Here is a 50,441-nt window from a genome sequence, read left to right on the forward strand (position 1 = left end):
GTCCCACCGCGTCCACCGCTGTCTCGTCGTAGGTGCCGGTGGCCGTCCGGGCACTGATCCGGCCACCCTCGGCGGGGCAGAGCTGCCCGACGATTCCCGCCGGGCTGACCTCGATCTCCAGCAGGACCGGGCCGCCCCGGAAGGACAGGCTCCGCACGGAACCGGCCGATCGGGTGAGCCCGGCCGGTTCCGCCTGGCAGGCCGAGTCGAAGGTCAACTCGGCCAGGGTCAGTTCGGCGTCCACCGTCCGCCAGGCGAACGCCGCCCGCGCGGCGACCAGGTGCTCCTCGGGCACTCCCCTGCTGTCCGACAGCGCCGCACCCAGCTCGGCGGTCAGCCGGTCGTCATCGCCCGGCGGCCACGGCTCCATCGCGCTCCCCTCCCGTCGAGGCGGCGGATCGATGCCCTTCAAGGTACGCGGCCAGCGCCCCGGACTCCCGCAACCGGCGCAGGCAGCGGGCCTGGGTGGGGCCGATGCTGCCGACCGGGGTCCCCAGCCGCTCGGCGATCTGCCGGTAGCTCAGCGGCGGATCGGCGGTCAGCAGGGACAGCAGTACCTGGCAGCGCGGCGGTAGCTCGGCGAAGCCCTCCCGCAGGGCCTGGTGCCGTTCGGCGCGGAGCAGATCCTCGTCCGGGGTGGCCGCCTCCGCCCCGCTCCGGTGGCACCCCTGAAAGGCCCCGTCGGAGGGGTCGAAGGGTTGGGTACGCCGACCCAGCCGCGAGATGCGGTAGCACTCCCGTCGGGTGGTGACCGCCAGCCAACTCGCCAACGCCTCCGGTTCGCGTACCTGGTCCAGGCGCTCCACCAGACGCAGCCACACGGTCTGGTTGACATCGGCGGCGTCGGCGGCGGTCAGGTCGTGGACCCGGATCACCGAGTACACCAGCGGGGTGTAGCGGCGGACCAGTTCCACCCAGCCCGACTCGTCCCCGTTGGCCGCGGCGGCTACCAGATCACTCGTACTGCGGCCGGTCACCACGGCACCGCCGCCGTCGACACTCACCCGACCAGCACCCCGTAGTCGGGGTGCCAGCGCGGCATGGCCAGCAGGGCCAGCCGGGCGGCGTCGGCGCTCAGGCCACCGGCGCTCATCATGGCGGCCAGCCGACCGCTGACCTGGGCGGTGGCGAAGGAGGTACCGGACCAGCGGGCGTAGCGGTGGAAGACCAGGGTGGGTCGTCCGGGCAGCGGCAGGATGCCCGGGACGAAGGTGCTGTCGTGCTGACCCAGGGCGCAGGCGTCCACCCAGGGCCCGAATCCGCTGTAGTCGGCCGGCACCAGGCCGGCGGAACCCATCCGGACCGCCGCCACGGCCACTACCCGGTCCAGCGCGGCCGGCCACAGCGGTCGGTTGGTGCCGGCGTTGCCCGCCGCAGCCACCACCGCGGTCGTCGGTGGCAACGCGGCCACGGCGTTGGCCAGGGGCAACGAGGGCTGGTCGTCCAGGGTGAAGCCGCCCAGGGAGAGGTTGACCACGCTGACCTGGGAGGCCAGTCGGCTCAGGGCGGCCACCACCGTCGACTCGTCGCCGATGCCGGTGGACTCCAGGGCCGTCTCGGGGTCGACACGTACCCCCGGGGCGGCCTGGCGTACCACCCCGGCGACGAAGGTGCCGTGGCCGCCCTGCGGGGCGAGCACGTCGGTGTGCAGGTAGAGGGGGTCCTCGTCGTCCGGCTCCGGCAGGTAGGCCCCGCCCAGCCAGTCCGGGTGCTGCCCGCCGGCGTACCGCCAGATGCCGGTGTCGCAGATCCCCACGGTCACCCCGGCCCCCTCGGCCGCCCGGGCCGGATCCGGTGGCGCCAGCGCGGCGATCGCCCGGGGTGGTCCGCCCGGGTTGCCCATGATGTTGCCCAGGCCGAGCAGCACATGGTGCGGTTGGACCAGCGGAATCCGCTGACCGGGCCACTGCCGGGGGTCGCGCAGCAGCGTCACGATCGCCGGGATGTCGGCCTCGGCGGAGAACAGCAACCGGGTCACCCCGGCGAAAGCGTCACCGATGAGCACCTGATGTCCGCTTTTACGCAACCAGGCGGCTACTCGCCCGGTGTCCTCGGCGGCGGTGAGCAGTTGCCGGGGGCGGTAGAGAATTTCCCTACCCGCAACTGTATGCCGACGCACATTGCGATCCGCATTCACCAACCGGTCGAAGGCCAGTTGATAGGCCGCGTCGTCGGCGTCCTGGTCGGCCAGGGCCGGACCCGGGCGCCATCCGGCCCCCAGTGGGGTGGCCGCCGCAGCCAGTACGGACGCGACCAGCAGCCGCCGTCGGGGCAACCAGCCGCCTGGTCGGGGGTGGTCAGAATGCACAGGCCCTCCCAGATGGCCCCGGAATCGGCAGGCCACGGGTGGCCGGCGAGGCGAATTCCGCGGGCCTTACCGATTCTTCCAATCAATCGGTGGATGTCAATGGCCCTAACGGGCTGCCCACCCCGATCCGACCGTCAGGCCATTTGCCGACATTGACGCTCCACGACAGTTGGGGAACGCTTGATCCATGCCCGACAGCACCGCTGCCGGTGCCGGCGGCACCGCGCAGTCGGCGCTCGACACCGTCCAGCGCCGTCCCCGTGAGGCGATCATGATCGCCCAGCGGGTCCCAGCCACCGGCGACGGCGACGAACGTTCCACGGCGGAGCGCGCCATCGGCCTGGCACTGCGGGAACTCAACGACCTCCCCGGCGCCCTGCGGCACCTGCGTCGGGCGGTCCGGATCGCCGGGACGGCCCGGACCCGGGCCCTGGCCCGGATGAGTCTGGGGTACGTCCTGGCCAATGTCGGCCGCACCTCGGCGGCCCTGCGGGCGGTGACCGCCGCCCTGCCCGAACTCACCGGGGCCGACGCCGGACGGGCCCGGATGCAACGGGGGGTGGTACTGCACTACCGGGGTCGGTACGACGAGGCGGTCCGGGACTACACCCTCGCCATCGACATCGCCCAACGGGAGGGGGATCTGCTGCTGGAGGCCCGCGCCCGCAACAACCGGGGGCTGCTCAACGCCCACCGGGGCGCCCCGGGCGATGTCGACGACCTGGCCCGGGCGGCGGCGGTCTTCCGCGATCTCGGGCTGGACCTGGCCGCCGCCGACGCCAGTTGGAACAGCGGAATCGCGGCCGGTCGACGCGGGGACATCGCCGGGGCGCTGCGCCGGTTCGCCGCCGTCGGGCAGGAGTACCAACGGCTGGCCGTACCCCGACCGGCGTTGTTGCTGGACCGCTTCGAGTTGCTGCTCTCGGTGCCCCTGGTGGAGGAGGCCACCGAGGTGGCCGCGGCGGCCATCCGGGAACTGCGTCGCCGTGGCATGGCCTCCGACCTGGCCGAGGCGTTGCTGGCTCAGGCGCGGGCCGCCCTGCTCGCCGGTGACCTGGACATCGCCACCGAGGCCGCCGCCGCGGCCGGAAGCCGGTTCCGCCGGCAGGGCCGCCGGACCTGGGCAGCCTTCGCCCGGCATGTCGAGTTGCGGGCCGAGTTCCGCCGGGGGACCCGTACGGCCGCCTTGCTGACCGCGATGGTGCGCACCGCCGACCGGCTGGAGGCCACCGGTTGGGCCGATCCCGCCCTGCTCACCCGCATCGACGCCGGCCAACTGGCGGTGGAGCTGGGCCGCACCGACCGGGCCGCAAAGCTGTTCGCCGTCGCCGCCGGCACCCGGGGTCGGGGCACCGCCCCACGACGGGCCCAGGGGTGGTACGCCCAGGCCCGGTGGCATCGGCTGCGCGGCGAGGAACCTGCCGCCGCCCGGGCCCTGCGCCGAGGACTGGCCGTCCTCGACCGGCACCGCACCTCCCTGGGCGCCACCGAACTGCGGGCCAACAGCGGGGCGTACGGCCAGGAACTGGCCGCCGAAGGGCTGGACATCGCCGTCCGGGCCGGGGCACCGACCCGGGTGCTGGCCTGGGCGGAACGGTGGCGAGCCCATTCGGTACGGACCCGCCCGGCCCTGCCACCGGACGACGCCGACCTGGTCGCGGCCCTGGCCGAACTCCGGCTGGTCAGCGGCCTGCTGGAGGACGCGGTGCTGACCGGTCGGCCGGTACGCGCCCTGCGGGGTCGGCAGGCCCGGTTGGAGCAGCGCATCCGGGACCTGTCCCGGCACGCTGCCGGCGGCCCGGGCACCCTGACCCCGCCCCGGGTGCACAACCTGGCCGCCCGGCTCGGTTCCCGGGTGCTGGTCGAACTGTTCGCGCACGGGGACCGGCTGGGGGCGGTGCTGGTCCGCGACGGTCGGGCCAGCCTGCACGACCTCGGCTCTCTGACCGAGGCGACCCGGTTGACCCGGTGGCACCGGTTCGGGCTGCGCCGTCTGATCGTCACCGGGGACTCCGCCGCCGCCCGGGCCGCCGTCGAGCACGCCGCGACGGCCCTGGACCGGCAACTTTTCGACCCGCTGCGCCGACGCCTGGCCGACCGGCCGCTGGTGATCGTGCCGGTCGGGGCCCTGCACTCGGTCGGCTGGGCCGGGCTGCCCACCGGCACCGGGCGGGCGGTCACGGTGGCCCCCTCGGCCGCCGCCTGGCTGGCCGCCGAGCAGCAGGGCGCGCCCCGGGGCACCCCGGTGCTGGCCGCCGGTCCCCGGCTGCCCGCCGGCGCGGTGGAGGTCCACCGGCTGGCCCAGGTGCTGCCGGCCGCCCGGCTGCTCACCGGCGGGCAGGCCACCGCCACCGCCCTGACGGCCGCCCTGGACGGGGCCGCGATGGTGCACATCGCCGCGCACGGCGCCTTCCGCGCGGACAACCCCCAGTTCTCCACTTTGGAGTTGGCCGACGGGCCGCTGTTCGCCTACGAGTGGGAGGGCATCGCCCGACCGCCCGGCTGTGTGGTGCTCTCCGCCTGCGAATCAGGGCTGACCGGGGTACGCCCCGGGGACGAGATCATGGGTTTCGCGGCCGTGCTGCTGGCCCTGGGCACCCGGTGTCTGATCGCCACCGTGCTGCCGGTACCGGCGGAACCCACCACCGCCCTCATGCTGGATCTGCACCGCCGGATGCACGCCGGGGTCGGCCCGGCGCAGGCCTTGGCCGAGGCCCAGCGGGCCTTCGTCACCGGTGGCGACCCCACCGCCCCGGCCACCGCCGCCGCCTTCGTCTGCCTGGGCGCCGGCTGACTCAGGCCCTCAGGGCGCCCACCCCACGCGCCCTCCAAGCGGTGGCAGCTCAGCTGTCGCCCGCACCCCCGGAGGACCAGCTGGGCTGCCACCGCTGGATCTCCGCGGCAGTTCGGGTGCCGTCGGCGATGACGACCTGGTAGCGGTTGTGGCGGGCCTGGCCGGCCGGGATGGTGGCGGTCTGCGCGAAGGCGAAGGCCACACAGACCCCGGGATACATGCCCGCTCGGACGAACCACCGGTCCCCCGCGCCCAGGCCACTGAAGACCAGGGTGTACTCCCCGCCCTGCGGTGCCCGGCCGGTCATCGCCACCCAGGGCTCGGCGCACCCGTTGACGGCCTCCTCGCCGGTGAGGGAGGCGGTGAACACCTGGGGTGTCTCAGCGGCCACCCCCCGCCAGAAGAATCCCCCGTAGCCGGCACCACCGGGACGACCGTTGGTGGCCGGGCTGCCCAGCACGACCTCCCGGTCGGCGGGGGCGGTGAGGGTGCTGTCGATCTCCAACCGCCACCGGTCGGCCCCGTCGGCTGCGGCGGTCAGGGTACGCCGCTCGGTCAGCAGGACCTCCCCGGCCGGATCGCACCAGTGCAGCCGGTGGCCCAGCCGGTCGGTCGAGCGGTGTTCCCAACCGGTGTGCACGATCCGGCCGTGGTCGGCACGCCAGGTGTAGCCCTGGTCCCGGACATAGGTGCGCCCGCCCCACAGGTTGGTGCCGTTGACGTCCTGCACCGCCAGGGAGGCCCCGAGGTGCCAGACATGGTCGGCGGGCAGGGCGTCCGTGACCGGGGTGCCAGCCAGGGTACGCACCGGATGCAGGTAGGGCCGGGGGCCGTGCTTGGCCGCCAGGTCGGGGGCCAGTACGTACCGGGCCACCGGGATGCCCTCGACCAGCAGTTCCTGATCGGCTACCTCGGCGCTCACGACAGCTCCGTGCGGGTGACCGGTCGACGGCGGGCCACCGCGTGCACCGCGGCCAGCGCGTACCCGGCGAGGATCGGCACCGCCACCGGGGTGACCAGCACCCCCAGCAGCAGGGCTACCAGGCTGGTGCCGGCCAGCCCGGCGCAGGTGGCCGGGTGGTCCAGGCAGCCCCGGGCGGCCCGGGTGACCGCCGGGGCCCACCCGGTGCCCCCGGTGCGGCCCACCTCGACCACGATCGCGGCGGCGTACCCGAGCAGGATCGTCGCCACTGCGGTGGTGAGGACCATCCCCACCGTTCCCCCCGGCACCCGGCCGGTGGCCAGCACCACCAGGTTGGTGACGAGCAGTCCCAGGCTGCCGAGACCCAGCAGGGTGGCCGGCAGGCCGGGCAGCAGTCCCCTACCGAATCGGGACAGGGTCTGCCGGGCGGTCGGCCAACTGCCGGTGGCCAGCCAGTCGTGCACGGCCGCGCTGGCCGTGCCGATCGCGGCCCCGGCGGTCAGCACCGGAGCCGAGGCGAGCACGGTCAGGATGCCCACCAGGGCCAGGTCGGCCCCGTCGCGTACGGTGTCCCGCCAGTCGCGGCCCGGCGGCTGGTCAACCCTTGATTCCACTGGTGTTGATCCCCTCGACGAGCATCCGTTGGAAGGCTACGAAGAACACGAAGACCGGCAGCAGGGAGAGCACCGCCATGGCGAACATCGGGCCGATCGCGCTCTGGCTGGTCGAGTCGATGAACAGGGTCAACGCCACCGGCACGGTGTAGTCGCTCAACTCGGACAGGAAGACCAGTTGCCGGAAGAACTCGTTCCAGGTCCAGATGAACGAGAAGATCGCCGTGGTGACCAGGGCGGGTCGGCTCAGCGGCAGGATGACGTGCCGGAAGATGCCGAACGCGCCCGCACCGTCGATCCGGGCGGCCTCGTCCAACTCGCGCGGGATGCCCCGCATGAACTGCACCATCAGGAAGACGAAGAAGGCCTCCGTGGCCAGGAACTGCGGGATCAGCAGCGGCAGGTACGGCCAGTCCCCGCCGACCAGGCCGAGGGTGCGGAACAGGATGTACTGCGGCACGATCAGCACGTGCGCCGGCAACAGCAGGGTGCCGATCATGACGGCGAACCACAGCCGCCGCAGCCGGAACCTCAACCGGGCGAAGGCGTACGCGGCCAGCAGGCAGCTCACCGCGTTGCCGAGGACGGTCAGCAGGCTGACCATCGCGCTGTTGAGGAAGAACCGGCCGAAGCTGACGTCGAAGTTGCTCCACCCGTCGGTGTAGTTGCCCGGGGTGAAGCGCTCCGGCAGCAGACCGATGTTGCTGACGATCTCCTGCTGCGACTTCACCGAGGTGCCGATCATCCAGATCAGCGGGTAGAGCACGACCGCCACGATGGCCAGCAGGATGATCAGCCGCAGCCAGGACCGGCTGCGTGAGCGCTGCGGGCGGGCCGCCACGGGCGGGGCCACGGTGCTCGCCACCATCAGCGGTCCTCCCCGTCGGAGTAGTGCACCCAGAACCGGCCGGTGCTGAAGAAGACGACCGTGATGAGCGCGATGGCGATCAGGAAGACCCAGGCCATCGCGGAGGCGTAGCCCATCTCCAGATCGGTGAACCCGGCGATGTACAGGTTGAGGGTGTACATCAGGGTCGAGTCGATCGGCCCGCCGGTGCCGTTGCTGAGCACGAAGGCGGCGGTGAAGCCCTGGAAACCGTTGATGGTCTCCAGCACCAGGTTGAAGAAGATCACCGGGGAGAGCATCGGCAGGGTGACGCTGACGAACTGCCGGAACTTGCCGGCCCCGTCCACCGCGGCGGCCTCGTACAGCTCGGTCGGCACCTGCTTGAGCCCGGCCAGGAAGATCACCATCGGGGCGCCGAACTGCCAGATGGCCAGCACCATCAGGGTCTCCAGGGCCCAGTCCGGGTCGTTGACCCAGGGCTTGCCCTCGATGCCGAACAGGGCGAGGAAGGAGTTGAAGGCTCCCTCGCGGTTGAACATGTTCACCCAGACGATGGCCAGTGCCACGCTGCCGCCGAGCAGCGACGGCAGGTAGAACAGACCACGGAACAGCCCGACCCCGCGCCAGGCCCGGTTGAGCAGCAGGGCCACCCCGAGCGCCGCGGCCAGTTTCAGCGGTACGGCGATCAGGGCGAACCGCAGGGTGACCCGGACGGAGTGCCACCACGAGGGGTCGGCGGTGAACATCCGTTCGTAGTTGGCCAGCCCGACCCATTCCACCTCGGACCAGGGGGTGAGGATGTCGTAGTTGGTGAAGCTGAGGTACAGCGACAACAGCATGGGTAGCGCCGTGATGCCCATCAGACCGATGAGCCAGGGCGACAGGAAGATGTAGCCGGCCAGACCTTCCCCGTGCCGGATCCGTCCGGTCCCGCGCCGGGTGGCGGGGGGTCGGACGGATCCGGTGCCGCGGCGGGTCGGGTCGGGCGCCGTGGTCAGGGCCACGAACTGCTCCTCTCCGGGTATCGCGGCGCTCAGGAGGCGATCGCTGCCTTGCCGGCGGCGACGAACTGGGCGGCGGCCTCGGCGGGGGTGGCCCGGCCGTACTGGGCGTTCTCGGCGGCCTTGGTCAGCTCGGCGCGTACCTTGCTGTGGCCCTTGATCGGCACCTGGGGGGCCGCGCCGAAGGTCTCGGCCAGCTTGGTCTCCACCTCGATGGACTGCTTCATCGCCGGGTCGGTGGTGTCGTCGCTGACCACCCGACGCAGGTCCAGGTTGGAGGGCAGACCCCGGTCGGTGCCGAGCAGCTTGACCGCCTCCGGGTCGTTGACCAGGAAATTGATCACGTCGACCGCGATGTCGGCGTTCTTGCTGCCCCGGAAGACCGACCAGTACATCGACGCGCGGGCCCACTGGGCGCTCGGGTCACCGGGGTAGGCGATGACGCCCAACTCGTCGGCGGTGTTCTTCTTCAGCTCCGGCATCTGGTTGACCCAGACCCAGGAGGTGGCCGACTTGCCGGTGACCACGAGCTGCTTGGTGATGTCGGTGGCGTTGCCCTCGTGGATGACGTCCGGGGTCGGGGTGGCGCCGGAGTCCCGGGCCCCCTTCCACAGCTCGAACCACTTGGTCACGTCCTCGGCGGTGAAGCCCAGGTCGCTGCCGGAGTAGAGGTCCTTGCCCTGCTGGCGCAGCCACACCCAGAAGGCCTTGTAGTCGGCGCTGGGGTCCTGGGTGCCGGGCACCCCGGTCTTCTTGCTGACCTGCTCGGCCCAGGCGATGTGCTCCTCCCAGCTCATCCCGGTGGTCGGCTCGGGCAGCCCGTTCTTGGTCAGCAGGGTCTTGTTGTAGACCAGGCCCTGCGTGTTCTCCCCGGCGGCCAGACCGGCGAGCTTGCCGTCGACCACGCCGTACTGGAGCAGGCTGGGCGGGAACTTCGTGGTGTCCAGGTCGCCTGCGTCCTGATACTTCTTCAGGTCCAGGGTGGCGTTACGGGCCGCGTACTCGGTCAGGTAGTTGTCGTCGATCTGGAAGATGTCCGGCGGGTTGCCGCCGGCGGTGAGGGTGGCCAGCTTGTCGAAGTAGCCCTGGTTGGCCTGCCAGGTGGTCTCGAAGACCACGTCCGGGTTCTTCTTGGTGTAGAGGTCGAGCGCCTGCACGGTCAGCGCGTTGCGGGCGTCACCGCCCCACCAGAAGATGGAGATCTTGGTCTTGCCGTCGGCGGCGTCGTCGCCACCGCAGGCCGCCGCGGCCCCGACCAGGGGCAGGGCCACGACCGCGGCGAGCAGGCCGCGCAGCAACCGGCGGCGCAGCAGGGGGGTACGGTAAGTGCGCCCGTCGGGCGCGCTGGTGGGGTGCGTTGCGGGGTGCATGTGCGCTCACTCCTTGGCGTTAGGAGGCGACGACGTCACCGGCGGCCACTTTCGGGCCGCCCGGGTCCGCACGGCGATGCGGGCCCGGGCCTGCGGCAGTGGCACCGGGACGTTCCCGACCGGCGTAGGGGCCCGGTCCGGTGGAGTCGCGGATGACCAACTCGGTCTGGAGCATTACCTGTGCGGTGGTACGACGGACGCCGACTGTGGCTCCGACACCGCCGGCCCGCCCGGTGCGCGGCAGGTCGGTGTCGTGTTGCAGCAACATGTCGACGGCCGTCCGGCCGGCGGCCGCGGTCGGGGTGGCCACCGTCGTCAGTTTGGGGCGGGTCAGCCGGCTCAGTGAGATGTCGTCTACCCCGACGACACTCACCTCCTGCGGCACCGCCACCCCGAGTGCGTCGAGCCCTTCCAGCAGGCCGATCGCCATCAGGTCGTTGTAGGCGAGCACGGCGCTGACCCCGGCCCGGCGGACCTGCTCCGCCTGGGCCAGTCCACCGTGCTCGGTCGGCGGGTTGGGGCCGAGCACGGTCAGTTCCGCGCCGGCCGCCCGGGCCGCCGCACCGGCGGCCCGCCGGATCTCCCGGCTGGTCCAGGAGCCCCGCGGCCCACCGAGCAGGGCGATCTCCCGGTGGCCCAGAGCGGCCAGGTGTTCGATGGCCGACCGGGCCCCCTGGCCGACATCCATCAGCACGCAGGGCAGCCCGGACAGTTGGCGGTTGACCACCACCAGCGGGACCTCCCGGCTGAGCTGCTCGATCAGGCTGTTGCTCATCCGAGGGCTGCACAGCAGCACCCCGTCGACCTGCTTGGCCAGGGCGTGGACCAGCTCCTCCTCGGCGGCGGCGTCCTCATTGGTGTCGGCCACGAAGACGTGGTAGTCGCGGTGCCGGGCCTGGCTCTCCGCCGCCTTGATCAGGGGCGGGAAGAAGGGGTTGGCGATGTCGGCGATGATCAGCCCGATGTTGTGGGTACGGCCGGTGATCAGGGCCCGGGCGGCCCGGTTGGGGCGGTAGCCCAGGTCCTCGGCGCAGGCCAGCACCCGTACCCGGGTCTCCGGGTTGACCAGGTGGGGCGCCGAGAAGGTGCGGGAGACGGTGGAGATGTGCACCCCGGAGGCCCGTGCGACGTCCCGGATCGTGACTGGCACTGCGGCCCCCTTCGTAGCTGTGTCGGCGGTCACGGGTGCCGCCAATTAATGCAAACGGTTGCTCCAGTGTCAACGGCCGATGATTACAGCTAGGTTTCGACACCGGTCGCTAAAGCTGATGAATTGGCGCAAATGCCTTCGGTTGCCGGTGCACCGTTGACGTCGAGGCATCGAGCATGATTACTTCACTGCAAAGGTTTGCAGAGAGATCGAGGAGGATCGGTTCGTGTCTCCGCAATCCGGCAGCCGGGCCCGTTACGCCGTGGTCGGCACCGGCGCCCGCGCCGAGATGTTCGTCCGCGCCCTGGTCCACGACCACGCCGACACCGCCGAACTGGTCGCCTTCGCCGACGTCAACCAGGCCCGGATGGACGCTCACAACCGGTGGCTGGCCGAACTCGGTCACCCCCGGGTGCCCACGTACCACGCCGGGGACTTCACCGCGATGCTGGCCAAGGAGCGGGTCGAGGTCGTCCTGGTCACCTCGGTCGACGTCACCCACGACGAGTACGTGGTGGCCGCCCTGGAGGCCGGCTGCGAGGTGGTCACCGAGAAGCCGATGACCACGGACGCGGCGCGCTGCCAACGCATCCTCGACGCGGTCCGCCGCACCGGCCGCCGGGTCACCGTCGCCTTCAACTACCGCTACAACCCCTTGCACGAGCAGGTACGCCGACTGCTGGCCGAGGGCGCGGTCGGCGAGATCGGCTCGGTGCACTTCGAGTGGCTGCTCGACGTACGCCACGGTGCGGACTACTTCCGCCGCTGGCACCGCGACAAGGCCAGCTCCGGGGGGCTGATGGTGCACAAGGCCAGCCACCACTTCGACCTGGTGAACTGGTGGTTGGACGCCACCCCCGTGCAGGTGTACGCGGCCGGCCGGCTGTTCTTCTACGGGGAGAACGGCCGCCGACACGGCTACGCCCGCGACTACGACCGGGCCCACGCCAGCCCCGCCGCCGAGGACGACCCCTTCGCCCTGCGCCTGGCCGAGCATCCCCGGCTGCGGGAGCTGTACCTGGACGCCGAGGCCTCCGACGGCTACCACCGGGACCGCAACGTCTTCGCCCCCGGGGTCAGCATCGAGGACGACATGGCGGTGCTGGCCACCTACTCCACCGGGGCCACCATGACCTACCACCTCACCGCGTACGCCCCCTGGGAGGGCTACCGGGTGATGGTCAACGGCAGCCGGGGCCGCCTGGAACTGGAGGTCACCGAGAGCGACTACGTCAGCCCGGCCGCAGCCGGGGCCCTCAAGGGGGCCGCCCTGCACGGGGACCAGGCCGCCGCCGAGGGCGGCTCGGCCACCCTGACCCTCCGCCCCTTCTGGTCCCCACCACGACACATCGAGGTCGACGGGTACACCCGCCACGGGCACGGTGGCGCGGACGCCCGGATGACCCAGGTCCTCTTCGGCGGCGCGACCGACCCGCTGCACCGCGCGGCCACCGCCCGCGACGGCGCGCTTGCCCTGCTCACCGGGTTGGCCGCCAACCGGTCCTTCGACACCGGCGCCCCGGTACGCGTCGCCGACCTGCTGTCCCTCGACTGACCTCTACCCCAGGAGTCGCACCCCGTGCCCACCTCGACCCGACCAGACCTGCTCCTCCCCGCCGACCCGGGCCAACGCGCACTGGCCCGGGAGTTGTACGCGCTGGTGGCAAGGTTGCCCATCATCTCCCCGCACGGGCACGTCGACCCGGCCCTGCTGGCCGAGGACCAGCCGTTCGGTGACCCGGCGCAGCTGCTCATCGTGCCCGACCACTACCTGACCCGGATGCTGCTCAGCCAGGGCGTACCCCCGTCCGAGCTGGGGGTTCCCAGCCGCGACGGCACCCCGGTGGAGACCGACGGGCGACGGATCTGGCGTCGCTTCGCCGAGCACTGGTACCTGTTCCGGGGCACCCCGTCGCGGCTGTGGCTGGAACAGACCTTCACCGAGGTCTTCGGTGTCGACACCCGACTGTCCCCGGCCACCGCCGACGAGGTGTACGACGCCCTGGCTGCCAAGCTCGCCGAGCCGGACTTCCGACCCCGGGCCCTGTTCGAACGGTTCAACATCGAGGTGCTGGCCACCACCGAGTCCCCCTTGGACGACCTGGGTCGGCACGCCAAGCTGGCCGCGGACGGCTGGGGTGGGCCGGGTGGACGGGTGGTCACCACCTTCCGCCCGGACAACGTGGTCGACCTGGACTTCGAGGACTGGGCGGCCAACATCGACCGGCTGGGCGAGCTGACCGGGGAGGACACCGGCACGTACCCCGGCTATCTGGCCGCTCTGCGGGCCCGCCGGGCGGCGTTCATCGCCGCCGGCGCCACCTCCTCGGACCACGGTCACCTGACCGCCCGGACCCTGGACCTCGGCGCGGGCGCCGCCAGGGTGTTCGACCGGGCCCGCCGGGGCCGGGCCGAGCCGGGCGACGCCGAGGTCTTCGCCGCGCACATGCTGCTGGAGTTCGCCCGGATGTCCCTGGAGGACGGGCTGGTGATGCAGTTGCATCCCGGTGCGGTGCGCAACCACAACCGGTGGCTGTACGCCCGGCACGGCCGGGACGTCGGCGGCGACATCCCGCAGGCCACCGAGTACGTGCACGCCCTGGCCCCGCTGCTGGAGGCGCACGGCAACGATCCCCGGCTGCGGGTGGTGCTGTACACCCTCGACGAGGACACCTTCACCCGGGAACTGGCTCCCCTGGCGGGCGGGTACGCCGCCCTGCTGCTCGGCGCGCCCTGGTGGTTCCTGGACTCCCCCGAGGTGCTGCGCCGGTTCCGGGAGACCGTCACCGAGACGGCCGGCTTCTACAACACCGCCGGGTTCGTCGACGACACCCGCGCCTTCTGTTCCATCCCGGTACGCCACGACGTGGCCCGGCGCATCGACGCCGGCTACCTGGCCCGGCTGGTGGCCGAGCACCGGCTGCCGATGGACGAGGCCGCCGAGACCATGGTCGACCTGGCGTACCGGCTGCCGAAGCAGGTCTTCAAGTTCGGGGAGAGGCAACAATGACCACCATCACCGAGGTCACCGTGCACGACGTACGGTTTCCGACCGCCGCCAGCGGCGACGGCTCCGACGCCATCAACCGGGGTGACTACTCGGCCACCTATGTCGAGCTGAGCACCGACGACGGGCCGACCGGGGCCGGGTTCACCTTCACCAACGGCCGGGGCAACGAGATCACCTGCGCGGCGGTACGGGCCCTGGCCCACCACGTCACCGGCCGTACGGTCGCCGAGATCACCGCCGAGCCGGTGGCCTTCTGGCGCTCCCTGGTCGCCGATGTACAGCTGCGCTGGCTGGGCCCGGAGAAGGGGGTCATCCACATGGCCACCGGGGCCCTGGTCAACGCGGTGTGGGACCTGCGGGCCAAGCTAGCCGGCAAACCCATGTGGCGCTACCTGGCCGAGCTGCCCACCGAGGAGCTGGTGGCCAATGTGGACTTCGGCCACATCACGGACGCGCTGACCCCGGACGAGGCCACCGCCATCCTGGACAAGGGACGCGACGGGCTCGCCGACCGGCTGGCCGTGCTGGAACGCGACGGCTTCCCCTCGTACACCACCTCGGTGGGCTGGCTGGGTTACCCGGACGACAAGGTGCGGGCCCTGACCCGGGCGGCGTACGCGGCCGGGTGGCGGGCGATGAAGATGAAGGTCGGTGGCCCGCCCGCCGACGACCTGCGGCGGGCCCGGATCATCCGGTCGGAGATCGGCCCGGAGGCGCTGCTGATGATGGACGCCAACCAGGTGTGGGACGTCGACGAGGCGATCACCAACATGACCGCCCTGGCCGAGGTGGATCCCTACTGGATCGAGGAGCCGACCCACGCCGACGACATCCTCGGGCACGCTCGCATCGCCCGGGCGGTGACCGAGCTGACCGGCGGGCGGTGCCGGGTGGCCACCGGCGAGGTGGCCGCCAACAAGGTCATCTTCAAGCAGTTGTTGCAGGCCGAGGCGATCGGGGTGATGCAGATCGACGCCTGCCGGGTGGCCGGGGTCAACGAGGTGCTGGCCGAGATCCTGATGGCCGCCAAGTTCGGGGTGCCGATCTGCCCGCACGCGGGCGGGGTCGGCCTCTGCGAGTACGTCCAGCACCTGGCGATCTTCGACTACCTGCGGGTGGGCACCAGCCTGGAGGGGCGGATGGTGGAGTACGTCGACCACCTGCACGAACACTTCCTGGACCCGGTACGCACCCGCGACGGGCGGTACCTGCTGCCGACCGAGCCGGGCTACAGCGCCACCATGCGCCCGGAGTCGATCGCCACCTTCGGTTTCCCGGACGGCCCGGCATGGCGGTGACCGTGGGGGCCTCCCGGCTCGACCTGGGGGCGCTGCGTCGGCTGCCGGCCGGGTCCCGTCCACTGGTGCGGCCCGGCAGCGTGCCGGCCGGGGTGCTGCACCTGGGGCTCGGCGCCTTCCACCGGGCCCACCAGGCGGTCTACACCGAGCAGGCGATCGCCCTGGCCGGCGGGGACTGGGGCATCCTCGGGGTGGCGCCGCGCAACGCCGACCTGGTGCGGGTGCTGACCGCGCAGGACAACCTGTTCAGTGTCAGCACCCTGTCGGCCGCCGACCAGCACACCCGGGTGGTCGGGGCGCTGACCGGGGTACGGCTGGCCGCCGCCGACCCGCAGGCGGTGGTGGCGCTGCTGGCCGACCCGGCGATCCGGGTGGTCACCCTGACGGTCACCGAGAAGGCGTACCAACTCGATCCGGCCGCAGGAACCCTGCGCCCGGACCCGGCCCTGGTGGCCGACCTGACCACGGACCGGCCCCCGGTGACCGTGCCCGGTCTGCTGGTGCGCGGGCTGCTGGCCCGGGCCGCCGCCGACGCCGGGCCGATCGCCCTGGTCAGCTGCGACAACCTGCCCGCCAACGGCCGCCGGCTCCGTGGCCTGGTCCAGCACGCCCTGACCTACGCGAAGGCACCCCGACCGGCCCTGGACTGGGTCGGGGCCCAGGTAGGGTTCCCGGGCACCATGGTGGACCGGATCGTCCCGGCCAGCACGGCGCAGACCCTGGCGGCGGCCCGGCGGGCCCTGGGGGTGGAGGATCTGGCGGCGGTGGCGGCCGAGCCGTACACCCAGTGGGTCATCGAGGACGACTTCCCCGGCGGACGTCCGGCCTGGGACCGGGCCGGGGCGGTGCTCTGCGCCGACGCCGGGCCCTGGGAGCGGCTCAAGCTGCGCACCCTCAACGGGGTGCACTCGGCGGCGGCCTACCTGGGGGCCCTGGCCGGCTGCGAGACCATCGCGGAGGCCCTGGCGCTGCCGCATCTCGACACCATGCTGCGGCGGCTGATCGCCGAGGAGATCGCGGTCAGCTTCACCCCGCCCGAGGGGGTCGAGGTGGTCGACTACGGCGAGCAGGTGCTGGCCCGGTTCGGCAACCCGGCGATCCGGCACCGCACCCTCCAGGTGGCGATGGACGGTTCGCAGAAGCTGCCCCAGCGGATCCTGCACACCATCGCCGACCTGCGGGCCGCCGGCCGCTCGGCGCGCTGGGCGACCCTGGTGATCGCCGCCTGGATCCGGTTCGCCCAGGGTGCCACCGACGAGGGTTCGCCGCTGCCCCTGGACGACCCGCTGGCAGACCGGATCCGTACCGCCCTGGCCGAGGCGGCGCAGACCCCCGCCGGGGCGGTCGAGGCCGTGCTGGCCCTGGACGAGGTCGTCCCGCCGGAGGTGGCCGCCGACCCCCAGGTACGCGCCGACATCACCGCCTGGCTGACCGACCTCACCCGCCACGGCGTCCGCCCCACCCTCACCGCCGCCGCATGAGTGCAAGGAAGGGCACCTTCTTAACGCCTGCGGTAGAGGAAGGGTCCCCGCTTAACACTCCACGGATCGCGCTGATCGGGGCGAACGGGCACGGTCGCTGGCACCGGCGGGTGATCGGCCCCCTGCACGAGGCCGGGCGGCTGCGGCTGGCCGCCCTGGTCGACCCCAGGCCGATCGAGGAGGAACCGGCCGCACCGGTGCCGGCGGGTACCCGGATCTTCACCGACCATCGGAAGATGCTGGCCGAGGTGGCCCCCCAGGTGGTGGTGATCTGCACCCCGCCGCACACCCACCTGCCGATCGCCCGGGACGCGGTGACCGCCGGTGCCGACCTGCTGCTGGAGAAGCCGCCGGTGCTCTGCAGCACCGAGCATGAGGAGTTGGCGACGCTCCTGGCGGCCACCGGCCGGGTGGCCCAGGTCGGGTTCCAGGCCCTCGGCTCGGCGGCGCTGACCGCACTGACCGAGGCGGTGACGGCCGGCCGACTGGGTACGGTCACCGGCATCGCCACGGTCGCGGCCTGGCAACGGCCGGACGCCTACTACGCCCGGGCCCCCTGGGCCGGACGGCGGCTGCTGGACGGTCGGCCGGTGCTGGACGGGGCCCTGGCCAACCCCCTGGCGCACGCGGTCATGCAGTGCCTGGCGGTCGCCGAGGCGGTCACCGGGCAGCCGGTGCAGCCGGCCACCATCGAGGTGGAGCGGTACCGGGTACGGCCGATCGAGGTCGACGACACCGCCGTGCTGCGCCTGCGGCCGGCGGAGGGGCCACCGATCGTGGCCGCGGTGACCCTCGCCGGGGAGGACTTCGTGGCCGGCGAGGTGATCGTCACCGGCACCGGCGGCCGGGCGATCCTGGAGTACCCGACCGACCGCCTGTGGTTGCCCGGGCAGGCGGGCCCGGACCTGGTGCCCGGCCGGCGGGGTCTGCTGGAGAACCTGCTGGCCCATCGGGCCGACCCCCGGGTTCCGCTGATCGCCCCCCTGGCCCGGACCGCCGCCTTCACCGAGCTGCTGACCGCGCTTCAGGCCGCACCCGAGCCGACCCTGCTGGGCGGGGACCTGGTGGAACCGGTCGGCGAGGGGCCGCAGCGGGTGCTGCGTATCCGCGGGGTCAACGCGGTGCTGCGCCGGGCCGCCGAGGATGGCGAACTACCGTCGGAGTCGGGTGTGGCATGGGCCGTGCCGCCGTGGCAGGCCGTGGCGGCACCGGAAACGACATCCCAGGAATAGGAGGTACGGCAACCGGACTGCAAATCGTCGATCCGGAGTGGATCGACGCAATGCGTTCACCAGCGGCTTCCCGATCAGGATAGGTCGGGTCAATGTCGGCCGATCGCATTTAGTGCAACAAACCTGCATATCCAGCATATTGACCGATATCAAACACAATCCGTAACCTTCGTTACCAGCGAGAAACACGACGAAGGAACGGACAAACAATGCGCAGAGTCGCCGCGTACGCGGCATTGATCACACTCACCCTGACCGCCGCCCCCGCTCCCGCCGCCGCTCACGCCCCGGCCGGGACCGACCTGGCCGCCCGGCCCTCGCCGACCTCCGCTCCCCCGGCCCTGTCCCCCCTGGCCCGCCAGCTCGGCCGACAGACCCTGCCGGCCGGGGACGGCTGGGCCTCCGCCGGGCCGGGCACCACCGGCGGTTCGACCGCGAGCGCGGACCAGGTGCACGTCGTCACCACCCGGGCCGAGCTGATCACCGCGCTCGGCGGCGACAACGCCACCAACGCCGGCAACGCCACCCCCAAGATCGTGTACGTCAAGGGCACCATCGACGGATTCGAGGGCCCCGACGGCACCCTGCTGAACTGCACGGACCTGGCCGACCCCGGCTACTCGCTGGAGGCGTACCTGGCCGCGTACGATCCGGGGGTCTGGGGTCGGGTGGCGCCGAGCGGGCCGATCGAGTCCGCCCGGGTGCGGTCGGTGACCAACCAGACCCGGCACACCCAGATCAACGTCGGCGCCAACACCACCATCATCGGGCTGCGCGGGGCGCGGCTGACCGGCCTCACCCTGATGATCGACCGGGTCTCCAACGTCATCGTCCGCAACATCACCTTCGACGACGCCCGGGACTGCTTCCCCGCCTGGTCCCCCACCGACGGGGAGACCGGCAACTGGAACTCCCAGTACGACCTGGTCTCGGTGCGCCGCAGCGAGAACGTCTGGATCGAGCACAACACCTTCACCGACGGCGACAACCCGGACAGTGCCCAACCGGTCCACTTCGGCCGCCCCTACCAGGTGCACGACGGCGCGCTGGACATCACCCACACCGCCAGCCTGGTCACGGTCGCCTGGAACCGGTTCGACGGGCGGGACAAGGTGATGTTGATCGGCTCCTCCAACACGGTCGGCCCGGACCTCGGTCGGCTCAACGTCACCCTGCACCACAACCTGTTCGACGGGTCCCTGCAACGGCTGCCCCGGGTGCGTTTCGGCCAGGTCGACATCTACAACAACGCCTACCGGATCGCCGGTGCCGGCTTCGAGTACGCCATCGGTGTCGGGGTGCAGTCCGCGGTGTTCGCGCAGAACAACCACTTCACCCTCGGTGCCGGTATCGCCGCCGCCGACCTGCTCTACGACTGGAGCGGCACCGCCATCACCACCCGGGGCAACTGGGTCACCCCGGCGGGTGGGCTGCCGCGTCCGGTCGACCTGGTGGCCGCGTACAACGCCGTACACGACCCCGACCTGTCCCCGGACGCCGGTTGGACCCCGACCCTGCGGCACGGTCCGGTGCTGCCGGCCGCCCTGGTGCCGCTGGTCGTCGGTCCGCTCGCCGGCGCCGACCGGCTGCCGCTGTAGCGGCACCCCGCTGTTAAAAGGGGGCCCCGCCTATGCCGGAGGCGTTAACAAGGGGCCCTTCCTTTCACCACCACCAACAACAGCAAGGAAGGTGAGACGAGGATGAGACGCACCCTCGCGCCACGAGTCCTGGCGGCCCTTGCCGCCACAGCCACCGGAGCAGTCGTCTGCGTGGCATTGACGACGCCGCAGGCCTCGGCGGCCGTCGGCAGCGCCACCGGCTTCGCCAGCAGCAACGGCGGCACCACCGGTGGGGCCGGCGGGCAGACCGTCCGCGCCACCACCGGCACCCAGATCCACGCGGCCCTGTGCAACCGGGCCAGCAGCAGCACCCCGATCATCATCCAGGTCGAGGGGACCATCAACCACGGGAACACCACGAAGGTCTCCGGGTCGAGCTGCAGCACCGCCGCCGACGTGATCGAACTCAAGCAGATCAGCAACGTCACCATCCTGGGGGTCGGCAACGGCGCCACCTTCGACCAGATCGGCATCCACATCCGCGAGGCCCGCAACATCATCATCCAGAACGTGACCGTCCGGAACGTCAAGAAGTCCGGCTCGCCGACCTCCAACGGCGGTGACGCCATCGGCATGGAGGCCGACGTCCGCAACGTCTGGGTCGACCACGTCACCCTGGAGGCCTCGGGCGGTGAGTCGCAGGGCTTCGACGGGCTGTTCGACATGAAGAACAACACCCAGTACGTGACCCTGTCCTACAGCATCCTGCGCAACTCCGGCCGGGGTGGTCTGATCGGGTCCAGCGAGAGCGACCTGTCGAACGGGTACGTCACCTTCCACCACAACCTGTACGAGAACATCGACTCCCGCACTCCCCTGCTGCGCGGCGGCGTCGCGCACATCTTCAACAGCCACTTCTCCCGGATCAACGAGTCCGGCATCAACTCCCGGGCCGGGGCCCGGGCCAAGGTGGAGAACAACTACTTCCAGAACGCCAAGGACGTGCTGGGCACCTTCTACACCGACCAGGCCGGCTACTGGCAGGTCAGCGGCAACATCTTCGACAACGTGACCTGGTCTTCCCGCGGCGGGGACACCAACCCGGCCGGCCCCAACCCGACCTCCAACACCAGCGTCAGCGTCCCGTACTCGTACCGCCTGGACCCGGCCAACTGCGTGCCGGACATCGTCCGGCAGACCGCCGGCGCCAACAAGGGCATCCGTACCTCGAACGGCAGTTGCACCCCGACCAACCCGACGAGCGGCCCGACCACCCCCGCTCCGGGCCCGACCACCCCGACCCCCGGGCCGACCACCCCGACCCCGGGCCCGAGCCAGCCCAGCGGCACCAACCTGAGCATCGGGGCCGGCTCCGACGGGTCCAGCAAGGCCAGCGGCACCAGCTACGGCGACGTACGCGACGGCAACATGAGCACCGCCTGGTCGCCGTCCGGGTCCACCGGTCAGATCTCCATCAAGTGGGACACCGCCACCCGGGTCTCCCGGGTCAACATCCGGGAGGCCTCCGGGGCGGTCGGCAACGTCCGGTCGTGGCGGCTGCTCAACCATGACACCGGCGCGGTCCTGGCCACCGGCAGCACCGCCGGGGTGATCTCCTTCCCGGCCACCTCGCTGCGGAAGATCACCTTCGACATCACCAGTTCCTCCGGCACCCCCCGAATCGCCGAGTTCGAGACGTACGCCGGATAGTCACCTGATCTGCCGGCCCGGCCGGCACCCGAGCACCAGCCCGGTGGGGGCCGTCGACGCCGACGGCCCCCACCCTCATACCCCCAGGGAGTCCACGCCGACGGGCTTGTTGCGGCGTGTCGGCGGCGTCCGGGCGTACGGCAGAATGTGCGGGCGATGGACGCCGGTGTCATCCTCACCGCGCTCGCCGACCTGGCTCCGGCCGGGGCCGAGCGGGTCCTCGACGTGGCCGCGGGCAACCGGCCGCTGGTCTGGTTGCCGGAGCCGCACCGCGGCCCCCACAGCGGCCACCTGGACCGCCTGGCGGCGCAGGACGCCCTGCACCGCGACGAACGCATCCTGCGCCGTGGCCTGGCCTTCCTGGTCGGCGGGGCGGACATCGAGGGGGTACGGCGGCGGATCCGGCTGCCGCTGCTGGCCCAACCGGTACGGCTGGAGCGGGGCCGAGGCGGCTACCGGGTGGTCCCCGCCGGTGACCTGGAGATGACCTCGCTGATCGAGGATCGGGATCTCGCCGCCCGGTTGGAGGCCGCACCCGGGCTGGCCGGGCCGGGTTGGCTGACCGCCCCCGGCACGGCGGCCTGGATCACCGCAGCGGCCGAGGCGGCCGGTCTGAAGGTGGAGAAGGTCGTACCCCGGCCGCCGCGCCGCTTCGACGACACCCACCTCACCGGGGTCGCCGCGGCGGCGATCTTCGTTACCCGGGACGTGTTCGCCGGCCGGCTTCGCGACACCCTGCTGAACTGGGCGGGCCGTCCCGGGTTGGCGGACACCGCCCTGAGCCGGCTCTACCTCGGCCCCTCCGACGAGCACGACGACAAGACCGGCCACGACGACGAGGAGGTGCTGTCCCCGCTGCCGCTGAACGGCACCCAGTCGGAGGTGGTCCGACGCACCCGTACCGAAGCGGTCGTGGTGGTCTCCGGCGCCCCCGGCAACGGCAAGAGTCACGCCCTGGTCGCCGCCGCCCTGGACGCGGTCGACCGGGGTAAGTCCGTGCTGGTGGCCACCCAGTCCGTGGCGGCTGCGCAGGCCCTGGGCACCCTGCTGCGCCGGCATCCCGGCCCACCCCCGGTGCTCTTCGGAGACGCGGAGCGACGCGAGGCGGTCGCCGCCGACCTGGCCGACGGCGCCGCCGGTGGGGTGCGCGACGACCAACTGCGCACCGACGCCGCCGCAGTGGCGGCGGCCCGGCACCGGGTCGCCACCGTCCAGGCCGGGATCACCGCCGCCCTGGAGCAGGAGCGCCGCGCCGCCACCCTCCCGGGCTGGCAGCCCCTGCTGCCCGCGCTGACCCAGGACGCGCCACCGGTCTTCGACCCGGACGCCGACCTCACCGCCATCCGGCAGGCCCTGCGGGCCACCGGCCGCCAGGACGCGGGCTGGTGGCCACGACTGCGACGGTCGTACGCCGAACGACGGCTGCGACGGCTGACCGGGGCCGGTCCCGACCTGCCCCGGGATCGGCTGGAGGCGGCGGTGGAGGCCGCCGAGGCCCTCCAGGCGGCGGCCCGACTCCCCGCCCAGGGCGGCACCGAACTCTCCGCCGCCTGGCAGTCCCTGGCGGAGGCGGACACCGTACTGGCCGAGGCGGTCGGCACCGCCCTGCGGCACCACACCACCAGCGCCCAGCGGTGGACCCCGCAGGCCCGGCGGGCCGCCAACGGTCTGGGTACCGCCCTGCGGGCCGGACGCAACCGGCGCCGGGAACTGCTCGCCGGGCTGGACGCCGAGGCGCTGGTGCGGGCCCTGCCCCTGTGGGTGGGCACGGTGACCGACGTCGAGGATCTGCTGCCACCGGTGGCCGGCATGTTCGACCTGGTGGTGCTGGACGAGGCCGCCCACATCGACCAGGTACGGGCCGCCCCGGTGCTGGCCCGCGCCCGCAACGCCCTGGTCGCCGGTGACCCCCGGCAACTGCGGTTCGTCTCCTTCGTCGCCGATGTCGAGGTGACCGCCACCCTGCACCGGCACGGACTGGACCGGCTGGCCGACCGGCTCGACGTGCGACGGTCCAGCGTCTACGACCTGGCGGCCGGTGCCGCCCGGGTCACCTGGCTGGCCGAGCACTACCGGTCCGCGCCGCACCTGATCGGGTTCTCCGGGGAACGGTTCTACGACGGCAGACTGGAACTGGTCACCCGGCACCCGCGCAACGAACAGGCCGACGCCATCGACGTGCTGACGGTCGACGCCGCGACCGTGGTCGACGGCGTCAACCAGGCCGAGGTGCAGGCCGTACTCGACCTGGTCCGGGCCCTGGCCACCGATCCCCCGGCTGGCGGGATCGCGGTGATCAGCCCGTTCCGGGCCCAGGCCGACGCGGTGGAGGCGGCCCTGCTGTCGGCGTACGACCTCGACGAGATCCAACGGCTCGGTCTGCGTACCGGGACGGTGCACGCCTTCCAGGGCAGCGAGGCGGACGTGGTGATCGCCTCACTCGGGCTGGTCGACGAGGATCCCCCGGCCCGGCACCGCTTCCTGGCCGACCCCAGCCTGTTCAACGTCCTGATCACCCGGGCCAGAAAGCATCTGACCGTGGTCACCTCGCTGCGCTCCCCCGAGGGCATCATCGGCGAGTACCTGCGCTACGCCGAACAACCCCCGACACCCCCGACCGGCCCGGCCACCTCCGCCTCCGACCTATGGCCCCGAGCCCTGGCCCTCGAACTCGAAAAGCTGGGACTGCCGGTACGGGTCGACTACCCCGTCGGCCGCTGGCAGATCGACCTGTGTGTCGGGGCGGACACCGAGGCGGTCGGGGTGATCTGCGGGGTCCATCCGGATTCCGTGGCCGCACACGTCGAGCGGCAACGGACCCTGGCCCGGGCCGGATGGCGCCTGTACGACGCCTTCGCCAGCCACTGGAACGCCGACCCGATCCGAGCCGCCCTCGACCTGGCCGCCCACATCCGCGACCCTCACAGATAGCGAACCTGACCGGCCCCCGCAGCACCGCCGCCGCGGACTCGCCAGCGGTCAGTCACCCGGCTCCCGCATCCAGGTATTCGGATCGGTCACGAAGACGCCCTTGCCCTGCTGCCGCCGGATGACCCGGAGCGCTTCGAGACGGACATAGGCCAGCTGTACCGTGCCGTAGCTGACGTTGTAGTCGGAGCGGGTCTGCGCGATCGACGGCAGTCGGTCGCCGGGCTTGAGCCGCCCCGACCTGACGTCGGCGATCACGTCATCCGCGATGCGGAGATACTCGGCTGATTCGGGCATGTCACTCCTCGCGTGGCAACCCGAATTCGATCACAACTCAAATGGCTACACAATGCGCTTTGACTTCCCTGTGTTCCCTAGTTATGTTGGTTTCGAGCCGCTCCTCGCGTGGCAACGAGTACGGCTCATCCCCCTGGTCGGGGCGGGTGCGCGTGCCCGTCCCGACCCATACAGGCTGCTCTGTCGTCGTACCGCCGAACTGGGCTGCGGCGGCCGAGCGGGCGGGCCGTGCGGACGCCGGCCACGCACGGCCCGCCCTTCCAGACCCACCTTGCTCGCCGCAGGAGAGGACCGACGTGGCCCAGGTGTATCGATCCGGCCAGCTCTACGGGACCGGGCTGCCGGCCCGGATGACCCCGCACGAGGTACGCACCCGCACCTTCGACCCGCGTCGCCGTGGCGTCGACCCCGATCAGGTACGCGAGTTCCAGGCCCGGGTCGCCGATGACCTGGCCGACCTGCACCGGCACCTCCGCACCCTGGCCCAGGAGAACGAGCGGCTCAAGCGGGCGCTGCGCGACTGGCAGACCATGCACGCCCGGGAATGCCGACCACCGAACGACGGCCACCGGTAGCGATGCGTCCCGGCGACCTGCTCCGGATCGACGGGCGCGCCTCGGTGCAGTTCGCCGGGGACCGGGCGCTGACCCTGCGGGTCGTCTCGGTCAGCGACCGTCAGGCGTACGACGGCTGGATCTGGCTGACCGGCTACGTCATCGACCGGCGCGGCAACGCCACCGCCAAGCGCGAAATCTACGTCCAAGTGTCCGGCCTGCGGCCCGCTCCCCTACTTGCGGCGCAGCGCAGGTCGTATGTGCGCACTCCGGCGCGTCGAGGTGTGGTCAGTGGCTCCGCGAGCAGCTAACCGCTCGCGACCACCAGCCTCTTCCCGCCGTATGGGTACGCATCGTGGCGTGGCGGGTAACCCCACCATCACCCGGTGTGCCGCCCGGAGTGCTGGTGCGACCGTGCCATGCAGGTATGAGTTGGTGAGGCCGGCCCAGCGCTGAACGCCTCGGGCGGAGGGGTTGGTGAATGCCGCAATGAGCGTGTCGACACACGCCAGCCGTGCTCGTTCCAGCTGTGGGGCGAGCTGCTGCCGGGCGGTCAGGAGGTCGGCGAGCGTCTGGTAGACCTCGACGCCCTGCACGATGCAGAGCGTCGGCTTGAGGATCTTCACTGTTGCTGTCAGGTGCGGCAGGCAGTTGCGGCTCATCGTCCTGTTGCTCAGGGACTTCTTCTCTTCGCCGGCCGTGGCCGAGCAGAGCCGGAGGTTTGCCATGGCGTAGGCGTCAAAGATGTGCGCAGGCGGTTGGCCGCCATTCAATCGGAGCTGCTCACCCGCACGATCCGTGCCTGGCGCACGGCCCAAGGCAAGCCGAAGCGCGTTGGTGACACCCTGCATGTGCGGGTTCCGGTCGTTGAACTGCAGCCTCGCGGAGCCCATGACCTCCGCATACCGCTGGTCGGGCGCCTACCTGTATCGACGACTGGCGAGGATGGCGAGGGTTTCCCGGCGTACCGTCTCCGGCTCGCGCACGAGTCGACGGTGGGCGAAGCGGACGACCAGGATGCCGAGGGCGGCCAGTTGCGCGTCGCGACGCAGGTCGATCTCGCGCTGCCGGGTGTCGCCGTGGGTGGTGGCCCCGTCGAGTTCGATGTTGACCCGTTCCGGCTCGGCGTACAGGTCCAGGTAGACGTTGCGCAGGCCGAGCCGGATTTGCACCTGCCGCTGGAAGGTCGGCATTCCGGGACCGGTGAAGACCCGCTCGTGTCCCCAGATCTCCAGCGGACTGCGGCAGCCGTCGGCAAGGCGGGTCAGCAGCGTACGGAGCGCTTCCCGGCCAGCCAACCGTGCCGTGTCGTCGAGCACAGCCTGCAGGCGCCCGGGGGTGGTCAGGTGACTGTTGACCGCCCTGATCATCGGCGTCCGTTGGTCGTCCAGCGGAAGCATCGGCCAGGAGTCGACGATGGCTCGCTCGATGGTGGTCACCGGCATCCCCTGTCGTACCACCGTGCATGGTGGGTCGAGGGTGAAATGCCGACGCCGTTGGACCCGCACTCCGGGCCAGTTTCTTAGGCCGCTGCCAGCCGGTGCGCTCGCGTACAGCAGGTCTCCGGACAGTTGTTGGCGCAGTCCCCACACGTCGAGGGCGGTGAGGTGGCTGAGGGCGCCGCGCCCGCGTACCCAGGCAGTCACCGCACGGCGGCCGAGGGCCGGGTCGATCCGGCTGAGCGGCGGAAGGCCCTGGTCATTTAACAGGTGTGCCGCCGCGAACACCTCGGGCAGCACTCGTACCAGTTCGCCGTTGGTGCACGCCCGCTGCAGGATCCACTCCGGCACGACCTGCTCGACAAGGGACCGGGTCACCAGCCCGTTCCCGCGCCTTACCAGCTCCGCCAACACCTTGTCCACGCCGCTGACGGTGCCAGTCTGCCCCCGCGATCCGCAGCCACAGACCCCGCCCCTGTGGACAACTACGCCGCTGTGGACAACCCCCACAATCCGTCAACACCTGCTATGGCGAGCGCCGAACATCTTCCTGATCGTGGCAGTGTGGCTGTTCACGTATCGGCGTGTCGGGCAGCCGCACTGCCACGATCAGGGACGCGGTTGGGTGGGTCAGCTGCCGGGCAGATCCTATGCGCTCTGAGAGAGGTGCCAGGAGAGCCGAGCACGTGCTCCGGTCCCGGCCGGTCGGGTCGGCGGGTGGTGACCGGTGGGCTGGTGATCGGATATAAGAGACGGATGGATCTGCCGCCGTATCTGGCCAGCATGCCGATGCACGCCATCACGGAGATGCACGGGGAGCCGGGCCTGCGGGAGAGGTTCCGACTGGAGTGTGCGGCGTTCGACAGTGACGCCCGGGGTCGGCTGGACGAGGCGTTGGAGTTGGCCGGCCGGCTGCACCGCGACGACCGGCGGTCCCGGGAGCCGTACGTCAACCATCTGCTGCGGGTCGCGATCCGGTTGATGCACCACTACCAGGTACGTGACGTGGAGGTGATCGTCGCCGGGCTGCTGCACGACGCGGTGGAGGATCATCCGGCGGAGCTGGCCGGCCCGGCGTACGCCGGGGGTGATCCGACTCCGGCGGCGCTCGCGGTGCTCGCGGACCGGTTCGGTGCCCGGGTGGCGCGGCTGGTCGCAGCGGTCAGCAATCCGCCGTGGGATCCGGATCGGGACCGCAACGAGCAGTACCGCGAGCACCTGGTGCACAGTCTCGACGGTGAGCCGTGGGCCCGGGTCATCAAGGTCTCCGACTTCACCGACAACGGGGTCGGGGTCATCCACTCGGTCGGGCCGAAGGTGGAGGCGTTGGCGCGCAAGTACCGTCCCCTGGTGCCGGTCTTCCGCGATCTGGTCACCCGCGCGGACACTCCCCTGTCCGAGCCGGTGCGCCGGCACATCCTCGACCAGCTAGACCTGGCCGAGGAGCGGTTCAGCGCCATCCTGGACCAACCCGCTCAGCACGCCTGAGCGCCGGTGCAGGTCAGCGTGGTGCCGGTGGGCGGGTGTGACGTGGGTACAGCCGGTCGACCAGCAGCGCGGCCTGGGCGACCGAGCCGCCGCTGACGCCGAGGCCACCGCGGGCCGCGTCGTAGAACTGGTCCCGTGCCTCGTTGACCCGGTGCAGCAGGTCGGGCAGCCCGTCCGCGGCGGAGCCGTCGCGGGCCAGGCGTTCGACCTCCCAGACCGCGTCGCGCCAGGCCCGGGCGGCCTTCACTGTCGGGGCGTCGCCGAGCAGCAGGACGTTCTCCCAGGCGATGGTGTGCCGGAAGTTCGCCTCGGTCAGCAGGGCGAGTTCCTGCTCCCGGTCGAGGTAGCCGCCGATCAGCCGGCTGGCGATGGTGAGCACCTCCTTGAGCACGCGGGCGAATTCGGCGTACGCGTCGAACCGCCGCTCGTCCCATCGCACGCCCTGGTGTCGGCGCCACCGGGCGCGGTCGGCGAGCGAGGTGGCCACGATCGTGCCGATGGTGCCGACCAGCACACCGAGCAGGGCGGGCAACTGCGCAACGAGGCTCCCCATGGCGCATACCCTGCCAGCCTCCGGCAACCCGGCGGCTGGTGGCGTCAGCGCAACCGTTGCAGCGCGGCGGTGATCGCCTTCGCGTCGAAGTGGGCCGGGTCGAAGGGGGTGGACTCGGCAAGGCCCAGCCAGTCGCGGCGGTCCTGGTGTTCGGGGTGCGTGGGGTCGGCGAGGATGTCCACCAACTCCGCGTAACCCCACACGCCTCCGCAGTCCTCCGGTGGGGCAGCCCGCCGGCCACCGACACAGCGCGGGTACGTCACGGCCGGATCACGATCGAGGATCTGTTCCACCAGGATGTCGTGCTCCCAACTGTCACCGAAATCGTAGGTGTAGTGGAGCTTGTCGTTCACGGCGGTAGCGACCTGCTCCAAGTTGACCCGTGACTCGGCCCGATGACCGAGTTCTGCGTCCGGACGACCGAAGCTGCCGTACGGGGTCTCGAAGACGTGCAGGTGACTGTCATCCCAGTCGAAGGCGACCTGAATCAGCGTGTGCAGCCGGGCCAGCGTGATGTCCCCGGGCACCTCAAGGCGACGCCAGATCGGCGGACGGGCTCCTCTCAGCCCGACTTTGATCCGGTAGATGGGGGCCGGCCCGGCGGACTTCTTCCGCTTGGACGGCAGGGCGGCGGTGCGGGGTCTCGGTACGGCACCTCTTCGTCCACGCCCCGGTATGCGGTCCAGCAGCGCGGCGATCGAGGCGATGTCCAGTTCGCCGTCGTGCCGGTGACGGGGCAGGCTGGCCGGCTCAGGCAGCGTCCGCAGCCAACTGCGCAGGAGCAGGGCGAACGCCGGGTAGCCGGGGCCTTCCTCGTCGTCGAGGAGGTCGTCCACGTCGCGGTCCTGGTCGTGGTCGGCACGGATCTCCAGTGCCTCCTGTACGGCGCGACGGAAGTCGGCCGGCTGAATCTCCTCGTCCCGGAGGGAGACGCCATCGGCCCGCAGGTCGGATTGGAGCGAATGGCGCGCACCATCCCACTGGTCGGGGTCGATCAGGAGTATCTCCTGCGCAGCACCACAATCGAGGGGATCGAGCACCACGAACGCGGCCAGCGACCGGCCGGCCCGCTGGAACATGCCGGCCAGCAGGAAGGTCTCCCCCATCGGGTTGAGGAACTGGCGGCACTCCTGTGCCACGATCGGGGCGTCCAACTCTGCGAGCCAGGCCGGCGCGTCGACCCCGGCCTCGGCGAGCCGGCCAGCCGCCTGTGCCGCGAAGCGGCTCGTGTCGCCGTCGCAGACCGCGGCGATGCCGGCGAGCATGGCGCGTGCCGGTGGCGTGGCTACCGCCTCCAGTGTCGGCACGAACAGCTCCGGTAACGCCTGTTCGAAGTCCTCCCCGACGAGGGCACCGACCGCCAGGAACATCGAGGCGGCCACCTCGACCTCCGTCGGATCCTGCATCGCGGCCAAGTCGATCAGCGGCATCAGGCTGTCGAGTTGCTCCGGCGTGGGCTGCCCCCCGGCACAGTGCGGGCAGTCACACTCGTCCGGCGGGTCCATAACGACGAGCGGGGCACCGCTACGGACGGATCGACTCTTCGACTTACGGCGACGACTCATGGGACTCACGAGACGCAGTCTGCCCCATGCCGACGACGCGACGACTCATGGACACGGTCCCGGTCACCTCACAGCAGGCAGATCGAGCCGTGCAACGACGCGGCGGGGACCCGGTCGGGTCCCCGCCGTCATCGCGTACTCGTCAGGAGGTGAACTTGTCCAGGGCCAGCTCGAGGGCGCCGTCGTCCGGCGAGGCGTACGCCTTCATGGTCGACCGGTTGTAGGAGATGAAGCTCGGGCAGCGGACCGCCGGAGCGTTGACCCGGCCACCGTCACCGATCTTCTCGCCGGTCTTGGCGGCGTAGAAGGTCAGGGTGTAGCGCGCGGAGATGTAGTCGACAGTGATCTTCTTGTCGTCGCTGTCCTTGTAGTCGCACTTGCGCGGCTCGCCCTCGCTGCCCTCTTCGAAGGTGAGGCAGCCGATCACGGAGACCTTCGCCCAGTCGGCAATCTTGGCGTAGTACGGCTTGTTGTAGCCCACCGACTTGCTCAGCCAGGACTGCGGGCGTTCCGGAGAGTTGGCGAAGGTGTAGACCTTGGCGCCCTTCGCGCTGGTGTACGGCGCGGCGTTGAGGATGGGGCTGCCGTCACACACCGCGGACATGTCGCTGGAGCTGCGGGCGGTGACCGCGTTGTTGTTGTCCGGCTGGTTGTCCGGCTCCGGCGGCGGCGGTGCCGCGTCGGGGGACACGGAGTTCTCCGGGGCGGCGGAGGGGCTGCTGGAGCCGCTGGCCACCGGGGTGGGGTTGTCCTCGTCGTCGCCGGAGAGCATGAAGTAGCCGATGGTGCCGCCGCAGGCGACGAGGACGGCCATCACGACGGCGCCGATGCCGAGCCCCAACCAGAGCCCGTTCTTCGACTTCTGCTGCTGCGGTGGGACCCCGTACGGCGGGGGCGGGGGTGGTGGGGGCGGGGCACCGTACGGCGACGGGTAGCCGGACTGACCGACCGGAGATCCGGGCGGGAGTGGCTGACCGACCGGGGAGCCGGGAGGGAACGGTCCGGCCGGGGGTCCGGGCGGATTGCCCCAGCCCCCCGCGTTCGGATCCGGCTGCCCCCCGTACGGCGGATAACTGTCACTCATGTGTGGCCCTTGTCAAAGTCGAGAGGTTCTCTGGCACATGATCAGGCCCAGGGTAGTGACCGGTGCAAACCTGCGCACGGCGACGCCGCGACGATTCGATAACGCGGGCCCACCGAGGCCACTGCCGGTGTCGGTGCCGGTGCGGGGCGCTACCGGGTAGTCCGAATGTGCGGGCGAATAGGACACTTCTCCCGCCACTGATGTGGTGTTTGCCATAGGGCAAAGATGCGTAACCTCCACCTTCGCCTGGCCGTGTGGCCGCGGTCGCCGACGGGTACCTGAGGGGTCATCGGCACAAGGGAGGATGAGATGACCACCGATCCCAGGTACACCCCGATCGCGGTCAACGCGGCGGGCAGGTTGGTCGCCGACGGCGGGGACCCCGAGGGCGGCGAGGTGATCGGCGCGGACGACGCGGCGGCCGATGCCGCTCGCGCGGGTGCCGAGGTCGACCTCAGCGGCGCGCGGCGCGACCTCGACCCCACCCCGGTGGGGGCCGCCGACGCCGAGGCGGATCGGCGCCGCGCCGCCGACCAACCCTAGGTGCGCCGCCGACCAAACCTGATCAGGTACGCCCACCCATGACGCCCCGGAGCGCTCCTCCGGGGCGTCAACCGTTGCCGAGACTTCGATGCATCCAAATATTGCGTGATTGTTTCGACCCCACGTAGGCTCGTGGGAGCGCTCCCGGGCCGCCGGCTGAGTCGGCGGACCAATCTTGCCGTACCCACCACCACGACCAGATTGCGACGGTCCACATGAAGCGTCCTCCGTCTCGTCCACGGCGGCTCCTGGTCGCAGCCGGCACCGTCGGTGCGCTGGCCCTCGGCACCCTCGTGGCGTTGCCCGCCACGAACGCGATGGCCGCCACCGGCTGTGCGGTGACCTACTCGACGAACAGTTGGTCCAACGGCTTCACCGCCAACATCACCGTCACCAACCTGGGCGACGCGATCGGGGACTGGACCCTGGGGTTCAGCTTCCCAGACAGCGGGCAGCGGGTCACCCAGGGCTGGTCGGCGACCTGGAGCCAGAGCGGCAACGCCGTCACCGCGCGCAACGCCAGTTGGAACGGCAGCCTGGCCACCGGGGCCAGCACCGGCATCGGCTTCAACGGCAGCTTCACCGGCGGCAACCCGTCGCCGACCTCCTTCACCCTCAACGGGGTGCCCTGCACCGGTTCCACCACCACTCCCCCGCCCACCACCCCGCCACCGACCACTCCCCCGCCGACCACTCCCCCGCCGACCGGGCAGACCCCGGTGCAGATCAACGGCCAGCTGCGGGTCTGCGGGGTCAACCTGTGCAACCAGTACGGGCGGCCGATCCAACTGCGGGGCATGAGCACCCACGGCATCCAGTGGTTCGGCAACTGCTACAACAACGCCTCCCTGGACGCCCTGGCCACCGACTGGCGGGCGGACCTGTTCCGGATCGCGATGTACGTGCAGGAGCAGGGTTACGAGACCGACCCGGCCGGGTTCACCAACCGGGTGAACAACCTGGTCGAGGAGGCCACCCGGCGGGGCATGTACGCGATGATCGACTTCCACCTGCTCACTCCGGGTGACCCGATGTTCAACCTGGAGCGGGCCAAGACCTTCTTCGCCTCGGTCTCCGCCCGGCACGCGTCGAAGAACAACGTGATCTACGAGATCGCCAACGAGCCCAACGGGGTGAGCTGGGCGACCATCAAGAACTACGCCGACCAGGTCATTCCGGTGATCCGGGCCAACGACCCGGACGCGGTGATCATCGTGGGTACCCGGGGCTGGTCCTCGCTGGGGGTCTCCGAGGGGTCCAACCACACCGAGATCGTCAACAACCCGGTCAACGCCAGCAACATCATGTACGCCTTCCACTTCTACGCCGCCTCGCACCGGGACAACTACCGGGCCGAGGTGGAGCGGGCGGCGGCCCGGCTGCCGCTGTTCGTCACCGAGTTCGGCACGGTGGACTACACCGGTGACGGGGGCGTCGACCTGGCCAGCAGCACCCAGTGGCTGGACCTGCTGGACCGGCTGAAGATCGGCTACGCGAACTGGACCTTCTCCGACAAGGCCGAGGGCAGTGCCGCGCTGCGGCCCGGCACCTGCAACGGCAGCAACTACACCGGCACCTCGGTGCTGACCCCCTCCGGGGTCTTCATGCGGGAGCGCATCCGCACCCCGGACAACTTCCCGACCAGCTGATCAGCACCACGCCACGGCGGCCCCGGGGAGTTGTCCCCGGGGCCGCCGACGTGTGCGACCACGGTCAGGACAGGTCGACGACCCGGTCGGCCCACCGGCCCAGCAGCGCGGAGTCGTGACTGATCACCAGCACCCCGGCGGAGTGCCGACGCCGGTAGTTCCCGATCACGGCCGCGACATGGGCCTGGGTGGAGGCGTCCAGCATCGCGGTGGCCTCGTCGCACAGCAGGTACCCGGGCCGGTGCACCAGGGACCGGGCCAGGCAGGCCCGTTGCAGTTGGCCGTCGCTGACCGCGTGCGGGCGGCGGGTCAACAGGTCGGCGGTCAGCCCCACCGTGTCGGCCAGTTCGGCCGTACGCTCCCGGACCTGCTCCGGCGGGGTGCCGGTGGCGCGCAGCGGCTCGGCGATGATGTCGGCCAGGGTCAGCCGGGGGTCGGTGGCCGCGCGGGGACTCTGGAACAGGATCGCCACCCGGGTACGCACCGCCACCGGCACCTGGTGGCGGGTGCCGGTCACCGGGGTGCCGTCGAGGCTGATGTGACCGGAGTCCGGCCGGTGCAGCAGGGCCAGCAGCCGGGCCAGGGTGGACTTGCCGCTGCCGGAGGGGCCGCGCAGCCCCACGGTCTCCCCGGCGGCGATGTGCAGATCGACGCGATCGAGCACCCGCTGCCGGTCGTAGCTGGCGCTGACCTGGCAGGCGGCCAGGGCCCGGCCGGTCATGCCGGCACCTCGGCGCGCAGTTCGGCGTGCTCCAGCGGATGGTGGCAGGCGACCCGGCCGACACCGGTGCCAGTGAAGGCCGGCTGCACCCGGCAGGCCGGGGTGGCCCGGTCACAGCGGGCGGCGAAGGCGCAGCCGACCGGCAGGTCGGTGAGCATCGGCGGATGGCCCGGCACCGGCCGGAAGGCCCGCTGCGGCAGGGCGTCCAGCAGCGCCGCGCTGTAGGGGTGCCCGGGGGTGTCGAACAGCGCCTCGGTGGGGGCGTGCTCGACGATGCGGCTGGCGTACATGACCGCCACGGTGTCGGCCACCCGCTGGGCGGCGGTCAGGTCGTGGGTGATCAGCAGGACGGCGGCTCCGGCGTCGCAGCGGCGGCGCAGCAGATCGAGGGTGTGGTCGACCAGGGGGCGGTCCAGGCCGGTGGTGGGCTCGTCGGCCAGCAGCAGCGGCGGGTCGGGGGCCAGCGCCAGGGCGGTGGCCAGTCGTTGGGCCATGCCGCCGGACAACTCGTGCGGGTAGCGGTCCAGGTCGGCCGGGTCCAGGCCGACCTCGGCGGCCAGGCGGTCGGCGGCGGCGGGAGCCTGCGCCCGGGTGTGGCCGTGCGCCCGCAGGGTCTCCACCAGCAGCCGACGACCGGTACGCACCGGGGTCAGGGAGGTCGCCGGGCTCTGCGGCACCAGCCCGACGACCCGCCCGCGTACCTGCCGGGCCAGTTGCCGGGGCGGGCAGGTCAGCAGGTCGATCGCGGGTGCCGCACCGCTGCGCAGCAGGGCGCTGCCGGTGACGGTGGCGTTGCCGGGCAGCAGGCCGAGCAGGGCGTGGGCGAGGACGGACTTGCCGCAGCCCGACTCCCCGACCACGGCGAGAAGTTCCCCGGGGCGGATGGCCAGGTGCAGGTCGGTGACGGCGTGCACCTCGGCGTCGGGCAGCCGGAACCGGACGGTCAGCCCGGCGACGGCCAGCAGGGGTTCGGTAATGGTCACAGTTGCAGCTCCGCGCGTACCCGGGGATCCAGACGGTCCCGCCAGTGGGCGGTGAGGGTGGCCAGCGCGAGGGTGACCACGATCAGCACCAGGCCGGGGGTGAGGCTGGCCCACCAGGCACCGGCCAGCAGGGAGCCCCGACCATCGTTGATCATGTTGCCTAGGGAGGCCAGGTGCGGGGGCAGGCCCAGGCCGAGGAAGGACAGGGCGGTCTCGTGCCACACCGCGTGCGGGATCATCAGGGTGACCGCCAGGGCCAGCCGGGGCAGCACATGCGGCAGCAGGTGCCGGGTGAGCACCCGCATCCGGCCGGCCCCGCCGCTGACGGCCGCGTCGATGAAGGGCCGGTTCCGCAGGCTCAGCAGCTCGGACCGGACGATCCGGGCGGTGGACAGCCAGTGGGTCAGCCCGATGGAGAGCACCACCGCACCGAGGCTGGGGCGCAGCATCGCCACGATGAAGATGCCCAGCAGCAGGTGGGGCATGGCCGCGATGGTGTCCACCAGCCGCATCAGGAGCCGGTCGACCCAGCCGCCGACGGTGCCGGCCAGGGCGCCGACGGCACCACCGATCACCGCGGCGACCAGGGCGGCGATGACCCCCACCAGCAGGGACACCCGCAGCCCGTAGACGCTGCGCAGCAGCACGTCCCGGCCGAGGTCGTCGGTGCCGGCGGGATGCGCCAGCGAGGGTGCCGACCGGGTCTGGGACAGGTCGATCGCGCTCTGGTCCAGCGGCCAGAGCAGCGGGGCGAACACGCAGGCCAGCACGGCGACGGCGAGTACCGTGCCGGCGACGGTCGCGCCGAGGCGGCCCGGACGCAGTCGGGGCAGTCGGCGGGTACGGGTCAGGGTGGCGGCGGTCATTCGAGGCGTACCCGGGGGTCGGCGGCGGAGTAGGCGAGGTCGGTGGCCAGGTTCGCGGCCAGCACCACGACGGTGGTCGCCAGGGTGGTCGCCGCCAGCAGCGGGAAGTCACTGCCCAGGGCGGCCTGCACGGTCACCGCGCCCAGGCCGGGCAGGGAGAACACGGTCTCCACCAGCACCGCCCCGCCGACCAGTTCGGGCAGGTGGGTGCCGATCAGGGTGAGGAAGGGCAGCAGGCCGGTACGCAGGGCGTGACCGAACAGGACCGTACGCCCGGGCAGGCCACGGGCGCGGGCGGCCAGCACATGGTCCTCCCGCAGGCTGTCGGCGACCGAGTCGCGGATGAACAGCACGAACCACGGCAGTTGGGACACCGCCAGCACCCCGACCGGCAGGATCAGGTGCCAGGCGACGTCGGCTACCCGGGTCTCGGTGGCGGTGATGTCGGTCAGGCCGCCGGCGGGTAGCCAGCCCAGGCTCAGGGCGAACACCGCGATCGCGGCCAGGCCCAGCCAGAACGACGGCACCGACTGGATGGTGTACGCGGTCGTCCGCAGGGCCCGGTCGAACCAACCACCCCGGCGGTACGCGGCCAGGGTGCCCAGCAGCAGGCTGGCCACCAGCACCACGGCCAGGGCGGCGCCGACCAGCAGCAGGGTCCAGCCGGCCCGGGCGGCCAGCACGTCCACCACCGGCTCGTGTCGGCTGGTCGACCAGCCCAGGTCGCCGCGCAGCAGGTTGCCCAGCCAGCGCAGGTACTGCACCGGCAGGGGGTCGTCCAGGCCCCAGTTGGCCCGGATCTGGGCCAGGTTCTCCTCGCTGGTGGTGAAGGCCGCCGCCCCGGCGTACTGCTGGGCGGGGTCGATCGGCGAGGCGGCGCCGAGGGCGAACATGCCGGCGCTGGTGACGAAGAGGACCGGCACGGCCACCAGCAGCCGGTTGCGGATCATGCGGGCGGCGCCGGTGCGACGGCGCCGCCGGACCGGGCTGGGGGCGGTCACGAACGTCGGGTCCAGGTGTTGATGTTCCACCAGATGCTGTTGGCCACGTCGTGCTCGTGCGGCTCGACCCGGGCCACCACCCCCTGCACGGAGTCCCGCACCACATAGGTGTGCTCCAGGTAGGTGAGGAACACCCAGGGCATGTCGGTGGCCAGTTGCCGCTGGAAGGTGGCGTAGGCGGCCTTGCGCCGGGCCAGGTCGGCCTCCGCCCGCCCCTCACGCAACGCCCGGTCGGTCACCTCGGAGGCGTACGAGCCGGGGTTGAAGAAGCCCTGCCCGGCGAAGTCGGAGTGGAACAGCTTGTAGGAGACGAAGTCCGGGTCGTACGGGGTGCCGTACCCCATGATCAGGGCGTCGGAGCCCATCCGGGGGGTGATGGCGTCCCAGGTGAGGCCCTCCGGGGTGATCGCGATGCCGATCTTCTTGGCGTCGGCGGTGACCGCCAGGGCCAGTTCCTTGCGCAGGCTGTCGGCGGCCGGGTACATCAGGCTGAAGGCGGCCCGGGTGCCGTCCTTGACCCGGATGCCGTCCGGGCCGGGTCGCCAGCCGGCGGCCTCCAGCAGGGCGGTAGCGGCGGCCGGGTCGGCGGTCGGCGCCCCGGCGGCGGCGGGCTCGACGAACTCCGAGGAGGGCGGCACCGGCCCGTACGCCGGCTCACCGGCCCCGCCGAGGACCCCGTCGACCATCGCGGTGCGGTCGACGGCGACGCTCAGGGCGCGGCGCACGGCCACATCGGCGGTGACCGGGTTGCCCATCGGCAGCATCACCCCCCGGTAGTCCGCGGTGGGGACCTTGTGCACCCGGTAGCCGGGCAGGTTGTCGAAGCCGACGGCCAGCTTGGGGGGCAGTTCGGCGGCGTCGAACTCGCCCGCGCGGGCGCGCTGGGCGCGGACGTTGTCGTCCGGCACGAAGGCGACCACCACCCCGTTGTTGGCCGGTCGGCCGCCCCAGTAGCGGTCGTTGGCGGCCAGCACCAGCCGGTCGCCCGGGGTCCAGGAGGTGACCCGGTACGGACCGGTGCCGATCGGCTGCCGGTTGAAGGCGGCCCTGTTGAGGTCCTGCCCCTCGAAGGCGGCGGCCGGCACGATGCCCAGGGTCAGCCGTTGCAGGAAGGGCGCGTAGGCGTACCGGAGGGTGAAGATCACCGTAGTGTCGTCCGGGGCGGCGACCGAGGCGAGCATGTCCAGGTCGCTGCGCAGGACGGAGTCGACCTTCTCGTCGAGCACCGCCTGGTAGGTGAAGACGACATCCTTCGCGGTCAGCGGGGTGCCGTCGTGGAAGAGCACCCCCTCGCGCAGCCGTACGGTGACGGTCTTGCCGTCCGCGGAGACCTCCGGCAGGTCCCGGGCCAGGGCCGGGACGAGACGATTACCCTCGTCCCGGGCGACCAGACCGTCGAAGATCAGCGAACCGCCGTCGGCCCCGTAGTTGAGCACCGGGTTCAGGGTGTCCGGTTCCCCGGCGGTCGCCACGATCAGGAGGGCGTCGGACTGCTTGTCCGACGTGGGGGTGGGCGAGGAGCAGGCCACCAGGGCGAGTAGCAACGCGGCGCTGGCGGCCAGCCGGACAACGTTCGTTCGGGACATGACTGTTACCGCTCCTCGCGGGTGACGACGACAGGTGCGGCGTCCGACCCGAGAGGATCAGCCTGCGGGCAGCCCGACGGGTGGGATCTTGGATCGCCACAGCGCCATACTCGCGTAGTTGCAAACTATTGGCAAGAAAGCGCACTGTGGCCAATGCCACGTTCACTCACCCGCGCCGATCACAGTCGGACCCGGCCCCTCCGCATCATCCAAGCCCCGGAAAACCGCAGCTCACGACCGAGTGAACCGCAGCCCACGCCCCGGTGAAACGTCGGAGGAACGGCTGGGGTCACTCGTCGCCGCCGTCGTCTCCACCCTCGTCCCCGCCGTCGTCGTCGCCGAAGGATTCGAAGACCTCCTCGGCGACCATGCCTCCGGCGAAGCCGAGCGCCGCGCCGCCCACCACACCGGCGGCCACCGCGCCCATTCCGGACCCACCCCGGCTGTGATGCTCGTGCTCATGGCCGTAGGCGGGCTGATGCGGCGGATACCCGGCCGGCATCCCGTAGCCCGGCTGGCCGTAGCCGGGGGCGCCGTAGCCGGGCTGGGTGGCGCGGTACTGCTCCAGGGCCTCGCGGAGCCAGCCGTCCACCACGGCGGCCCAGTCAAGTCGCTCGGCGTCGGCGTGCGCCACCCGGTAGCGGCCGTAGGAGTCGTGGCCGCCGGTGAACAGACCCCCTCGGCGGTCGAACTCCAGGACGATGTCCATGCCCTGCTCGTCGGCCAGGAAGGTCAGCTCGACCTCGTTGACCCCGTGGGCGTACTGGGGTGCGGCGAAGTACTCGATCTCCTGGTAGAAGGGCAGGGTCTGGTGCACTCCGGCGATCTGCCCCCGCTCCAGGTCGGCGCCCTTGAACTGGAATCCGAGCCGACCGAAGGCCTCCAGGATGCGCTCCTGCACCGGCAGCGGGTGTACGTGCACCGGGTCCAGGTCGCCCTTGTCGACCGCCCCGCGGATGACCACCTCCGTACGCAGCCCCATGGTCATGCCGGGCAGGGGTTGCCCGTACACGTCGGTCACCGGGGTCTGGATCGGGATCTGGACCTGGAACGGCAGGGACAACTGCTGCCCCTGCGCCAGGCGCAGCCCACCCGCGACCGGGATCCGGTGGAACTCGACCGTGGCGTCGTAGTCCCCCTCCTCGCCGTCGATCTCGATCCGGGTGACCAGCCCCACGACGATCTGGTCGATGTCCACGTCGTGGCTGCCGCCGGTCAGGTTCACCTGCCCGCCGAGCATCAGCCCGGGGCGGGTGCTCGGATTGGTCAGGACCGTGTCGACGCTGGGCGCGCCGATCCCGAAGGCACCCAGCATCTTCTTGAACACCACGAGCTTCTCCCTCGACAGCGGCGGGCGCGGCGCGGACGCGAGAGTCTTACGCGAATCCGTTGTGCCGCAACGGGATCAGCGCCGTCCACCATGGATCCCGTCGGGTCGGCAAGCTAACACCGCCAGCTGAGAGATAGCTGAGAGGGGTCGAGGTGTCACGATCGGTGAGAGTTCCCCTCCGCCGGTCGCGGTGGACGCCAGCCGGTGACCGGGCCCAGCAAGGAGTCGGCCGGGCCGGAGGAGCCGGCCGGATACTCCTGCAACGGCACCGCACCCGCCTTCCAGGCGGTCAGCACCGGCTCCACGATGCGCCAGCACTCCTCGGCCACGTCACCGCGCACCGACAGGGTCGGATCCCCGTCGAAGGCACCCCGCAGCACCTCTCCGTACGCCGGCAGGTCACCGGGGCCGAACTCTGCGGTCAGGTCCACCTGGTCCAGGTCGAAGGGGTCACCGGGACCGTTGATGTTGAGGTCCAGGCCGAGCCGGTCCGGCCCGAACCCGATCCGCAGCCGGTCCGGTCGCTCGTACCCGGTCAGGCCGTCCGGCACCCGGTCCGGCTGCTTGAAGGTGATGACGGCCTCCTTGCGTACCCCGGCCATGGCCTTGCCGGAGCGCAGCCGGAAGGGCACCCCCGCCCAGCGCCAGGTGTCCACGGTCACCATCAGTTCGGCGAGGGTCTCCGTGCCCCGGGCCGGGTTAACCCCCGGCTCGTCGGTGTAGGCCGGTAGCCGGCGCCCGGCGATCTCCCCCGCCGTGTACCGGCCCCGGCGGCTGGCCACCACCGCGTCGTCGTGCCACAGCCGGGTGGCCCGCAGCACCTGGGCCATGCGGTCGCGCAGCTCCGGTGCCGCGAGGCTGGGCGGGGGTTCCATGGTGAGCAGGGCCAGCACCTGGAGCAGGTGGCTCTGCACCATGTCGACCAGGGCACCCGCGCCGTCGTAGTAGCCGGCCCGACCCTCCAGCCCCAGGGTCTCGTCGAAGACGATGTCCACGCTGGCCACATGGGTGGAGTTGAGCACCGGTTCGAAGATCCGGTTGGCGAAGCGCAGGCCCAGCAGGTTCAGCACTGTCGACTTGCCGAGGAAGTGGTCGATGCGGTGGACCTGCTCCTCCGGCACCAGGGTGGCCAGCAGGTTGTTCAGGGAACGGGCCGAGATCCGGTCGACCCCGAAGGGCTTCTCCAGCATCAGCCGGGTGCCCGGTGGTACGCCGATGCGGGCCAGGGCGGCGGCCGAGCGGGCGGCCACCATCGGCGGCAACGCGAAGAAGATCACCAAGGGGCCGGTGCAGCCGCCCAGCAGCCGCCGCAGATCCTCCTCCCGGGTCACGTCGGCCGGCACGTACCGGCTCTGGCGGATCAGTTCGGTCTCTCGGGGGCCCTGCGCGCCCACGGTGGCGAAGGACTCCGTCACCCGGGTACGCCACCGCTCGTCGTCCCAGTCGTCCATGCCGCTGCCGATCAGCCGCAACCCGGGCAGGGCCCCGGTGGCCACCAGCCGACCCAGGCCGGGCAGCAGCAGTCGACCGGTCAGGTCACCGCTGGCGCCGAGCACCAGCAGGGTCTGCGGGATGCGGGTGGTCACGGGTCTGGGGTGAGTGGGGGCGCTCGGGGCCGACGTCGTCATGTGCTCCACCATGCCCTGTGCCCGGCCCGGGTCGCACCGCGGCCTCGATGCTCTGGCCTACGGGCACGCCGGGCAGCCGATCCCCTGCGGATGGTGACCGGTCGCGGGCGTCGGGCAGGCACAGCGATCTTCGTGTGGCAGGCTGGGTTCCATCGGCCGGCGTGACGCCGGCGTGTGCCGACTCTGCGAGGAGACGATCGATCCGATGGCTGCGGACGTCACCACCACCGACGAGTGGCAGGCCCTGCGCAAGCACGCCGACGAGATCCGCGCGACGCATCTGCGGGACCTGTTCGCCACCGACCCTGCTCGGGGCGAACGGTTGACCGTCGAGGTGGGCGACCTCTACGTCGACTACAGCAAGAACCTGGTCACCGACGAGACCCTCCGGCTGCTGACCGCGCTGGCCGAGCGGGTCGGGCTCACCGACCGGATCGCCGCGATGTTCGCCGGTGAGCACATCAACGGCACCGAGGACCGGGCGGTGCTGCACACCGCCCTGCGACTGCCCGCCGACGCCACGTTGACCGTGGACGGTCAGGACGTGGTCGGCGACGTGCACGGCGTACGGCAGCGGATGGCCCGGTTCGCCGAGCAGGTACGCGCCGGGCGGTGGCGCGGGCACACCGGTGAGCGGATCCGCACCGTGGTCAACATCGGCATCGGCGGCTCCGACCTGGGGCCGGTGATGGCGTACGAGGCACTGAAGGCGTACCGGGACGCCGGCATCTCCTGCCGCTTCGTGTCGAACATCGACCCGACCGACATCGCCGAGGCCACCGCCGACCTGGACCCGGCGAGCACCCTGTTCGTGGTGGTCTCGAAGACCTTCACCACCCAGGAGACCCTGGCCAACGCCCACCAGGCCCGGCGCTGGCTGCTGGCCGGGCTCGGCGGGGACGAGGCGGCCGTGGCCAAGCACTTCGTCGCGGTCAGCACGAACGCCCAGCGGGTCGCCGAGTTCGGCATCGACCCGGAGAACATGTTCGGCTTCTGGGACTGGGTGGGTGGCCGGTACTCGCTGCCCTCGGCGGTGGGCCTGTCGGTGATGCTGTCGATCGGACCGGAACGCTTCGACGAGATGCTGGCCGGTTACCACGCCGTCGACGAGCACTTCCGCACCGCTCCCCTGGCCCACAACGCCCCGGTGCTGCTCGGGCTGCTCAACGTCTGGTACACCAACTTCCTCGGCGCGCAGACCCACGCCGTACTGCCCTACTCGCAGTACCTGCACCGGTTCCCGGCGTACCTGCAACAGCTGACCATGGAGAGCAACGGCAAGTCCGTACGCACCGACGGCCAGCGGGTGTCGTACGACACCGGGGAGATCTTCTGGGGCGAGCCCGGCACCAACGGTCAGCACGCCTTCTACCAGCTAATCCACCAGGGCACCCGGCTGATCCCAGCGGACTTCATCGCCTTCAGCGAACCCCACCACGACATCGGCGACATGCACGACCTGTTCATGTCGAACTTCTTCGCCCAGACCGCCGCGCTGGCCTTCGGCCGCACCGCCGAGCAGGTCGCCGCCGAGGGCACCCCGCCCGAGCTGGTGCCGCACCGGGTGATGCCCGGCAACCACCCCACCACCTCGATCGTGGCCGCCCGCCTCACCCCGGCGACCCTCGGCCAACTGGTCGCCCTCTACGAGCACATCGTCCTCACCGAGGGCGCGATCTGGGACATCAACCCCTTCGACCAGTGGGGCGTGGAACTCGGCAAGGTGATGGCCAACCAGTTGGCCCCGCTGCTCACCGGCGACGAGGCCGACCTGACCACCCTCGATTCCTCCACCGCCACCCTCATCCGCCGCTACCGCACCGACCGCCACCGCCCCTGACCATCGGTGCACATGATGCGTACGATCGCGCTCGTTCACAGTCCGCTGCTGAGCCCGTACAGCTGGGATGCGTCGCCCGCGCGCTGCGGGCTGACGGTTACCGCGTGGTCGTGCCCGATCTTCGCCCGGCCCTGACCGGCCCGCCGCCCTATCAGGGTCGTCTGCGCGAAGCCGTGGTGGCCGCCGTCGAGCACCCGACGACTCTGGTCGCCCACAGCGCCGCCGGCCCGCTCGTACCCGCGATCGTCGAGGCCCTCGGCCCGGCTGCGGCAGCCACGATCTTCGTGGATGCCCGCCTGCCGCATCCAGGACTCAGTTGGCTGGAATCCCTCGACGGGGAACGGGCGGCCCGGCTGCTCGAGATGGTCGCGGACGGCGAGTTGCCGCCGTGGAACACCTGGTTTCCGGCCGAGGCGCTGGCCGCCGATATTCCGGACGATGAGGTCCGCGAGAGGTTCAGCGCCGACCTACGCCCGACGCCGTTCGCGCTCTGCGCGGAGAAGTGCCCGTCACCGACCCCCGTCTTCGACGGATTGCCGCACGCGTACGTCCGGCTCACGCCCGCTTACGATGACGCCGCGGACACTGCCGAACGCGCCGGCTGGCATGTCGTCCGGCGGGACTCCGTCCATCTCGCGCCGCTCACCCGGGCCGATGAGGTCGTCAATGCCCTGCACACGATATTCGCCGGATGAATACCGGCACGGTAACCCTCCTCCCCGAGGGGTCGATCAAGAAGTTTTGGTTTCGACACGCCGGGCGCGTGACCGAAACCTCTTGATCAACTGCCCGAGGGGGTGAGGCCGAGGGTGGTGGACAGGCGCGCCACGTCGGGCGGGGCGGGGGCGCGTTGGATGACCTCGGCGAGGAGGGTACGGGCGACCGGGCGGCTGCGGATCTCGGCGGGGGCGATGCGGTCGGCGTCGAGCAGGGCGTGCCCGGCCGCGACCGGGTCGCCGGTGTCCAGGTGGGCGCGGGCGGCGTCGACGAGGGCAGCGGCGCGCTGTTCCGGCGACAGCCGCCGCCATCCGTCGCGGCGTACGGCGTGTTCGTGTCGGCGTACCGCCTCGATGGTGTCGCCGAGGCGGTGGGCGGCGAGGGACCGGGCCAGTTCGACGGCGACCGGCCCGAAGCCGGTGTGGTGCGGGTCGGTGGCGTCGACCTGTCGATCCGCCAGGGTGGCGGCGTGATCGAGCAGGTCGTGGGCGTTGCGCCGGTCACCGTCACCGGCCGCGGCGAGACCGGCTTGCAGGAACAAGGTCCCGCGTACCGGAGGTACTGGCCGAACAGCTTCACCACCTGGTCAAGGTGAGCCGACTGCCCAACGTCACCATCCAGGTGCTCCGCTTCGAGGCGGGCGCCCACCTGGCGGACAGCACGCGACTCTCGGCGGCGTACGACAATCTGAGGATGCTGGCCAGGTCGCCGGCCGAGTCGATCAAGTTCGTCAAGGAGCTGAGCGCGCATGGAGCGTAACGTCTGGCGCACGTCGAGCCGTTCCGGCAGCAACGGCCAGTGCGTCGAGGTCCGCGACCGAGGCACCGAGATCGACGTACGCGACTCCAAGGCTCCTACTGCCGCAACGCTGAGCTTCGGCGCGGTCGCCTGGGCGGCCTTCGTCAGCAGCATCAAGACGGACGACCGTCGTCCCTGAACCGCCACCGCGTCTACCAGGAGATCGAAGCCGCTTCGGAGTCGATCTCCCGACGCCGATACCTCGCCGCTCTGACATGGCCTCCTATCGCGTCGCTGCTGAGCTGGGCGACCGCGTCCTACCGACGTGGGCGCCGGTGAGCGGCGGGATCTGTCACGCAAATGTCATCCAACCGTGCGGTCGACTCCAAGGTCCTTGCGCAAGGTAATCACCGATCGGGACGGCGCGTCGGGTCGCCGGCCTCGACGACGAAGGAGACCGTTGTGGTGATGCCCTGGCCCTGGCCGATGCCCGACGATCACTCGTTCCGGGCACTGTGGGACGAGCCGCAGGACCATGACGAGGACGTCCGTCTCGCCGCACTGGTCGCCCAGCGACTGAGCGCCGACTGGAGCACCCGTCGACAGCAGATCACGGTGATGGTGCAGAACCGCGTCGTGATCCTCACCGGCCTGGTCGCCGGTGCGGAGACCCGGCGGGCCGCCGGTGAACTGGCCTGGGATGTCGAGGGCGTCGCGGATGTCTGCAACGCCCTGCGGCTTGTCGGGCATCGGCGCGGCCGTCGCTGACTTCCGGCCCGTCCGCGCCGCCCGGCACCGGCGAGCGTGGACGGGCCGGGGGTGTCAGGGGGTGGTGGTCAGGTGGGCGAGGGCGGCGGGGCGGCTGTCCGCTACGGCCAGTACCTTGTCCACGCCGGTGACCTGGAGGACCTGGCGGATCAGCGGTGAGGTGACCGCTACGCAGAACCGCGCGCCCCGTTCGACGGCGTCGTGGTGGGCGCGGACCAGCATGCCCAGGGCGGTGGAGTCGATCAGATCGGTTCGGACGAGGTCCACAAGTACGTGACCACCCATGTCTGCCGCGTGCTGCAGTGCCATCCGCAGGGTGTCGCCGGTGTCCAGGTCGACGTCACCGGCGACGGTCACCACCGTCACCCCACCGAGATGCTCGATGCCGAGGATGCCGCCGGACAGGGCGTCGGTGGCCGGGCCGAGCCGGATGCAGTGGGCGCACCGGTGGGGGCCGTCGGGCAGCGGAGAGCCGCCCCAGCCGTGCTCGGACAGCAGGGTCCAGAGCATCTCCCCGTCGGCGGGCGGACGCGCGCCGACGACGGTGTCCCCGCAGTTGTCACAGGTCAGGGTGACCAGTTGGGCAGCCAGGACGACGGCCATACCGGGCTCCTTCCCACGTCGTAATGATCGACCACCCACCCTGCACCGGTCAGGTGGCGAGCAACGCGCGGACATATGACGGTTGGGTGACGAATCCCGGTCTGCGGGCACCCGGGGTCGGACAGCTCACATCGCCGGCCGCGTGGGCGCTGACCTGCGGCGATACCGCAAGGTAGATCACCTGAGGGCGTACCCCCGAACGGGTGGTGATTGCTCCGGCGGTGGCAGCCGCCTGCGGGCACCCGCATAGCGTCGGTGGGACGTGACCCCGAGGTGAGGAGCAGGCCGGTGACCGAGCCGGAGGAGGACCAGGAGAAGACCCGCAAGACCGATCAGGTGCTCTTCTCCCCGGACGGCGATCCGCACCACACCTTGGCGGAGGCGCCACAGCCTGACGAGCATCCGGCGGTGCGGTACGCCCACGACGGCGAGTCCGAGGTGGTCGACGACGAACGGTGACCAGCGTGGCGCGGCTTGTCACCGCGCACCCGCACGACTGATAATCATCAATGTTCCTGAGCCGGACGAGATGAGGCACCGGGCAGCCTCTATCGGAACACCCCCCTGTTCGCATCCGTCCGAAGGACATCGTGCCCATGAAGAAAGTGATCAAAATCGGCTGGGCGGCGTTCGCGGCCATCGCGTTGACGGCGCTGGCCGCGCTGTCGATCCCGACCCCCGCGTCGGCGGCCAGCCTGACCGAGGTGACCAACTTCGGTGCCAACCCGAGCAACCTGCGCATGTACCTCTACGTACCGGACCGGGTCGCGCCGCGTCCGGGTCTGCTGGTGGCGATGCACTACTGCACCGGCACCGGGCCGGCCCTGCACTCGGGTACCCAGTTCGCCGCCCTGGCGGACCAGTACGGCTACATCGTCGTCTACCCCTCGGTGACCCGCAGCGGCCAGTGTTTCGACGTCTCCTCGCCGCAGGCGTTGCGTCGGGGCGGCGGCAGCGACCCGGTGGGCATCATGTCGATGGTCGACCACGTCCGGTCGCGCTACTCGGTCGACCCGGCCCGGATCTTCGCCACCGGGGTGTCGTCCGGGGCGATGATGACGAACGTGATGCTCGGGCTCTACCCGGACGTCTTCGCCGCCGGGGCCGCCTTCGCGGGGGTGCCCTTCGGTTGTTTCGCCACCACCAACGGCTCGGAGTGGAACAGCGAGTGCGCCAACGGGCAGATCATCCGTACCCCGCAGCAGTGGGGTGACCTGGTGCGCAACGCCTACCCCGGTTACAACGGCCCGCGTCCACGGATGCAGACCTGGCACGGCACCAATGACGACATCCTGCGGTACCCGAACTTCGGCGAGCAGATCAAGCAGTGGACCAATGTGCACGGGCTGAGCCAGACCCCCACCGTGACCGACAGCCCGCAGGCCGGCTACACCCGCACCCGCTACGGCGGCACCGGCAACTTCGCGTCGGTCGAGGCGATCAGCATGCAGGGGGTGTCGCACAACCTGCCGGTCGATGCCACCCAGGCGATCCGCTTCTTCGGCCTGAACAACCCCTCCACCACCCCCACGCCGACTCCCACGCCGACCCCCACCCCGACTCCCACTCCGACCCCGCCGCCGGTGTCGCCGACCCCGACCCCCACGACGTCGCCGACCCTGCCGCCGGGGCCGGGCTGCCAGGTCCGCTACGAGGTCAACGCCTGGAACACCGGGCTGACCACCTCGGTGACCATCACCAACACCGGCAGTACGGCCATCAACGGCTGGAGCCTGGCGTTCACCCTGCCCGCCGGGCAGACCATCACCAACGGCTGGAACGCGACGTACTCTCCGGCCTCCGGAGCGGTGACCGCCCGTAACGTCTCCTACAACGGCACCATCGCGCCGAAGACCTCGACGACGATCGGGTTCCAGGCCAACCACACCGGCGACGCCGGCAAGCCGGGCGTCTTCACGCTCAACGGCGGCTCCTGCTACTTCTCAGGCTGATCCCGGTAAGGCCGGCACCCCACGGGGGCACGACGTGGGGTGCCGGCACGGGAACCGCACCGGCACCTCGTACACGCTGCGGGTCGGGACCGATTCGCGCCGTCCAGGAAAGCGCTTACCCTGGCAGGTGCCTCACCCCCTTCACCACCACCCGTCCGTCCGGAAAGGAAGCTCACATGCCGTCCAGAACGACAACACCCCGGCGTACGCCCCGATGGCTGGTCGCCGCCGGCACGGTGCTGCTGGCCGCCGCCGGTACGGCCATCGCGGCGCCGAGCCCCGCGCAGGCCGCCACGGTCGACCCGAACGCCACCTACGTCTTCGTCAACCGGCACAGCGGCAAGGCGATGGACGTGTGGAACTGGTCCACCGCCGACCAGGCCCCGATCAACCAGTTCACCCGCAACGACGCCGCCGTGCAGCAGTGGCGCTTCGTCGACGTCGGCAGCGGCTACTACCAGATCCGTTCGGTGCACAGCGGGAAGGTGCTTGAGCTGCCGAACGCCAACGACGGCGTACAGCTGGTGCAGAACACCTCGGCCGGCGGCAACACCCGGCAGCATTTCCGGCTGGCCGACTCCGACGGCGGTCATGTCCGGTTCATCAACCGGCACTCCAACAAGGCGCTGGACCTGTGGGGCTGGTCCACCGCCGACGGGGCGATGATCTCGCAGTACCAGGATGTCAACGGCGCCAACCAGCAGTGGCGGCTGATCACCCTGGGCGGCGGCAGCGGCAGTGGCTGCGGCAGTGGCAGCTTCCAGGCCGAGGCGGTGCTGAACGGTGGCACCTGGACCGCCCGCAACGGCGGCACGACGGTCTACACCGGCGGCGACATGCGGGAGGCCGTGCAGGCCGCGATCAACAGCCTCAGCGCCGGGCGGACCAGCAAGCAGCGGGTCGTGGTACGCGGCTCCGGCTCGATCAGCGCGGGCTCCCGGATCTCCCTGCCCAGCTACACCACGATCGACGTGTGCGGCACGATCAACGTGACCGGCTCCGGCAGCGGCGACCAGGCGCCGATCTACTCGCGCGGCACCACCCAGGTGGAGGTGCAGAACCTCAGCGTCACCGGCACCCCGCTGTACGGCATCTTCATGCGCAACGTCACCAATGTGATCCTCGGTCAGATCGACATGCGGCTGTCCAGCGGGCTCGGGATCCGCATCGACAACCGGGGCGACACCAGCCAGTGGAGCCGCAACATCCGCATCGACAACGTGTACGTCTCCGGTGCCCGCGCGCACGCCGTGGAGACCTACGGCGTCGACGGGCTGACCATCGGCACGGTGACCGCCCGCAATGTCGGGGAGTCCGGGCTGCTGCTCAATGAGACCATCAACGCCACCGTGAACACGGTCGACGCGGAGAACGCCGGCTCCGGCACCGGGTACGCGGCCTTCCGGATCGCCAACCGGGCCGGTCGGATCGCCTCCAGCTACCCGATCAACATCCGGGTGGACACCGTACGGGCGCGCGGCGGCGGCCGGGGCATCTTCTGTGTCTCGGAGTCCGGCGGCCTGGCGGTCAACCGGGTGGACATCGCCAACACCGGCAACAACGCCATCCTCATCGAGAACTGCTACGGGGTGGACATCGCCGCCGGTGGGGGCACCATCAGCGGTGGCGGTGAGGTGCGGCTGGCCGCGCGCAGCGAGTTCCCCGGCAACCAGAACATCACCCTGCGCAACTTCGCCCTGGTCAACAGCCGGATCCTGGAGAACCCCTGCACGGCCAACCTGGTGATCAGCAATGTGGCGTTGAACAACTCGACGATCAACCGCTGCTGAACGCATCGCGCCTTGCCCGACGATCCCGGGCAAGGCGCGTTGAGGCGTTAAAAGGGGCCCCTTCCTATGCACGAGGCGTTAGGAAGGGGCCCCTCCTTTCAGATCAGCCTGCGTTGCAGGTGGGGGTGCCGGAAGGGGCGGAGCCCGTGCCCTGGAACCCGAACTCGGTGGTGGTGCCCGGTGCCACGTTGGCGTTGTAGCCGACGTTGCGGAAGGTCACCGCGCCACTGTTGCCACTGGCCTGGGTGTTCCACGAGTTGGTCACCGAGGTGCCACCCGGGAGGGTCATGTTCACCGCCCAGCCGTTGAGACCGCTGGAGCCGGCGGTCACCCGCACATGGGCGACGAATCCACCGTTCCAGGTGTCCAGCGTGTACGTCGCGGTGCAGGCACCGGACGGCGGCGGGGTGGTCGGTGGCGGCGTCGTGGGCGGCGGGGTGGTCGGCGGCGGGGTGGTGGGCGGCGGCGTCGTGGGCGGCGGGGTGGTCGGCGGCGGGGTGGTGCCACCGGCGTTCAGCGCCT

At 71.3% G+C, this 50,441-nt stretch carries 46 protein-coding genes (1 of these 46 running past the window's edge); 22 read left to right on the top strand and 24 right to left on the bottom strand.

Translation table 11 applies throughout. From position 1 onward, the window contains the following. The 3 genes in view from ABZ795_RS22255 to ABZ795_RS22265 are tightly spaced (each overlapping or abutting the next) and all read right to left on the bottom strand, a layout consistent with a single transcriptional unit that may run on beyond the window. On the bottom strand, positions 1 to 370 hold the 5' portion of the coding sequence (locus tag ABZ795_RS22255; protein ID WP_327025362.1) for a carboxypeptidase-like regulatory domain-containing protein. Its footprint begins 95 nt before the window's first position; only the first 370 of its 465 coding nucleotides appear in the window; the start codon lies at positions 368 to 370; its stop codon lies off the left edge, out of view. Continuing rightward, a complete protein-coding gene (locus ABZ795_RS22260) occupies positions 345 to 1,004 on the bottom strand; it encodes a sigma-70 family RNA polymerase sigma factor (RefSeq protein WP_357531712.1) in 660 nt (219 codons plus the stop codon). Before ABZ795_RS22260 ends, ABZ795_RS22255 begins: the two co-directional genes overlap by 26 nt. Beyond that, the gene (locus ABZ795_RS22265) at positions 1,001 to 2,308 is read right to left on the bottom strand and encodes a S8/S53 family peptidase (RefSeq protein WP_357531713.1); all 1,308 of its coding nucleotides are present in this window, start codon (positions 2,306 to 2,308) and stop codon (positions 1,001 to 1,003) included. The genes ABZ795_RS22260 and ABZ795_RS22265 overlap by 4 nt, the downstream gene beginning before the upstream one ends. 187 nt (positions 2,309 to 2,495) lie before the next feature. On the opposite strand from ABZ795_RS22265, the gene ABZ795_RS22270 reads away from it, so the two are divergent. Then, entirely contained in the window at positions 2,496 to 5,102 is a 2,607-nt protein-coding gene (locus ABZ795_RS22270; protein WP_357531714.1) for a CHAT domain-containing protein, read from the top strand. Positions 5,103 to 5,151: 49 nt separating this feature from the next. On the opposite strand, the gene ABZ795_RS22275 is transcribed toward ABZ795_RS22270, so the two are convergent. The 6 genes from ABZ795_RS22275 to ABZ795_RS22300 are packed head-to-tail and all read right to left on the bottom strand — an operon-like array spanning position 5,152 to position 11,006. Continuing rightward, positions 5,152 to 6,024, bottom strand: coding sequence for a PmoA family protein (locus tag ABZ795_RS22275; protein ID WP_357531715.1), 873 nt, complete (start codon positions 6,022 to 6,024; stop codon positions 5,152 to 5,154). Next, complete coding sequence (locus ABZ795_RS22280; protein WP_357531716.1) at positions 6,021 to 6,638, bottom strand: hypothetical protein; 618 nt, start codon at positions 6,636 to 6,638, stop codon at positions 6,021 to 6,023. The genes ABZ795_RS22275 and ABZ795_RS22280 overlap by 4 nt, the downstream gene beginning before the upstream one ends. Next, entirely contained in the window at positions 6,622 to 7,506 is an 885-nt protein-coding gene (locus tag ABZ795_RS22285; protein ID WP_357531717.1) for a carbohydrate ABC transporter permease, read from the bottom strand. Before ABZ795_RS22285 ends, ABZ795_RS22280 begins: the two co-directional genes overlap by 17 nt. After that, on the bottom strand, positions 7,506 to 8,489 hold the full coding sequence (locus ABZ795_RS22290; protein ID WP_327025355.1) for a sugar ABC transporter permease: 984 nt from the start codon (positions 8,487 to 8,489) through the stop codon (positions 7,506 to 7,508). The genes ABZ795_RS22285 and ABZ795_RS22290 overlap by 1 nt, the downstream gene beginning before the upstream one ends. 29 nt (positions 8,490 to 8,518) lie before the next feature. Next, positions 8,519 to 9,856, bottom strand: a complete 1,338-nt coding sequence (locus tag ABZ795_RS22295; RefSeq protein ID WP_357531718.1) for an extracellular solute-binding protein — start codon at positions 9,854 to 9,856, stop codon at positions 8,519 to 8,521. A 19-nt stretch (positions 9,857 to 9,875) separates the two neighbouring features. Then, positions 9,876 to 11,006, bottom strand: coding sequence for a LacI family DNA-binding transcriptional regulator (locus ABZ795_RS22300; protein ID WP_327025353.1), 1,131 nt, complete (start codon positions 11,004 to 11,006; stop codon positions 9,876 to 9,878). Positions 11,007 to 11,232: 226 nt separating this feature from the next. On the opposite strand from ABZ795_RS22300, the gene ABZ795_RS22305 reads away from it, so the two are divergent. The 8 genes from ABZ795_RS22305 (at position 11,233) to ABZ795_RS22340 (ending at position 24,227) form a co-directional block, all read left to right on the top strand. Continuing rightward, positions 11,233 to 12,561: a Gfo/Idh/MocA family oxidoreductase gene (locus tag ABZ795_RS22305; protein WP_357531719.1), complete on the top strand. Its 1,329-nt coding sequence runs from the start codon at positions 11,233 to 11,235 to the stop codon at positions 12,559 to 12,561. Between the two features lie 24 nt (positions 12,562 to 12,585). After that, positions 12,586 to 14,016 (top strand): glucuronate isomerase, encoded by a 1,431-nt coding sequence (uxaC, locus tag ABZ795_RS22310; protein WP_357531720.1) that lies wholly within the window; start codon positions 12,586 to 12,588, stop codon positions 14,014 to 14,016. Then, positions 14,013 to 15,314 (top strand): enolase C-terminal domain-like protein, encoded by a 1,302-nt coding sequence (locus tag ABZ795_RS22315; RefSeq protein ID WP_357531721.1) that lies wholly within the window; start codon positions 14,013 to 14,015, stop codon positions 15,312 to 15,314. The genes uxaC and ABZ795_RS22315 overlap by 4 nt, the downstream gene beginning before the upstream one ends. After that, positions 15,305 to 16,795, top strand: a complete 1,491-nt coding sequence (locus ABZ795_RS22320; RefSeq protein ID WP_357531722.1) for a mannitol dehydrogenase family protein — start codon at positions 15,305 to 15,307, stop codon at positions 16,793 to 16,795. The genes ABZ795_RS22315 and ABZ795_RS22320 overlap by 10 nt, the downstream gene beginning before the upstream one ends. After that, entirely contained in the window at positions 16,792 to 18,027 is a 1,236-nt protein-coding gene (locus ABZ795_RS22325) for a Gfo/Idh/MocA family oxidoreductase (protein ID WP_357531723.1), read from the top strand. The genes ABZ795_RS22320 and ABZ795_RS22325 overlap by 4 nt, the downstream gene beginning before the upstream one ends. A 209-nt stretch (positions 18,028 to 18,236) precedes the next feature. Further along, on the top strand, positions 18,237 to 19,625 hold the full coding sequence (locus ABZ795_RS22330) for a pectate lyase (protein ID WP_357531724.1): 1,389 nt from the start codon (positions 18,237 to 18,239) through the stop codon (positions 19,623 to 19,625). Positions 19,626 to 19,727: 102 nt separating this feature from the next. Then, a complete protein-coding gene (locus ABZ795_RS22335; RefSeq protein WP_357531725.1) occupies positions 19,728 to 21,296 on the top strand; it encodes a pectate lyase in 1,569 nt (522 codons plus the stop codon). Positions 21,297 to 21,452: 156 nt separating this feature from the next. After that, positions 21,453 to 24,227 carry an AAA domain-containing protein gene (locus ABZ795_RS22340; RefSeq protein ID WP_357531726.1) on the top strand — a complete coding sequence of 925 codons (2,775 nt, stop codon included), beginning with the start codon at positions 21,453 to 21,455 and terminating at the stop codon, positions 24,225 to 24,227. 48 nt (positions 24,228 to 24,275) lie between these two features. On the opposite strand, the gene ABZ795_RS22345 is transcribed toward ABZ795_RS22340, so the two are convergent. Next, on the bottom strand, positions 24,276 to 24,521 hold the full coding sequence (locus ABZ795_RS22345) for a winged helix-turn-helix domain-containing protein (protein ID WP_357531727.1): 246 nt from the start codon (positions 24,519 to 24,521) through the stop codon (positions 24,276 to 24,278). Between the two features lie 296 nt (positions 24,522 to 24,817). On the opposite strand from ABZ795_RS22345, the gene ABZ795_RS22350 reads away from it, so the two are divergent. After that, the gene (locus tag ABZ795_RS22350; protein ID WP_357531728.1) at positions 24,818 to 25,096 is read left to right on the top strand and encodes a DivIVA domain-containing protein; all 279 of its coding nucleotides are present in this window, start codon (positions 24,818 to 24,820) and stop codon (positions 25,094 to 25,096) included. A 2-nt stretch (positions 25,097 to 25,098) separates the two neighbouring features. Further along, the gene (locus ABZ795_RS22355) at positions 25,099 to 25,386 is read left to right on the top strand and encodes a hypothetical protein (protein WP_357531729.1); all 288 of its coding nucleotides are present in this window, start codon (positions 25,099 to 25,101) and stop codon (positions 25,384 to 25,386) included. 609 nt (positions 25,387 to 25,995) lie between these two features. Here ABZ795_RS22355 and ABZ795_RS22360 read toward each other — a convergent pair. Then, the gene (locus tag ABZ795_RS22360; protein WP_357531730.1) at positions 25,996 to 26,937 is read right to left on the bottom strand and encodes a DUF559 domain-containing protein; all 942 of its coding nucleotides are present in this window, start codon (positions 26,935 to 26,937) and stop codon (positions 25,996 to 25,998) included. A gap of 333 nt (positions 26,938 to 27,270) precedes the next feature. Between ABZ795_RS22360 and ABZ795_RS22365 the strand changes: the two genes are divergently transcribed. Further along, positions 27,271 to 28,002 (top strand): HD domain-containing protein, encoded by a 732-nt coding sequence (locus tag ABZ795_RS22365; RefSeq protein ID WP_357531731.1) that lies wholly within the window; start codon positions 27,271 to 27,273, stop codon positions 28,000 to 28,002. Positions 28,003 to 28,015: 13 nt separating this feature from the next. Here the strand turns inward: ABZ795_RS22365 and ABZ795_RS22370 are convergent, their stop codons facing one another. The 3 genes from ABZ795_RS22370 to ABZ795_RS22380 all read right to left on the bottom strand — a co-directional run bounded on the left by ABZ795_RS22370 (position 28,016) and on the right by ABZ795_RS22380 (position 31,204). Beyond that, the gene (locus ABZ795_RS22370; RefSeq protein ID WP_327025335.1) at positions 28,016 to 28,555 is read right to left on the bottom strand and encodes a hypothetical protein; all 540 of its coding nucleotides are present in this window, start codon (positions 28,553 to 28,555) and stop codon (positions 28,016 to 28,018) included. Positions 28,556 to 28,599: 44 nt separating this feature from the next. Beyond that, a complete protein-coding gene (locus ABZ795_RS22375) occupies positions 28,600 to 30,060 on the bottom strand; it encodes a plasmid pRiA4b ORF-3 family protein (RefSeq protein ID WP_357531732.1) in 1,461 nt (486 codons plus the stop codon). Between the two features lie 202 nt (positions 30,061 to 30,262). Next, entirely contained in the window at positions 30,263 to 31,204 is a 942-nt protein-coding gene (locus tag ABZ795_RS22380) for a hypothetical protein (protein WP_357531733.1), read from the bottom strand. A gap of 309 nt (positions 31,205 to 31,513) precedes the next feature. On the opposite strand from ABZ795_RS22380, the gene ABZ795_RS22385 reads away from it, so the two are divergent. Both ABZ795_RS22385 and ABZ795_RS22390 read left to right on the top strand, forming a co-directional pair. Then, positions 31,514 to 31,747, top strand: a complete 234-nt coding sequence (locus tag ABZ795_RS22385) for a hypothetical protein (RefSeq protein WP_327025332.1) — start codon at positions 31,514 to 31,516, stop codon at positions 31,745 to 31,747. 215 nt (positions 31,748 to 31,962) lie between these two features. Further along, entirely contained in the window at positions 31,963 to 33,396 is a 1,434-nt protein-coding gene (locus tag ABZ795_RS22390; protein WP_357531734.1) for a cellulase family glycosylhydrolase, read from the top strand. Positions 33,397 to 33,460: 64 nt separating this feature from the next. Here ABZ795_RS22390 and ABZ795_RS22395 read toward each other — a convergent pair whose 3' ends face one another. The 7 genes from ABZ795_RS22395 to ABZ795_RS22425 form a co-directional block, all read right to left on the bottom strand. Then, entirely contained in the window at positions 33,461 to 34,117 is a 657-nt protein-coding gene (locus ABZ795_RS22395; RefSeq protein ID WP_357531735.1) for an ATP-binding cassette domain-containing protein, read from the bottom strand. Continuing rightward, a complete protein-coding gene (locus ABZ795_RS22400; protein WP_357531736.1) occupies positions 34,114 to 35,100 on the bottom strand; it encodes an ABC transporter ATP-binding protein in 987 nt (328 codons plus the stop codon). The genes ABZ795_RS22395 and ABZ795_RS22400 overlap by 4 nt, the downstream gene beginning before the upstream one ends. Continuing rightward, positions 35,097 to 35,966: an ABC transporter permease gene (locus ABZ795_RS22405; protein ID WP_357531737.1), complete on the bottom strand. Its 870-nt coding sequence runs from the start codon at positions 35,964 to 35,966 to the stop codon at positions 35,097 to 35,099. Before ABZ795_RS22405 ends, ABZ795_RS22400 begins: the two co-directional genes overlap by 4 nt. Continuing rightward, on the bottom strand, positions 35,963 to 36,997 hold the full coding sequence (locus ABZ795_RS22410) for an ABC transporter permease (RefSeq protein WP_357531738.1): 1,035 nt from the start codon (positions 36,995 to 36,997) through the stop codon (positions 35,963 to 35,965). Before ABZ795_RS22410 ends, ABZ795_RS22405 begins: the two co-directional genes overlap by 4 nt. Continuing rightward, positions 36,964 to 38,553, bottom strand: a complete 1,590-nt coding sequence (locus ABZ795_RS22415) for an ABC transporter substrate-binding protein (RefSeq protein ID WP_357531739.1) — start codon at positions 38,551 to 38,553, stop codon at positions 36,964 to 36,966. The genes ABZ795_RS22410 and ABZ795_RS22415 overlap by 34 nt, the downstream gene beginning before the upstream one ends. Before the next feature lie 289 nt (positions 38,554 to 38,842). After that, complete coding sequence (locus ABZ795_RS22420) at positions 38,843 to 39,883, bottom strand: sporulation protein (RefSeq protein WP_357531740.1); 1,041 nt, start codon at positions 39,881 to 39,883, stop codon at positions 38,843 to 38,845. Between the two features lie 155 nt (positions 39,884 to 40,038). Continuing rightward, positions 40,039 to 41,511, bottom strand: coding sequence for a glucose-6-phosphate dehydrogenase (locus tag ABZ795_RS22425; protein WP_357531741.1), 1,473 nt, complete (start codon positions 41,509 to 41,511; stop codon positions 40,039 to 40,041). A gap of 205 nt (positions 41,512 to 41,716) precedes the next feature. Here ABZ795_RS22425 and pgi point away from each other — a divergent pair, with 205 nt between their 5' ends. Together pgi and ABZ795_RS22435 are read left to right on the top strand one after the other, a co-directional pair. After that, positions 41,717 to 43,351: a glucose-6-phosphate isomerase gene (gene pgi, locus ABZ795_RS22430; protein WP_357531742.1), complete on the top strand. Its 1,635-nt coding sequence runs from the start codon at positions 41,717 to 41,719 to the stop codon at positions 43,349 to 43,351. Between the two features lie 110 nt (positions 43,352 to 43,461). After that, entirely contained in the window at positions 43,462 to 44,046 is a 585-nt protein-coding gene (locus ABZ795_RS22435; protein ID WP_357531743.1) for a hypothetical protein, read from the top strand. 86 nt (positions 44,047 to 44,132) lie between these two features. Here ABZ795_RS22435 and ABZ795_RS22440 read toward each other — a convergent pair whose 3' ends face one another. Continuing rightward, positions 44,133 to 44,609 (bottom strand): hypothetical protein, encoded by a 477-nt coding sequence (locus tag ABZ795_RS22440; RefSeq protein ID WP_357531744.1) that lies wholly within the window; start codon positions 44,607 to 44,609, stop codon positions 44,133 to 44,135. 20 nt (positions 44,610 to 44,629) lie between these two features. On the opposite strand from ABZ795_RS22440, the gene ABZ795_RS22445 reads away from it, so the two are divergent. The 3 genes from ABZ795_RS22445 (at position 44,630) to ABZ795_RS22455 (ending at position 45,574) form a co-directional block, all read left to right on the top strand. Beyond that, the gene (locus ABZ795_RS22445) at positions 44,630 to 44,827 is read left to right on the top strand and encodes a Scr1 family TA system antitoxin-like transcriptional regulator (RefSeq protein ID WP_357531753.1); all 198 of its coding nucleotides are present in this window, start codon (positions 44,630 to 44,632) and stop codon (positions 44,825 to 44,827) included. Beyond that, on the top strand, positions 44,817 to 45,005 hold the full coding sequence (locus ABZ795_RS22450; RefSeq protein WP_357531745.1) for a DUF397 domain-containing protein: 189 nt from the start codon (positions 44,817 to 44,819) through the stop codon (positions 45,003 to 45,005). The genes ABZ795_RS22445 and ABZ795_RS22450 overlap by 11 nt, the downstream gene beginning before the upstream one ends. A 269-nt stretch (positions 45,006 to 45,274) precedes the next feature. Beyond that, positions 45,275 to 45,574: a BON domain-containing protein gene (locus tag ABZ795_RS22455; RefSeq protein WP_327027084.1), complete on the top strand. Its 300-nt coding sequence runs from the start codon at positions 45,275 to 45,277 to the stop codon at positions 45,572 to 45,574. A gap of 54 nt (positions 45,575 to 45,628) precedes the next feature. Here ABZ795_RS22455 and ABZ795_RS22460 read toward each other — a convergent pair whose 3' ends face one another. After that, positions 45,629 to 46,177 (bottom strand): STAS domain-containing protein, encoded by a 549-nt coding sequence (locus ABZ795_RS22460; RefSeq protein ID WP_357531746.1) that lies wholly within the window; start codon positions 46,175 to 46,177, stop codon positions 45,629 to 45,631. A 288-nt stretch (positions 46,178 to 46,465) separates the two neighbouring features. Between ABZ795_RS22460 and ABZ795_RS22465 the strand changes: the two genes are divergently transcribed. The 3 genes from ABZ795_RS22465 (at position 46,466) to ABZ795_RS22475 (ending at position 49,919) form a co-directional block, all read left to right on the top strand. Then, positions 46,466 to 46,636: a hypothetical protein gene (locus ABZ795_RS22465; protein WP_357531747.1), complete on the top strand. Its 171-nt coding sequence runs from the start codon at positions 46,466 to 46,468 to the stop codon at positions 46,634 to 46,636. Positions 46,637 to 46,773: 137 nt separating this feature from the next. Next, entirely contained in the window at positions 46,774 to 48,129 is a 1,356-nt protein-coding gene (locus tag ABZ795_RS22470; RefSeq protein WP_357531748.1) for a PHB depolymerase family esterase, read from the top strand. Positions 48,130 to 48,305: 176 nt separating this feature from the next. Continuing rightward, positions 48,306 to 49,919 carry an RICIN domain-containing protein gene (locus tag ABZ795_RS22475; RefSeq protein WP_357531749.1) on the top strand — a complete coding sequence of 538 codons (1,614 nt, stop codon included), beginning with the start codon at positions 48,306 to 48,308 and terminating at the stop codon, positions 49,917 to 49,919. A gap of 103 nt (positions 49,920 to 50,022) precedes the next feature. Here ABZ795_RS22475 and ABZ795_RS22480 read toward each other — a convergent pair. Continuing rightward, positions 50,023 to 50,441, bottom strand: a 419-nt coding sequence (locus ABZ795_RS22480; protein ID WP_357531750.1) for a cellulose binding domain-containing protein, incomplete at its 5' end; no start/stop codon positions are given.

It is taken from the genome of Micromonospora sp. NPDC047134, from assembly GCF_040643455.1.
Lineage (GTDB): Bacteria > Actinomycetota > Actinomycetes > Mycobacteriales > Micromonosporaceae > Micromonospora.

What these genes read in the sequence shown, in the direction of transcription:
- ABZ795_RS22335 (WP_357531725.1), top strand. Translation starts at nt 19,728, where the DNA reads ATGAGACGCACCCTCGCGCCACGAGTCCTGGCGGCCCTTGCCGCCACA.
- ABZ795_RS22415 (WP_357531739.1), bottom strand. Translation starts at nt 38,553, where the DNA reads ATGTCCCGAACGAACGTTGTCCGGCTGGCCGCCAGCGCCGCGTTGCTA.
- ABZ795_RS22370 (WP_327025335.1), bottom strand. Translation starts at nt 28,555, where the DNA reads ATGGGGAGCCTCGTTGCGCAGTTGCCCGCCCTGCTCGGTGTGCTGGTC.
- ABZ795_RS22470 (WP_357531748.1), top strand. Translation starts at nt 46,774, where the DNA reads ATGAAGAAAGTGATCAAAATCGGCTGGGCGGCGTTCGCGGCCATCGCG.
- ABZ795_RS22345 (WP_357531727.1), bottom strand. Translation starts at nt 24,521, where the DNA reads ATGCCCGAATCAGCCGAGTATCTCCGCATCGCGGATGACGTGATCGCC.
- ABZ795_RS22270 (WP_357531714.1), top strand. Translation starts at nt 2,496, where the DNA reads ATGCCCGACAGCACCGCTGCCGGTGCCGGCGGCACCGCGCAGTCGGCG.
- ABZ795_RS22285 (WP_357531717.1), bottom strand. Translation starts at nt 7,506, where the DNA reads ATGGTGGCGAGCACCGTGGCCCCGCCCGTGGCGGCCCGCCCGCAGCGC.
- ABZ795_RS22295 (WP_357531718.1), bottom strand. Translation starts at nt 9,856, where the DNA reads ATGCACCCCGCAACGCACCCCACCAGCGCGCCCGACGGGCGCACTTAC.
- ABZ795_RS22355 (WP_357531729.1), top strand. Translation starts at nt 25,099, where the DNA reads ATGCGTCCCGGCGACCTGCTCCGGATCGACGGGCGCGCCTCGGTGCAG.
- ABZ795_RS22380 (WP_357531733.1), bottom strand. Translation starts at nt 31,204, where the DNA reads ATGAGTGACAGTTATCCGCCGTACGGGGGGCAGCCGGATCCGAACGCG.
- pgi (WP_357531742.1), top strand. Translation starts at nt 41,717, where the DNA reads ATGGCTGCGGACGTCACCACCACCGACGAGTGGCAGGCCCTGCGCAAG.
- ABZ795_RS22325 (WP_357531723.1), top strand. Translation starts at nt 16,792, where the DNA reads ATGAGTGCAAGGAAGGGCACCTTCTTAACGCCTGCGGTAGAGGAAGGG.
- ABZ795_RS22365 (WP_357531731.1), top strand. Translation starts at nt 27,271, where the DNA reads ATGGATCTGCCGCCGTATCTGGCCAGCATGCCGATGCACGCCATCACG.
- ABZ795_RS22455 (WP_327027084.1), top strand. Translation starts at nt 45,275, where the DNA reads ATGCCCTGGCCCTGGCCGATGCCCGACGATCACTCGTTCCGGGCACTG.
- ABZ795_RS22385 (WP_327025332.1), top strand. Translation starts at nt 31,514, where the DNA reads ATGACCACCGATCCCAGGTACACCCCGATCGCGGTCAACGCGGCGGGC.
- ABZ795_RS22460 (WP_357531746.1), bottom strand. Translation starts at nt 46,177, where the DNA reads ATGGCCGTCGTCCTGGCTGCCCAACTGGTCACCCTGACCTGTGACAAC.
- ABZ795_RS22390 (WP_357531734.1), top strand. Translation starts at nt 31,963, where the DNA reads ATGAAGCGTCCTCCGTCTCGTCCACGGCGGCTCCTGGTCGCAGCCGGC.
- ABZ795_RS22330 (WP_357531724.1), top strand. Translation starts at nt 18,237, where the DNA reads ATGCGCAGAGTCGCCGCGTACGCGGCATTGATCACACTCACCCTGACC.
- ABZ795_RS22320 (WP_357531722.1), top strand. Translation starts at nt 15,305, where the DNA reads ATGGCGGTGACCGTGGGGGCCTCCCGGCTCGACCTGGGGGCGCTGCGT.
- ABZ795_RS22425 (WP_357531741.1), bottom strand. Translation starts at nt 41,511, where the DNA reads ATGACGACGTCGGCCCCGAGCGCCCCCACTCACCCCAGACCCGTGACC.
- ABZ795_RS22405 (WP_357531737.1), bottom strand. Translation starts at nt 35,966, where the DNA reads ATGACCGCCGCCACCCTGACCCGTACCCGCCGACTGCCCCGACTGCGT.
- ABZ795_RS22475 (WP_357531749.1), top strand. Translation starts at nt 48,306, where the DNA reads ATGCCGTCCAGAACGACAACACCCCGGCGTACGCCCCGATGGCTGGTC.
- ABZ795_RS22340 (WP_357531726.1), top strand. Translation starts at nt 21,453, where the DNA reads ATGGACGCCGGTGTCATCCTCACCGCGCTCGCCGACCTGGCTCCGGCC.
- ABZ795_RS22375 (WP_357531732.1), bottom strand. Translation starts at nt 30,060, where the DNA reads ATGGACCCGCCGGACGAGTGTGACTGCCCGCACTGTGCCGGGGGGCAG.
- ABZ795_RS22395 (WP_357531735.1), bottom strand. Translation starts at nt 34,117, where the DNA reads ATGACCGGCCGGGCCCTGGCCGCCTGCCAGGTCAGCGCCAGCTACGAC.
- ABZ795_RS22450 (WP_357531745.1), top strand. Translation starts at nt 44,817, where the DNA reads ATGGAGCGTAACGTCTGGCGCACGTCGAGCCGTTCCGGCAGCAACGGC.
- ABZ795_RS22315 (WP_357531721.1), top strand. Translation starts at nt 14,013, where the DNA reads ATGACCACCATCACCGAGGTCACCGTGCACGACGTACGGTTTCCGACC.